We start from the raw sequence: 56,329 nt of genomic DNA on the forward strand, positions 1-56,329 counted from the left end.
CCGCCACCGCCCCCCACCCCACGAGTGTGGGGGGGGGGCCCCCGGGGGGCGCGGGGCCCCCCCCCCGCCCGGCCGCGCCGCCGGGGGCCGCGCCCCCCCCCCCCCTGCGGTGTGCTCCCGGGTCAGCCCCGGGAACGGGTCACTTGAGCTCGACGGTGGCGCCGGCGCCCTCGAGCTGCGCCTTCGCCTTCTCGGCGGTCTCCTTGTTGACCTTCTCGAGGACGGGCTTGGGGGCGCCGTCGACGAGGTCCTTGGCCTCCTTGAGGCCGAGGGAGGTCAGCGCGCGGACCTCCTTGATGACGCCGATCTTCTTGTCACCGGCGGAGGCGAGGATGACGTCGAACTCGTCCTTCTCCTCCTCGGCCGGAGCGGCGGTCCCGCCACCGGCCGGGCCGGCAGCGACGGCCACGGGGGCGGCGGCGGTGACGTCGAAGACCTCTTCGAACTGCTTCACGAACTCGGAGAGCTCGATGAGGGTCAGTTCCTTGAACGCGTCGATGAGCTCTTCGGTGCTGAGCTTCGCCATGGTGGCGGTCCTTCCTGTGCTGGGGTGATCCGCAGGTGTGCGCCTGCGGGCGGGTGTGGTCGGTCTGGAGCTGCCCGATCAGGCAGCTTCGGAACCGGCCTGCTTCTCCCGCAACGCTTCCACGGTGCGGACGGTCTTCGACAGCGGCGCCTGGAACAGCGCGGCGGCCTTGGCCTGGGACGCCTTGAGGACGCCGGCGACCTTGGCCAGGAGCACCTCGCGGGACTCCAGATCGGCCAGGGCGGTGACGTCAGCGGCGCTGATCGCGCGGCCGTCGAGCATGCCGCTCTTGACGACCAGCTGGGGGTTGGTCCGGGCGAAGTCACGCAGGCCCTTGGCCGCCTCGACCGGGTCACCGGTGATGAAGGCGATCGCGGAGGGGCCGGACAGCTGCCCCTCGAAGGCCGTGACACCGGCCTCCTTCGCGGCGATGGTGGTCAGCGTGTTCTTCAGGACCGCGTAGGTCGTGTCAGGACCCAGCGCCGCACGCAGGTTGGTGATCTGCGCGACGGACAACCCCCGGTACTCGGTGAGCACCGCTGCGTTCGACTTCTGGAACAGAGCCGTGATCTCCTTCACGGCCGCGATGTTCCTGGGCTTCGGCACGTGTGCCCTCCTTCCTCGTCTCGGGGGAGGCCGGTCGGAGCCCGAACGCACGAAACGCCCCGGCGCAGGAGCGCGGGGCGTCGGAGGGCGGCCACGAGGCCACGATCGAAGCTTGCTCACCTGCGCAGGTCGCCCGCGGAACGGGACCTTCTGCCACTCCCCGGGGGGAACGGCGACCGGCGGTCTTCGGTACTCCTCAAGGGTACACGCCGTGACGGGGTGGTCGTGACGCGCGAGCGCGGCCGCTCACCGGCCGCGGGGAGGTGAGGAGGAGGCACGAGCCCGGGAACGCCGCAGGGCGGGACTCCACGAGGAGTCCCGCCCTGCGGGGTGGTTCAGGCCTGGATCAGGCGCTGGTGGCCTCGCCCGTCAGGTTGCGGGTGAGGGCCGGGTCGACCTGGATGCCGGGGCCCATCGTCGTGGCGATCGTCGCCTTCTTCAGGTAGCGACCCTTGGAGGACGACGGCTTCAGACGCAGCACCTCGTCGAGGGCGGCGGCGTAGTTCTCGACGAGCTGGGTGTCGTCGAAGGACGCCTTGCCGATGATGAAGTGCAGGTTGGCGTGCTTGTCGGTGCGGAACTCGATCTTCCCGCCCTTGATCTCCGTGACGGCCTTCGCGACGTCCATGGTCACGGTGCCGGTCTTCGGGTTCGGCATCAGGCCGCGGGGGCCCAGCACCTTGCCCAGACGACCGACCTTGCCCATGAGGTCGGGGGTCGCCACGGCGGCGTCGAAGTCGAGACGGCCCTTGGCCACCTCGTCGATGAGCTCGTCGCCACCGACGATGTCGGCGCCGGCGGCCTCGGCCTGCGCGGCGCGGTCACCGACGGCGAAGACCAGCACGCGGGCGGTCTTGCCGGTGCCGTGCGGCAGGTTGACGGTGCCGCGGACCATCTGGTCGGCCTTGCGGGGGTCGACACCGAGACGGAACGCGACCTCGACGGTGGCGTCGTACTTGGTGGTCGACGTCTCGCGGGCCAGCTTGACGGCGTCGAGGGGGGCGTACAGGGCGTCGCCGTCGATCTTCTCGGCTGCGGCGCGGTAGGCCTTGCTGCGCTTCACTTCTGCTCCTCTTCGATGGTTGAGGGTCGTGGTCGGACGGGCCGCGCGCGGCCCTGCCACTGGAACTGCCGGCTGACCGGGGTCAGTCGGAGACGGTGATGCCCATGGAGCGGGCGGTGCCGGCGATGATGCGCGCGGCCATGTCCACGTCCTTGGCGTTCAGGTCCTGCAGCTTCATCTCCGCGATCTCGCGGATCTGCGCCTGGGTCAGGTTCGCGACCTTGGTCGTGTGCGGGGTCCCGGAACCCTTCTCCACGCCCGCGGCCTTCTTGATGAGCTCGGCGGCCGGCGGGGTCTTGGTGATGAAGGTGAACGAGCGGTCCTCGTAGACCGTGATCTCGACCGGGATGACGTTGCCGCGCTGCGACTCGGTCTGCGCGTTGTACGCCTTGCAGAACTCCATGATGTTCACGCCGTGCTGACCGAGCGCGGGGCCGATCGGCGGGGCCGGGGTCGCCTGGCCGGCCTTGATCTGGAGCTTGATGAGCCCGGCGACCTTCTTCTTGGGGGGCATGAGCGATCCCTCTCCTCGTGGCGTGGTTCGGCCCTTCGGTGCCCGCGGATCGGGCGACGACGTGTTGAGGCCGTCGTCCAGTCTACGCGTTCTGCGGGTGTGCCCCGGATCGCGAAGGGCCGCGTGAACGCCGCGACCCCCTGGCCCGTTGCGGGGCAGGGGGTTGCGGGCGGTGCGGCGGCGTCAGATCTTGGCGACCTGGTTGAAGTTGAGCTCGACCGGGGTCTCGCGGCCGAAGATCGACACCAGGACGGTGAGCTTCTGCCGGTCCGGGGCGATCTCGGAGATCGTCGCCGGGAGGGTCTCGAAGGGGCCCTCCATGACGGTGACGGACTCGCCGACCTCGAAGTCCACGACCTTGGCCGGGGCCGCGGTGGCGGTGCCGCCGGCGGCGGCCTTCTCGCCGGCCTTGGCGGGCTTGGGCGTCAGCGCGGGGGCGAGCATGGAGAAGATCTCGTCCTGCGACAACGGGACCGGCTGGTGGGTGTTGCCCACGAAGCCCGTCACGCCCGGGGTGTGCCGCACGGCGCCCCACGACTCGTCGGTCAGGTCCATGCGGACGAGCACGTAGCCGGGGATGCGGACGCGGCGCACGTTCTTGCGCTGGCCGTTCTTGACCTCGACGACCTCTTCCATGGGCACCTCGACCTGGAAGATGTAGTCCTCCATGTTGAGGGAGGTCATGCGGGTCTCGAGGTTGGTCTTCACCCGGTTCTCGTACCCGGCGTAGGAGTGGATGACGAACCACTCACCGGGCAGGCGCCGCAGCTTCTTGCGGAACTCCTCGGCCTCGTCGACGTCACCCTCGCCGGAGTCGAGGTCCTCCTCGGAGGACTCCCCGGCGGTCTCGTCGAGCGCCTCGTCGGCGTCCGCGGCGGACTCGGAGTTCAGGTCGCCGGCCTCGTCACCCTCGGGCGCACCGAGGGCGTCGCCCACGGGCTCGGTCGGCGCCAGGGCGGCGTCGTCCTCGTCAGCGGCGTAGTCCGCGGCGGCGTCCTCGCGGACGTCCTCGGCGTCGTACGTCTGGGGCGAGGCGAACGCCTCCTCGGAGTCGTCGGCCGGCCGGTCGCCGCCGTACGAGGGACCCCACTGCTCCGACACGGTGCTGACCTGCTTCCTTCGGGATCGGGACTCGCGCGCACCAGGCTGGTGCGCACCGACGTTCGTCAGGACCCGAACACCAGCAGGACGAGCTTGCCGATGCCGTAGTCCAGCGCGGAGACGAAGAGCATCATCACCACGACGAAGACGAGCACGACGCCGGTGTAGCTCAGCAGGTCGTGGCGGCTGGGCCACACGACCTTGCGCAGTTCCTCGATGACCTGGCGCAGGAACAGCAGCAGGCCGGTCCGCCTCTTGGCCTCGCCGGGTTCCGCCATGGCCTTCGTCGTCTGGCTCACCTCGGGCTGCCCCGCTCCTGTCGATGCTCGCCTTCTCGGACGTGCTCCGGCAGGGCCGGAACACGGGTGCTGCTCGCAGGGCAGGAGGGACTCGAACCCACAACCGCCGGTTTTGGAGACCGGTGCGCTACCAATTGCGCCACTGCCCTGAGCGGATCGGAACACCCCTCACGAGGCGCACTCCACCACAGCGGTACGGGGACCGCCGCGACCACCATAGGTGACGGGAGCCCCCACCGTCGAACCAGTCCCCCGGTGACCGTGCGCGGGGGGTGGAAGGATGACCTCCGTGTCCGCGCAGACGACCTCCCAGACCGCCGCCCGCACCGAGGCCCGACGCCGGGTGTCCGCCCGCGTCGCGGGCATCGCCGAGTCCGCCACCCTCGCGGTGGACGCCAAGGCGAAGGCGCTCAAGGCCGCCGGCCGTCCGGTCATCGGGTTCGGCGCGGGCGAGCCGGACTTCCCCACCCCGCAGGCCATCGTCGAGGCGGCCGTCGCGGCCTGCACCGACCCGGCCAACCACCGCTACACGCCCGCCGGCGGGCTGCCCGCCCTCAAGGAGGCGATCGCGGCCAAGACGCTGCGCGACTCCGGCTACGAGGTGTCCCCGGGCCAGGTCCTGGTGACCAACGGTGGCAAGCAGGCCGTCTACGAGGCGTTCGCCGCGATCCTGGACCCGGGCGACGAGCTGCTGCTGCCGGCGCCGTACTGGACGACGTACCCCGAGGCCGCGCGGCTGGCCGGCGGCGTGAGCGTCGAGGTGTTCGCCGGGATCGAGCAGGGCTACAAGGTGACCGTCGACCAGCTCGAGGCGGCCCGCACCCCGCGCACGAAGGCGCTGCTGTTCAACTCCCCGTCCAACCCGACCGGGGCGGTCTACTCCCCCGAGGAGGTCCGGGCGATCGGGCGGTGGGCCCTGGAGCACGGCGTGTGGGTCGTCACCGACGAGATCTACGAGCACCTCGTCTACGACGGGGTCCGCGCCGCGTCGATGCCCGTGGAGGTGCCCGAGCTGGCCGACACCTGCATCGTGCTCAACGGCGTCGCGAAGACGTACGCGATGACGGGCTGGCGGGTGGGCTGGATGATCGCCCCGGCCGACGTGGTCGAGGGGGCGGGCAACCTGCAGTCGCACCTGTCGTCCAACGTCGCCAACGTGTCCCAGCGCGCCGCGGTGCAGGCGCTGACGGGCGACCTGAGCGCCGTGGCGCAGATGCGCGAGGCGTTCGACCGCCGCCGCCGCACGATGGTGCAGATGCTCGACGCGATCGACGGGGTGGACTGCCCCCTGCCGCAGGGGGCCTTCTACGCCTACCCGAGCGTCCAGGGCCTCATCGGCAAGACGTTGCGCGGCAAGGAGATCACCTCCTCGGCCGCGCTGGCCGAGATCATCCTCACCGAGGCCGAGGTGGCCGTGGTCCCCGGCGAGGCCTTCGGCCCCAGCGGGTTCCTGCGCTTGTCGTACGCGCTGGCCGACGCCGACCTCGTCGCCGGCGTGGAGCGGATCCAGACCCTGCTGGCCGAGGTGCGCTGAGCCGCACCGCCACCGGCACCACCCGCGCCGGGCGTCCGGTCCCCGACACTGTGCGGGTGCCGACACCCCGCGAGCGCTGGTCGAGGAGCGCCTCCCCCGGCAGGACGTCCTGGTGGGTGCGCAGCATCCCGGGCTGGCACGCCGCCTTCGCGCTGTTCGTGCTCATCGCGGCCGCGGTCCTGCTCCTCGGGGCGGAACCGCGGCCGTGGACCGCGGCCGGCGCCCTGGCCGTCGTCGTGGTGGCCTACGTCGCGCTCGGCTCGCGGGGGGCCCGGCACCGCGACCGGCGGGCGCGGGCCTACCTCGCCGTGATGGTCGCGGGGTTCGCGGTGGTCTTCGCGAGCGCCCCCTCGCTGGACTTCCTGCTGTTCATCGCCTTCCCGCAGACGTGGTTCCTCACCGACTCCCGGCGCGAGGGCGCGCTGTGGACGGTCGCGGTCGCGCTGGCCGGTCTGGCAGGCATGACGCTGGGCCACGGCCCGGACGTGGCCACGGTGGACATCGCGGTCTCGATGCTCGTCAGCGTCGGGTTCACCTGCGCACTGGGCTTCTGGATCTCGCAGGTCGTCGCGCAGAGCGAGGAACGCGCCGCGCTCATCGAGGCCCTGGAGGACACCCGCGCGGAACTCGTCGCGGCGCACCACGAGGCAGGGGTCACCGCCGAGCGGACCCGGCTGGCCGCGGACATCCACGACACCCTCGCGCAGGGTTTCACCGGCATCGTCCTGCTGGCCCAGACCGCCGCCGCGTCGGCGCAGGACGCCCCGACCCGCCGGCAGCTCGAACTCATCGAGGAGGCGGCCCGGGCGGGGCTGGCCGAGGCCCGGACGCTGGTCGCCGCGATGACGCCCGTGGGGCTGGAGGGGGCGACGACGCTGGGCGAGGCGCTGCGCCGGGTGGCCGGGCGGGTCTCGCGCGAGAGCGGGGTGGAGGTGACCGTCGTGACCGACGGGGCCGAGGAGCTGCCGCGGGCGCAGCAGGTCGTCCTGCTGCGCGCGGCCCAGGAGGCGCTGGGGAACGTGCGCAAGCACGCGGGGGCGCGCAGCGCGCAGGTCGTGCTGGCCACGGCCGACGGCACGGCGAGTCTGGAGGTCGTCGACGACGGGGTGGGCATCAGCGCCTCGGACGTCGCCGAGCCGCAGGGGTACGGGCTGGCGGGCATGCGCCGGCGGGTGGAGGAGGCGGGCGGGGTGTTCGAGGTGGCCGGCTCGCCCGGTGGCGGCACGCGGTTGCGCATCGCGGTGCCCGCACCCGCCGTCGCACGGGGCGAGGCCGAGGCGTGACGCGCGTCCTGGTGGTCGACGACCACCCCGTGGTGCGCGGCGGGCTCGAGGGCCTGCTGGCGGCCGCCGGGGACCTGGAGGTCGTCGGCAGCGCCGGGGACGGCCGGGAGGCGCTCGAGCTGGTGTCCCGGCTGCTGCCCGACGTGGTGCTGATGGACCTGCGGATGCCCGTCATGGACGGCGCGACGGCCACCGAGCGGATCCGCCGCGAGCACCCGGACGTGCACGTGCTCGTCCTGACGACCTACGAGACCGACGCCGACATCGTCCGGGCCGTCGAGGCCGGCGCGACGGGCTACCTGCTCAAGGACACTCCCCTGGTGCAGCTGGCCGACGCCGTGCGGGCCGCCGCCCGGGGGGAGACGGTGCTGGCTCCGCCCGTGGCCGCCCGGCTGATGGCCCGGCTGCGCGCCCCCGCGCAGGAGGGGCTGACGCCGCGCGAGCTCGAGGTGCTGGCGGCGGTGTCGCGGGGGTCGACGAACGCCGAGATCGGGCGGGAGCTGTTCATCGGCGAGGCCACCGTCAAGACCCACCTGCTGCGGGTGTTCGCCAAGCTGGGCGTCGACGACCGGACGCACGCCGTCACGGTGGCCATCCAGCGCGGCCTGCTCCCCCCACCCGCCTGACCCCGTGCGGGGAGCGTGGAACCTGGAGTGCTGGCAGACTGACGGAGCGTGACGCGCTCGCTCGAAGGGCTGCCGAAGGCCCACCTGCACCTGCACTTCACCGGGTCGATGCGGCCCAGCACGCTGCTCGAGCTCGCGCAGCAGCACCGGATCCGCCTGCCGGCCACCCTCAGCTCGCAGGCGATGATCACGCTGTCGGCGGACGAGCGGGGCTGGTTCCGCTTCCAGCGGCTCTACGACGCGGCCCGGGCCTGCGTCCGCACCCCCGGGGACATGCGTCGCATCGTCCTGGAGGCCGCGGCCGACGACGCCGCCGAGGGCTCGCGCTGGCTGGAGCTGCAGGTCGACCCGACCTCCTACGCCGTGCACGTCGGGGGCCTCACGCCGGCCCTGGAGATCGTCCTGCAGGCCGCACGGGACGCGACGGCGCTGACGGGCACCGCGGTCGCCGTCGTCGTGGCGGCCAGCCGGATCCGGCACCCGCTGGACGCCCGCACGCTGGCTCGGCTCGCGGCCCGGTACGCCGGCGAGGGGGCGGGCACGGTCGTCGGGTTCGGGCTGTCCAACGACGAACGCCGTGGCGACACGGCCGAGTTCGCCGCGGCCTTCGACATCGCCCGCGCCGCGGGACTGGCCTGCGTTCCGCACTCGGGTGAGCTGCTCGGGCCGGGGCACGTCGAGCAGACCCTGCGCACGCTGCACCCCGACCGGCTCGGGCACGGGGTGCGCAGCGGGGAGGACCCCCGGGTGCTGGACCGGCTGGTCCGGCACGGGGTCGCCCTGGAGGTCTGCCCGACGAGCAACGTCTCGCTCGGCGTCTACCCCGACCTGAACCGCGTCCCGTTGCGGCAGCTGGTGTCCGCCGGGGCCACGGTGGCGCTCGGCGCCGACGACCCGCTGCTGTTCGGGCCCCGGCTGACGGCCCAGTACCGCAGTGCGCGGGAGGACCACGGGTTCGACGACGAGGCGCTGGCCGCGCTGGCGAAGTCCTCCGTCAGCGCCTCGCGGGCGCCGGCGGCGACGAAGCGGGACCTGCACGCGGCGATCGACGACTGGCTGCTGTCCGACACCGCGGAACCGGCCGCGCAAGCCCTCGCGATGTGATTGACTCAATGAGCTGACTCATTGACCCCACCGGGAGGCGCCGTGTCCGGTCCCGTCGCCGCGGCCCTGCCGCTGTCCGTGTTCCTGCTCGCCGCGCTGGTCGTCGCCGTCGTGGTGATCGCCCGCCGGGTGCCCTCGCACGAGCTCACCGCGCCCGTCGCCCGGGCCCGTCGGCGCGGCACGGTGCTCGGTGCCCTCGCGCTCGCGGTGGCCGCAGCGCTCACGGTCGTCGGCACCTCGCTGCCGCAGACGAGCCTGCCGCGCACCCAGCTCGTCGCGGTGGCCCCGCTGGTGGCCGCGGCCGTCCACGCCGCCGTGCTCCTCGTCGGGGAGCTGAGCTGGCCCCGCCCCGCCCAGCGGGTCCGGTCCGCTCGCCTGGCGGTGCGCAGCGTGCGACACCAGGCGGCGCCCGGGGCGGGCGTGCTCTTCCTGGTCGCGGGCGCGCTGACCCTGGCGACCTGCGCGGCCGGGACGCTGCTCGCCGACGACTCCGGCCGGGCCGTCTCCTGGTCGGACGGGACCGCGTCGTCGTCCGCCGGCCCGTTCCCGGGTGCGTACTACGCGGGCCCGGTCGCGCTGGCGGCGGTCGTGGCCGTGGCGCTGACGTCGGCCGTCCTGCTGCGGGTGCCGCACCGGCCCGCCGTGCCCGGTGCGGACGCGGCGACCGACGGTGCCCTGCGCCGCGCGGCGGCCCACCGGGCGCTGCGGGGGTGCACGGCGGGGCTGCTGGGCACCACGGCGGCGATGCTGGTCCTCGGCGGTACCGCGGCCGGCCGCCTGGACGGCGAGGCGAGCCCGGCCCCGGGCTCGAGCCGCTCGTTCGGCCCCGGCCCGCTCTGGAACGCCGTCGCCGACGGGGTGACGATCGCGGGCGCGGTCCTGCTCCTGGCCGCCCTGGCCGTCCTGCTCGTCCCCGCGCGGGGGCCGGCCCGTGCCTGAGCTGAGGGTCGTCGTGGACACCCGCTCCGCCGTCCCCGCCTACGAGCAGCTGCGCGAGCAGATCACCACGCTGGTCACGACGGGCGCGCTGCGCGAGGGCGACCGGCTGCCGGCGGCGCGTTCCCTGGCGGCCGACCTCGGCCTCGCGGTCGGCACGGTGCAGCGGGCCTACCGCGAGCTCGAGACCGCCGGAACCGTCACGTCCCGCCGCCGGACGGGCACCGTCGTCGCCGCCCAGGTCACCGTGGAGGAGGACGTGCGGTGGGCGGCGGAGGGTTTCGTGGAGCGGGCCCTGAGCTCGGGACTGTCCCCGGACCAGGCCCTCGACGTGGTCCGGGCGGCGCTCGCCAGCAACGCCCGGACGGAACACCCCGCGAGCGCCCGCCCGGCGACGGGCCACCCCCCTGCCCGGCCGGGAGACGTCAGAGGATGGCGCCCACGATGACGGGTTCGTTGACGAGCCGGACGCCGAACTCGCGCTCCACCCCGTCGGCCACGGTGCGGGCCAGGGCCAGCAGGTCGGTCGCCCGGGCGTTCCCGCGGTTGGTCAGGGCCAGCGTGTGCTTGGTGGACAGCGCGGCCGGGCCGGGGGCGCCGAAGCCCTTGCCGAAACCGGCGCGGTCGATGAGCCAGGCCGCCGACGTCTTGACCCGCCCGTCCGCGGCGGGGAACCGGGGCGCGTCGGTGGGCAGCCGGTCGGCCTCGGCGGGGGTCAGCACCGGGTTGGTGAAGAACGATCCCGCGCTCCAGGTGTCGTGGTCGCTGCGGTCGGCCGGGTCCCAGACCATGCCCTTGCCCGCGCGCAGGGCCAGCACCGCCTCGCGCACGTCGCGGGAGGGCACCAGGGTGCCCAGCTCGACGCCCAGGGTGCGGGCCAGCTCGGGGTAGGTGACCTCGGAGGCCGCCTGCCGCAGCGGGAACTGGAACGTCACGTCGAGCACCACGTAGCGGCTCTCGGCGTGCCCTCCCGCGAGCGCGACCCGGGTCTGCTTGAGCAGCGAGGTGCGGTAGCCGAAGCGCAGTTCGGCGGCGACGAACGTCTTCTGCCGCCGTTCGACGCGGTCCCAGGTGCGGACCGTCTGGACCGTCTGGGCGACCTCCTGGCCGTAGGCGCCCACGTTCTGCACAGGGGTCGCACCGACGCTGCCGGGGATGCCGGACAGTGCCTCGACACCGGCCCAGCCGCGGGTGACGGCCGTCTCGACGAAGTCGTCGAACCGGTGCCCGGCGGCGACCGTGACGATCCCGCCGCCGCAGGCGTCCTCGGAGGGGACGTCGAAGCCCTGGGTGGCGACGTGGACGACGGTCCCGTCGAACCCCTCGTCGGCGACCAGCAGGTTGGAGCCGCCCGCCACCAGCAGCAGTGGTTCCCCGGCGGCGTCGGCCGCCGAGACGGCCTCGACCAGCTCGGCCTCGGTGGTGGCGCGCACCAGGCGGCGGGCCGGGCCGCCGACGCGCAGGGTGGTGAGTTCAGCCAGATCCGTCACGAGGACACCTTGCCTCGTCCGAGTTCGACCCCGGCGTGGTGGGGCTTGGCCGCGCCCGAGACGACCAGTGCCAGGGCGGACAGCACGGCGGCCGCGGTGACCGCGTCGCGCACCCCGACGTGGTCGGCGAGGAAGCCCAGCAGCGGCGGGCCGGCCAGGAACGCGGCGTACCCGACCGAGGACACCACGCTCACCCGCACGGCCGCGTTGACCTCCTCGTCGGCGGCCGCGGTCATCCCGACCGGGAAGCCGAGGGCGGCGCCGGCGCCCCACAGCGCCGCGCCGACGACGGCCAGCGGCACCGCCGGGGAGAACACGAAGACGAGGACACCGGCGACGGCGAGGGCGGCGCAGATCCGCAGCACCCGCACCCGCGGCATCCGGGCCAGGACGACCGGGCCCAGCAGCCGGCCCACGGTCATCGCGGTGACGAAGACGGCGAACCCGGCGACGCCGACCTCGTGGGAGACGTCGTACCCGTCGACCAGCCCGACGGCCAGCCAGTCGTTGGCCGTGCCCTCGACGAAGGCCATGCCCAGGACCATGACGCCGATGAGCAGCGTCCGCGGTTCGCGCCAGGCCTGCCCCAGCGTGATCCCGCTGCGCGTCTCGCCCCCGACCGGGGCCGCGTCAGGCAGGAAGGACCGGACGACGACGGCGGCGCCGACGAACGCCAGCACGGCCGTGGCGCCCAGCTGGACCCAGGTGGGCAGGTCCGCGGCCAGCAGCAGGACGCCGACACCGGCGGCCAGGACGGTGCCGAAGCTGTACCCGGCGTGGAAGCGGGACATGATCGCCCGGTCCAGCCGCCGCTCGACGACGGTCCCCTCGACGTTCATGGCGACGTCCCAGCTCGCCACCCCCACCCCCTGCAGGAACAGGCCGGCCGCCGCCAGCGGGACGCTGTGCAGCCCGTCGACGGCCAGGGCCACCACCGACATGCCGACGGCGGTGGTCGTGGCGCCGGCCATCACCGTGCGGGCCCGGCCGATGCGCAGCACGACGGCCCCGGCCAGCGGCATGGCCAGGACGGAGCCGACGGACAGCGCGAGCAGCAGCAGGCTCAGGCGGCCGGGGGTGAGGTCGAGGCCGTCGCGCACCGAGGGGATGCGCGAGACCCAGGAGGAGAAGGCGAACCCGTTGAGCACGAAGGCCGCGTAGACGGCCGTCCTCGCGCGCAGCGCCGCGGGTGAGGCGTGGCTCACCGGCGGCTCACCGGTCGGTCACGGAAGGCGGACGACCGCGCGGGCGCGGGTGAGGACCTTGGCGCCGCCGCTGGTGACGGTCAGGTCGACCTCGACGGTGCGGGCCTCGGCGTCGCGGGAGGCGACCGTGCCGCTCACGTCGACGACGGCGGGCGTGTCGGCGGCGACGACGACGGGAGCGGTGAACTTCGTGCCGTAGGACACGACGGCGCCCGGGTTCCCGGCCCAGTCGGCGACGACGGTGCCGGCCAGGCCCATGGTCAGCATCCCGTGGGCGATGACGTCCGGGAGGCCGACGGCCTTGGCGGTCGCCTCGTCGAGGTGGATGGGGTTGCGGTCGCCCGAGGCCTCGGCGTAGGCGCGCAGGTCCTCGCGGGACAGCTCGTAGTGCGCGGCCGGCAGCTCGTGGCCGACCTCGACGTCGTCGAAGTTCACGCGGCGTCCTCCGGGGCGCGCACGACGAGCATCGACGTGACCGTCGTCACCGGGGTGCCGTCGGCGAGGGTGAGTTCGGTGCGGGTGGTGACCATGGCGTTGCCGCGCACGACGCGGACGCGGTCGACGTGGACCTCCGCGGCGAGCTCGTCGCCGGCGACGATCGGGCGGTGGTGGACGAACTGCTCCTCGCCGTGCACCACCCGGGAGAAGTCGATGCCCGCGGCCGGGTCGGCGACGAACTGCGCCTCGGCGGTCTGGGCGAGCGTCACCGCGAACGTCGGCGGCGCGACGACGTCGGTGAAGCCGGCCGCGCGGGCCGCCTCGACGTCGTGGTGCACGGGGTGGACCGCCCGCACGGCCCGGGCGAAGGCCCGGACCGCGTCGGCGGTCACGCTGGTCGTCCCGGTGGCCGGGTAGACGCGTCCGGTGAAGGACTCGTCGACGCTGACGGTCGTCACAGCGGTGCGTGCTCCCGGATCGAGGAGAGGGTCAGCGGGTCTCGCGGTGCGTGGTCTTCTTGCCGCAACGCGGGCAGAACTTCGCCAGGTCGAGACGGTCGGGGTCGTTCCGACGGTTCTTCTTGGTGATGTAGTTCCGCTCCTTGCACTCGGTGCAAGCCATCGTGATCTTCGGGCGGACGTCGGTGGTCTTGGCCACGGCGGGTGCCTCTTCCTCAGTTTCGTGGGACTGCGGGCGGTGCAAGCGCCGCCGATCTCCCCCAAGGGTACGCGACGAGCGCGGTGCGCCCGAACGCGCGACGAGCGGCCACCCTGAGGGGGACCGCTCGGAACGAGTCGTGCGCTGTAGCGAGGGCCGGACTTGAACCGGCGACACAGCGATTATGAGCCGCTTGCTCTACCAACTGAGCTACCCCGCCGCGTCCGGCGGGAGCCGCCGGCTGCGAGCCCCGATCGAGGATTGAACTCGAGACCTCTTCCTTACCAAGGAAGTGCTCTACCACTGAGCTATCGGGGCGAAACCACTTGCTGTGCCGCGTGCACGGCCGGTGACGACCTTACACGCCGCGACCCGGTGCCGTGACCGGCACCGGGCCGCGACTCGCGACGTGGCGGGTGATGGATTCGAACCAACGTAGGCAATGCCGGCGGATTTACAATCCGCTCCCTTTGGCCGCTCGGGCAACCCGCCAGTGCCACCAGCGCGCTGGCGACAGTGAGACCATAGCAAGCCCGAGGCGGTGCTCGGAAACCGAGCACCCGCAGACGCCCGACGCACTCACCAGGAGGACCCCCGCGTGGCCAGCGACTCGTCGTTCGACGTCGTCAGCAAGGTGGACCGGCAGGAGGTCGACAACGCCCTCAACCAGGCGGCCAAGGAGATCTCGCAGCGCTACGACTTCAAGGGCGTCGGCGCCGACGTCCGCTGGAGCGGCGAGAGCATCGTCATGGTCGCCAACTCCGAGGACCGCGTGAACGCCGTCCTGGACGTCCTGCAGACCAAGCTCATCAAGCGCGGGGTCTCCCTGAAGGCCCTGGACACCTCCGAGCCGGCGCAGTCGGGCAAGGAGTACCGGATCACCGCCACGCTCAAGGAGGGCCTGGCCCAGGACGTCGCGAAGAAGATCGGCAAGATCATCCGCGACGAGGGCCCCAAGGGCGTCAAGACGCAGGTGACGGGCGAGGAGATGCGCGTCAGCTCCAAGAGCCGCGACGACCTGCAGGACGTCATCGCGCTGCTCAAGGGCGCCGACCTCGACGTCGCCCTGCAGTTCGTGAACTACCGCTGATCCCCCGGCAGAGCGCGTGAACCCCTTGCGCCGCAGAGCACTGCTGAGCCTGGCCCTGAGCGGTGGCGCGCTGGCCGCGTGCACCTCCTCCGAGCCCGAGCCGACGCCGACGACCTCGTCGGAGTCCCCCACCCCGACGCAGACGCCCACCGCCACGGGCACCCCGGACGCGAGCACGGACCCCTCGTTCGTGCCGGAGGGACTGGAGGCCTCCCAGCGGACCGAGTTCCGCTACGGCGACCACTACCGCCAGGTCAGCGACCTGTGGCTGCCGGCGGACGGGCACCGCGACGCGGTCGTCGTCCTCGTGCACGGCGGCGGCTGGGACGCCACGACCGACCGGCGCAACGTCAACGACCTCGTGGCCGCCCTGGTGGGTCAGGGGTGGCCGGTGCTGAGCGCCGACTACCGCGGCAACGGTGACGGCGGCGGGTGGACCGGCACGTTCACCGACACCGCCACGGCCGTCGACATGGCCGCCGAGGCGGCCGACCGGTACTCGCTGCCCACCGACCGGGTCTGCTTCGTCGGGCACTCCGCCGGCGGTCACCTGGCGATGTGGGCGGCCGCCCGGGGATCGCTGGGCGCCGGTGAGCCCGGTGCGGACCCGCGCGTCGTGCCGGCGTTCGCGGCCTCGATGTCCGGTGTGCTGCACCCGACCCCGCTCGGCTTCGGGGCGGACGTCAACGTGCAGACGCTGTTCGGCGGGACGCCCGACGAGGTGGGCGACCGCTACACGATCGGCGATCCGGTCCGCCGGGTGCCGTACGGGTTCCCGCTGTTCGTCTCGCACGGCACGGGCGACCTGACGGTCCCCCACTCCCAGTCCGAGGCGTTCGCCGGAGCGGCCACGGCCGCCGGGGACACCGTCGAGCTGCACCTGCTCGACGGCGTGTCCCACGAGGACCCGCTGGACCCCGGCGGGCAGTCGTTCCCGCTGTTCACGGCCTGGCTGGAGTCGAACCTCGGGTAGCGGGTCAGCGGCGGTAGCCGGCCAGGGACTCCAGGCGGGCGATCCGCTCGGCCATGGGCGGGTGGGTGGAGAACAGCTTCGCCACCCCCTGCCCGCGGAACGGGTTGGCGATCATCATGTGGCTGGAGTTGACCAGCTCGCGCTCGGGCGGCAGGGGCAGCTGCCGGGTGCCCAGCTCCAGCTTGCGCAGGGCCGAGGCCAGCGCCAGCGGGTCGCCGGTGAGCCTGGCGCCGTCCTCGTCCGCGTCGTACTCGCGGGTGCGGCTGATGGCCAGCTGGATGACCGTCGCGGCCAGCGGCGCCATGAGCGAGAGCAGCAGCATGGCCAGCGGGTTGGGCCGGTCCTCGTCGCGGCCGCCGCCGAGCATCGAGCCGAAGAACATCCCGAACTGGGCGATCGAGGTGATGACGCCCGCGAGGGCCCCGGCGACCGAGCTGGTGAGGATGTCCCGGTTGTAGACGTGCATGAGCTCGTGGCCCAGGACGCCGCGCAGCTCACGCTCGTCGAGCACCTGCAGGATGCCCTCGGTGCAGCAGACCGCCGCGTTCTCGGGGTTGCGGCCGGTGGCGAAGGCGTTGGGGGCCATGGTGGGCGAGACGTACAACCGCGGCATGGGCTGGTGGGCCCGCGTCGACAGCTCCCGCACGATCCGGTACATCCCGGGCTGCTCGGCCTCGGACACGGGACGGGCGCGCATGGCCTTCAGCGCGAGCGTCGCGGAGTTCCAGTAGCCGTAGGCCGAGGTGGCCAGGCCGATGACGACGAAGACGACGAGGATGACCGGCTGCCGGAAGGAGGCGGCCAGCAGGCCGCCGAGGACCAGCAGGACCGCCCAGATCGCACCGAAGAGCGCGGCGGTCTTCAGCCCGTTGTGGTGGCGGTGCATCCGGTCCTCTCCCCCTGCTGCAGAACCCTCTCGCAGCCAGCAACGTCTCCGGCGGCGCGGGCGTTCCGTCAGCGGGTCCCGTCGGCGCCGCGGTCCGGCGCCGCGGTCCGGCGCCGCGGTCCGGCGCCGCTCGACGCCGACGGGGCTGACGGCACGCGGGCAGGACAGGTCCGCGACGGTTGCGTCACGCGCATGAACTGTGAGTGACTTCGCTGGAGGCGTCGCGTGATCCGGCGCGTGGACGCGAGGACGGGGGTGGGCGGTGGGCGCCGGCACCGACCGCAGAGCCGGAACACCGCTGGCCGGGACGCTGCTCGGGCTCGCCAGCGCTCTGGCGGCCACCGACAGCGTCGAGGACGTGGCCCTGGCCGTGCGCGACGTCCTGCGCAAGGACCTGGACGCCACCTACACGGCGGTCTCGCTGATCGACGGGCCGTGGCTGGTGACCCCGGCCCTGGGTCAGCTCGACGACGACACCGAGCAGCGCTGGCTGCGCCTGCCGCTGGACGCGGACTCCCCCGCGCACCGGGTCTCGCGCTCGGGCCGCCCGCTGGTCTTCGAGGACCTGCACCGGCTGGTCGCGATGTTCCCGCAGACGCGCGACGACATGACGCGCAACGGGTTGCGCTCGGGTGTCGTGCTGCCGCTGCTCATCTCCGGCGGGTTCCGGATCGGGGCGCTGACCCTGGCCTGGGACCGGGACCGGGCCCTGACCGAGGACGAGGGCGTGCTCGTGACCGCCGTGGCCGACGCGACCGCGCAGGCGGCCCGCCGGGCGCAGCTGTACCGCGAGCGCCGGGACGTGGCGCACACGTTGCAGGCCGCGATGCTGCCCGAGCTGCCCGCCCTGCCCGGGTTGGAGGTGGCCAGCCGCTACCTGCCGTGGTCGACGACGGACGAGCAGGTCGGCGGTGACTGGTACGACGCCATCTCGCTGCCCGACGACGGCGTCCTGCTGGTGATCGGCGACGTCGCCGGGCACGACATCGAGGCCGCGGCCCGGATGGGCCGGGTGCGCTCGATGTTCCGGGCCCTGGCCGTGGACCACCCCGACGAGGACCCCGCGGCGCTGGTCAGCCGGCTCGACCACGTCCTGGACACCCTGGGTGATGCGACGCTGGCCACGATGGTCGTCGTGCGGCTGGACCCGCCGGGCTCGCCGCGGATGCTGCGCTGGACGACCGCCGGTCACCCACCGCCCCTGCTCGTCGACGCGACCGGCCGCAGCACCGTGCTCGCGGAGGAGCCGGACCTGCCCCTGGGGGTGGCCCCGCGCCGGGCCCGGCACGACCACCAGCGCGACTGGCCCACCGGTGGGACGCTGGTCCTCTACACCGACGGGCTGGTCGAGCGTCGCGGCCGCGACGTGGGGGACGGGATCCGGATCCTGCGCGCCGGGCTGGAGCGCACCCACGCCGGACCGCTGCAGACGGTGCTGGGGGAACTGGTCACCGAGCACGTCGCGAACAGCGAGGACGACTGCGCCGTCCTCGCCGTCCGGGAGTCGACGTCGCGGTCGGCAGCGGTCACGAGCGGTTGCGACCGGGGGCACACGCACGTCGCGGGGAGCCGGACGGTGCACCCGTCCTGACTCCCCGCGACAGCGCTGCCGGCGCTCACCCGTCACCGCCGGTCAGGGCAGGCGGAAGCCTCCGACGAGCTCGTTGAGCTCGGTCGCGGCGCGGGAGACCTCACCGGCGGTGCCGGCGGTGTGCGTCGCGCCGGAGGTCGTCTGGTCGGCCGCGGCCGCGATCCCGGAGATGTTCGAGGAGATCTCCTGCGCGCCGGTGGAGGCCTCGGTCACGTTGCGGACCATCTCGCTCGTGGTCGCGGACTGCTCCTCCACGGCGGCGGCGATGGCGGCCTGCAGACCGTCGATGCGGGCGATGACCTCGGTGATCTCGCTGATCGCCCCCGCCGCGGCGGCGGCGTCGGCCTGGGTGGAACCGACCTTGGCCACGATCTCCTCCGTGGCCCGTGCGGTCTGCTGGGCCAGTTCCTTGACTTCCCCGGCCACCACGGCGAAGCCCTTGCCCATCTCCCCCGCCCGGGCGGCCTCGATGGTGGCGTTGAGGGCCAGGAGGTTGGTCTGCTCGGCGATGGAGGTGATGAGCTTGACGACTTCGCCGATCTCGCGGGAGGAGGCGGAGAGGCGAGAAAGCGTGTCGCCGGCGGCGGTGGCCGCGGTGACGGCGGAAGCGGCGGTGGCGGAGGCCTCGGCGGTGGAGGTCGCGATCTCGCGGATGGCCGAGGTCATCTCGTCCCCGGCGGCGGCGACGGTGCCGATGTTGGCGGAGATCTCCTCGGTCGCCGCCGAGACGACCTGGGCCTGGGTGGAGGCCTCCTCCGCGCCGGAGGACAGCTGGGTGGCCACCGTGGTCAGCTCCTCGGAGGAGGCGGCCAGGACGCCGGCGTTGGCGACGATGCGGCGCATCGTCTCGGTGAGCCGGTCCATGGTCACGTCGAGGGCGGCGGCGAGGCGGCCGACCTCGTCCTGGGTGCTGATCCCCACGCGCTGGTCCAGGCGGCCGGAGGCCAGGCCCTCGACGACGGTGAGGGTGCGGGCCAGCGGGCCAGCGATCCCGCGGGCCACGGCCACCGCGACGACGACGGCGATCACGAAGGCGAGGCCACCGATCACCAGCAGCACGACGACGGCCGCGTGGTAGTCGCTGCCGCCCTGGGTGGTCATGGCCGTGCCCGCTCGGGCCTCGGCGTCGCGGAGCACGCCCAGCTGCGCGGTGATCTCCTGGGCGATCGGTGCCGTCGTGCTGTCGCGTTCGGCCACGTAGGCCTCGATGTCCTTGTTCGTCGCCGCGGTGACGAGAACCTCGCGGGAGGTGCGGTACTGCTGCATCAGGTCTTCGAGCGCAGCGCGGTCCTCGGCGGAGGCGGAGGGGGAGGTGGCCAGGTAGGCCTTCCAGGCTTCGTCGAAGACCCCGTCGTGCGTGGTCATGGTGTCCAGCTGCTCAGCCGTCTGCTCGGGCGTGGAGGGCAGCGCGGCGCTGGTGATGTCCAGGCGCAGCTGCAGGAAGGTGGCCCGGACGTCACCCAGGGTCTGCACCGAAGCCATTCCTCTGGAGGACAGGGTCTGCAGGTTGGCCTGGGAGCTGCCCAGGCGGTTGATGCTGAGGCCGACGATGACCGCCAGCAGGAGGCAGACGACGCCGAAGCCGGCGAACAACTTGGGAGCGACGTTCAGATCGCGCAGTCGGGTGAGCACACGACGTGGATCGGCAGATGATCTAGAAGACTGAAACGCCCCCTCCCCGGACGCCGGGAAGGGGGCGCGCTCGCGGAACGGTCAGCCGCGACGCTTGCGCAGTTCGGCCGCGAGCGCGGGCAGCACCTCGGTGAGGTCCCCGACGACGCCGTAGTCGGCGAACTCGAAGATCGGGGCGTCGGGGTCGTTGTTGATCGCCACGACGGTGGCCGAGGCCGCCATGCCGCCCTTGTGGTGGACCGCACCGGAGACGCCGGCGCCGATGTACAGGCGCGGTGAGATGGTCACGCCGGTCTGCCCGACCTGGGCCTCGTGCCCGATCCAGCCCTCGTCGGTGGCGACGCGGGTGGCGCCGACGGCGCCACCGAGGACGTCGGCGAGCTCCTCGACGCCGGAGAAGTCCCCCTCGACGCCGCGGCCGCCGACGACGACGACCTCGGCCTCGGCCAGGGCCGGGCGCTCGGAGGTGGGGCGCGGCTGCCGGGAGACGACCGTCACGGCGCGGGCGGCGGCCGAGGCGGCGACGGTGTGCTCCACGACCTCGACCTGCGCGGCGACGGCGAGCGGGGCGGCCTGCACGGCGTGCGGGGCGAGCCCGACGATCGCGAGCCGGCCCGTCACGGCGCAGGCGGTGTCCCAGGTCCCGGCCAGGACCGTCTTGCGGGCGACCCAGCGACCGTCCTGCGCGGCGACGCCCGAGGCGCCGGTGACGACCCCGCCGCCGGTGCGCACGGCCAGGCGGGCCGCGACCTCCTTGCCCTCGAACGTGGAGGGCACCAGCAGCAGCGAGACGTCGCCGACCGCGGTGAGGACGGTCTGCAGGCCGTCGACCAGCGAGGCCGTGAGCTGCTCGTCGGCACCGTCGACGCGCACGTGGTGCAGGCTCGTCGCGCCGTGGGCGGCGATCACCTCCGTCTGCGGGTCGGCGCCGATCCACACCGCGTGCACGGGCCGCCCCAGCTCGCGCGCGAGCGTGAGCTGCTCCAGCGCCGTCGGGCGGGCCAGGCCACCGGCGTGGTCGACCAGGACCGCCACCGAACCGTCGGTGCTCATCAGAAACCCTTCTGCGCCAGGTAGTCGGCCAGGGCCGGGACCGTTTCGGCGTCACCGGTCACCAGGACCCGGTCGGGCCGTTCGGGACGCTCGGCGGCCAGGACCACGCGGGTGGTCGACCCGTCGGCGCCGACGGTGGCGGGGTCGACGCCGACGTCGGCCAGCGTCCACGTCGCCACGGGGTGCTTGCGGGCCGCCATGATCCCCTTGAAGTTCGGGAAGCGGGCCCGGAAGGCCTGGTCGGTCACGGACAGGACGGCCGGGGCGGGCGCGGTGAGCACCTCGACGTCGGTGGACGTCTCGCGCCGCACGGTCACGGTCCCGTCGGTGAGGGTGATCTGGTCGGCCAGCGTCAGCTGCGGCCAGCCGAGCAGCTCGGCCAGCGCGGCCGGCACCAGCGACGTCAGCCCGTCCAGGCCGGCCATCCCGGCGACCACGAGGTCGACGGGCTGCTCGGCGTGCAGCCTGGTGATCGCCGCGGCCAGGACACGCGCGGTGGCCAGGGCGTCCGATCCGGCCACGGCCTCGTCGGTGACGTGCACCGCACTCGAGGCGCCCATGGCGACCCCGCGGCGCAGGGCCTCCACCGCGGCGGCCGGACCGACCGTCAGCACCGTGACGTCGTGGCCCTCCCCGGGGAAGCCTGCGGCCTCGGCCGTGCGCAGCCCGGCCTCCAGCGCGTCCTCGTCGAGCTCGTTGAGGGTGTCGTCGTCCCCGCCGCGCACCAGCCGGCCGTCGTCACCGATCGACCGGGGGGACTGCAGGTCGGGGACGTGCTTGACGCAGACGACGACGCGCACGTCAGGCGATCCCGCGGGAGGCCTTGATCATGTCCTCACGGGACACGACCTTGACGCGCTCACGGCCGTGCGGCTCGCCCAGGGCCCGCTCGAAGGCGTCCAGCGACTCCCAGTCGGTCCACGTCAGGACGTCGACGCCCTTGGCCTGCAGGAAGTCCAGGATCGCCTGCGGGTCCGGCTGCTGCGCGCGGGTGAACCCGGCGGCGTCGGAGACGAGGTGCTTGACCGTCTCGGAGGCGTCGGACTTGGTGTGGCCGATGAGGCCGACGGGGCCGCGCTTGATCCAGCCCGTGCAGTACACGCCGGGCACCGTCTCGCCCTCGGGGGCCAGGACGCGGCCCTCGTGGTTGGAGATGACCCCGGCGAGCTCGTCGAAGGGGATCCCCGGCAGCGGGGAGCCGAAGTACCCCACGGCGCGGTAGACCGCCTGCACGTCCCACTCGTGGAAGTCGCCGGTGCCCTCCACCGAGGTGTCCCCCGTGAGGCGGGTGCGCTCGGTCCTCAGGCCCGAGACGTGCCCGTCGGTGGTGAGGATCTCGACCGGCGCGTGCAGGAAGTGCAGGTGGATGCGGCGCGAGGCCGTCGACTCCCCCTCCTTCAGCGTCCAGTCGGTGAGGGTCTTCACGACCTGCTTGGTCTGGTTGGACTTCGCGATGGCCGCCTCGGAGCCCTCGTCGAACTCGAAGTCCTCCGGGTCGACGAGGACGTCGACGTCCGGGACGTGGCCGAGCTCGCGCAGCTCCAGCGGCGAGAACTTCGCCTGCGCCGGGCCCCGGCGGGCGAAGACGTGCACGTCCTTGACCTTGGAGGCCTTCAGCCCCTCGTAGACGTTGGCCGGGATCTCCGTGGGGAGCATGTCGTCGGCGTGCTTGGCCAGGACCCGCGCCACGTCCAGCGCGACGTTGCCGGCGCCCAGGACGGCGACGGTCTCGGCCTCCAGCGGCCACTCGCGCGGGTAGTCCGGGTGACCGTCGTACCAGGACACGAAGTCGGCCGCGCCGTAGCTCTCCGGGGCGTCGACACCCGGGATGGCCAGCGCGGCGTCCTTGATGGAGCCGGTGGAGAAGACGACGGCGTCGTAGTGGCGCTGCAGGTCCTCCAGCGTGACGTCGGTGCCGAAGTCGACGTTCGTCAGCAGCCGGATGTCACCCCGGCCGAGCACCTTCTGCAGCGCCACGATGATCTGCTTGATGCGCGGGTGGTCGGGGGCCACGCCGTAGCGGACCAGCCCGAAGGGCGCGGGCAGCCGCTCGAAGAGGTCGATGCCGACCCCGTCGAAGCCGGTCTGCGACAGGTCGGCCTTGGAGAGGATGTCCGAGGCGTAGATCCCTGCCGGTCCCGCTCCCACGATGGCGACGCGCAGCGGACGGTTCGAATCGGTCACAGCTCTCGGTGTCCTTGTCCCTCGACTGGTGGAAGATCTTCGACTGTCGCAGTTCCGTAGGCAAGCCTAACGCCGTGGGAGCGTCGGCCTGACGTCACGATGACCTCTGTGGACGAACGACCCCCCGCGCACACGCAGTCTGCTCGTCATCCTCACAACGGGGGGCGCAGTGCGCGCACCGGAGTCCTGGCCGGACTCGCCTGCTACGGGTTGTGGGGCCTGTTCCCCTTCTACTTCCACGTCCTGCGCTCGGCCGGTGCGCTGGAGCTGCTGGCCTGGCGGGTGGTCTGGTCCCTGGTGCTGTCGGTGCTGCTGGTGAGCGTGCTGCGGCGCTGGTCACGGGTGCTGGCCGTGCTGCGCTCCCCGGCCCAGCGGGGGCTGCTGGCGCTGGCCGCCGTCGCGATCGCCGCCAACTGGGGCGTGTACGGCCTGGCCGTGGTGACCGGCAACGTCCTGGAGGCCTCGCTGGGGTACTTCGTCAACCCGCTGCTGACCGTCCTGCTGGGGGTGCTGGTGCTGCGCGAACGGTTGCGGCGCAGCCAGTGGGTGGCCGTCGGGATCGGGCTGGCCGCCGTCGTCGTCATCACCGTCGACCTGGGCCGGCTGCCCTGGATGGCGCTGACGCTGGCCGTCTCCTTCGGCAGCTACGGCCTGCTGAAGAACCAGCTGGCCCGCCGCGGCGCCGGGGTCGACCCCCTGACCGGGCTCACGGTCGAGACGGGGGTGCTCGCGGCGCCGGCCGCCGTCGCGCTGGTCGTCCTGGGCCTCTCGGGCAGCCTCACCTTCACGACCGAGGGCCCGCTGCACACGACGCTGCTGGTGCTGGCCGGCCCCACGACGCTGGTCCCGCTCGTGCTGTTCGCCGTCGCCGCCGGCCGGGTGCCGCTGAGCGTCATCGGAATGCTGCAGTACGTCACCCCCGTGCTGCAGTTCGGCGCCGCCCTGGCGCTCGGGGAGTCCATGCCGGCCTCCCGCTGGATCGGCTTCGGGCTCGTCTGGCTGGCGCTGGCGGTCCTCACCGCCGACGCGCTGCGGGCGCAACGCCGTCGGGTGGTCCTCGAACCCGCCTAGGACACTGCCCGAACTCGGCGCAGAACTGACCGCCGGGCCGGGCCGCGGCGGGTCCGCAGCACACTGGTGAGGGTGCTGCCACCGCTCCTGGCCGGCCGGGCGCGCCGGAACCGCACACGTCGTCTCGGTGCCGCCGTCGTCACCGTCCTGGGGGTCGTCGGGATCCTGTCGTCGATCACCCCGCCGCTGCGCGAGCGGTTCGCCCCGCTGCTGGACGTCCTGCCGCTGGCGGTGCCGCTGGGGGCCGGGACCGTGCTGGTGCCCGTCTCGATCGCGCTGCTGCTGCTGGCCCGCGGACTGCGCCGCGGGCAGCGGCCGGCGTGGGCGCTGACGATCGCGCTGCTGGCCACGTCCGCGGTGCTGCACCTGCTCAAGGGCATCGACGTCGAGGAGGCCCTGCTCGACGTGGTGGCCCTGGTGTGGCTGGCGGTCAACGCCCGCGCGTTCCCGGTCCTGCCCTCGGCGGCGCGGACCCGCCGGGCCGGTTGGGTCCTGGGCGCGGGGGCCGGCCTCGTCCTGGTCGTCTCGGCCGCGCTGGTCGTCGCCGTCGGGGAGGAACGGCACCCCGAGGAGACCACCGAGGCCGTCGTCGAACGGCTCGTGGGAGACGAGCGCCTGCCCCTGCCCAAGCTGCGCGGCGACCCCGGGCACGTGGTCCTGCCGCTGCTGAACCCCGCGCTGCTCGCGCTGGGGCTGACGCTGCTCGTCGTGCTGGGCTGGGTGCTGTTCAGCCCCCGTCGGCCGACGGTGCTGACCGAGCAGGCGCGGCGGGTGCAGCGCGAACGCGCCCGGGCCGTGGTGGCCCGCTTCGGCGGCGACACCCTGGACTACTTCGCCCTGCGCGACGACAAGGACTTCTTCTTCGCCGACTACCCCGAGGGCGGGGGCGTCGTCGCGCACAGCGTCCGGGGCGGGGTGTGCCTGGTCTCCCCCGACCCCGTGGGGCCACCGGAACGGCGCGCGGAACTGCTGACCGACTTCCTCGACCACGTCGAACACCACGGCTGGTCCGTGGCCGTCGTCGGTGCCCGCGCGCAGTGGCTGCCGTTCTACGAGGCGGTCGGGTTGCGTCCGGTCTACCTCGGCGACGAGGCCGTCCTGGACTGCACGACGTTCTCCCTCAAGGGTTCGCACGTGAAGAGCCTGCGCGGGGCGGTCAACCGCGTGGCCAAGGCCGGGATCACCGTCACCTTCCACGACCCCGCGACCCTGCCCGCCGACGTCGCCGCGCAGCTGCTCGCCATCTCCGGGGAGTCGCGCGTGGGTGAGGCCGAACGCGGGTACTCCATGACGCTGTCGCGGTTGTTCGACCCGGCCGACACCGGGCTGCTGCTGTCGGTGGCCCGGTTCGCCGACGGCCGTCCCGCGGGGTTCGTCCAGTGGATCCCCGCGGCCGACGTGCAGGGTTTCTCCCTGGACGTCATGCGCCGCTCCACCGCCGACGACGTCCCGAACGGGATCACCGACGCGCTCATCGTGGCGACCGCGCAGCACCTGGCGGAGAACGGGATGCGCGGGCTCGGGCTCAACTTCGCCGTGCTGCGCGAGGTCGTCGCCGGTGAGCGGGAGGGCGCCGTCGCCGACCTGGGCCGGCGTGCCCTGCACGCCCTGTCGGGCAGCGCCCAGATCGAGTCGCTGTGGAAGTTCAACGCCAAGTACGACCCGCAGTGGCGGCCGCGGTACGTGGTGCTGGACTCCGTCGAGTTCGCCGCGACGCAGGGGTTCACCATCGCCGACGCCGAGGGGGTCGCCGAACTCCCCGTCGTCGGACGGTTCCTGGGGCGGTGAGCCCCGGTGAGCCTGGCGCTGGTGGCCGCCGTCCTGGCGGCGTTCGGGTACGCCGCCGGTTCGGTGCTGCAGTCCGTCGGCGTGCGCGGCGGATCCGGTGCCGCCGCCCTGGCCCGCTCCCCGCTGTACCTGGCCGGCCTGGGCTGCGACGGGGCCGCCTGGTTGCTCTCGCTCGTCGCGCTGCGCCGGTTGCCGACGTTCGCGGTGCAGTCGCTGCTGGCCGGATCGCTGGCGCTGACCGTGCTGCTCGCGCGGGTGTTCCTGGGTTCCCGGCTGCGCCGGCGCGACACCGTCGCGGTGCTGCTGCTCGTCGCGGCGCTGACCGTCGTCGGCGGGGCGGGGACCGAGCAACCCTCCCCCCGGGTGCCGCGGGCGGTGGAGCTGGGGCTGTGCGCGGCGGCGGTGGCGGTGTCGTGCGCGGTGCTCGGGCTGCGGCGCGGCGGATCGGCGGTGCAGGCCGTGCTGGCCGGGCTGGGCTACTCGGTGGCGGCGCTGGGCGCGCGGGCCGTGTTCGTCCCCGACGTCTGGTGGCACGTCGTCGGCGAACCCGTCGCCTGGGCCGTTCTCGTCGGCGGGATCGCCGGGACCCTCGGCTACGCCGCCGCGCTGGAACGGGGTCCGGTGGGACCGGCGACGGCGTTGCTGTGGTCGGTGGAGGTCGTCGTCCCGGCCGTGGCCGGTTTCGCGGTGCTCGGCGACACCGTCCGGGCCGGGTGGTGGCCGGCGACGGTGGTGGCGCTCGTCGTCGTGGTGGGGTGCTCGGCCGCACTGGCCGACGCGCAACCGGCCGGACCGTGAGCGCCGACCTCCCTGCGGACACGCCGCTTCGAGGAGGGTCGACCCGGGCGCCGACGAGCGGCGCCAGCAGGAGGTCGGCGTTCGCGACCGCGGCCCCGACGGCCGGTCCGGTCCGCGGCACCGGCGCAGCACGCACCCCGGCGCGGGCCGGTGGTCGACCTCGCGGACGCCGCGGTGACAGGGGCTCGCCGGGAGGGGCCGGCTGCGGCAGAGTGAGCCGCATGGACCTGCCGGTGAACCCTCCCGTCGAGCCGATGCTGGCCAGGACGGCCGGGGCCGTCCCCGCGCAGCCCGACGGTGAGCCGGCCTGGCTCTACGAACCCAAGTGGGACGGTTTCCGGTGCATCGTCTTCCGCGACGGCGACGAGGTCGTGCTCGGCTCGCGCAACACCAGACCGCTGACCCGGTACTTCCCCGAGGTCGTGGCCGCGGTGCTGGCGGAGTTGCCCGAGCGGTGCGTCGTGGACGGGGAGTTGTTCGTGGCCCGTCCCGGCGCCGGCCGGCTGGCGTGGGAACTGCTGTCCCAGCGCATCCACCCCGCGCAGAGCCGGATCGGCAAGCTGTCGGTGGAGACGCCGGCGCAGTTCGTGGCCTTCGACCTGCTGGCGCTCGGCGACGACGACCTCACCTCCCGCCCGGCCGGGGAACGCCGGGAACTCCTCGTGGAGGCGCTCGCGGGTTGCGGTCCCGTGGTGCACGTGACGGCGGCGACGTACGACAGCGCCCTGGCCACCGAGTGGTTCACCACCTTCGAGGGGGCGGGTCTGGACGGGGTGGTGGCCAAACCGCTCGCCGAGCCGTACGTGCAGGGCGAGCGCGTCATGACGAAGGTGAAGCACCGGCGGACCGCCGACTGCGTCGTCATCGGCTACCGGCTGCACAAGAGCGTCCCGGGGATCGGGTCGATGCTGCTGGGGCTGCACACCGACGACGGCGTGGCCTCCGTCGGCGGGGCCGCGGCCTTCACCCGGGAACGCCGGGTGGAGCTCCTGGAGCAGTTGTCCGCGCTGCGCACGGGCGAGTCGGCCGAGGGCGAGAAGAACCGCTGGAACGCCCGCGAGGACAACTCGTGGGTGCCGGTCCGGCAGGAACTCGTCTGCGAGGTCGAGTACGACCAGCTGGAGGGCTGGCGCTTCCGGCACAACCCGCGGTTCCTGCGGTGGCGGCCGGACAAGGCGCCGCAGGACTGCCGGCTCGACCAGCTCGAGGTCCCCGCCGACTACGACCTGGCGGACGTGCTGTCGGGAGCCGCGAAGTGACCAGGGCGCCCGCGGAGGAGATCGACGTCGACGGCACCGCCGTCCGGCTCACCTCCCCGGACAAGACCTACTACCCCGAACTCGGTGCGCGGGGTTCCAAGCGCGCGGTCGTCGAGCACTACCGGCTCGTCGCCCCCGCCCTGCTCACCGCGGTGCGTGACCGCCCCACCTACCTGCAGCGGTTCCCCGACGGCGTCGAGGGCGAGGAGGTCTACCAGAAGCGGGTTCCCCGGTTCGCCCCCGGGTACGTCGAGACGGTGGAGGTCACGTTCCCCTCGGGACGGACCGCGGAGGCGGTCCGGCCGACCAGCACCGCGGCGCTGGTGTGGGCTGCGCAGCAGTCGACCGTCACGTTCCACCCCTGGCCCTGCACGGCCCCCGACGTCGACCACCCCGACGAACTGCGCATCGACCTCGACCCGCAACCGGGAACGGGTTTCGAGCAGGCCGGGCGGGTGGCCCGCGACGTGCTGCACCCGCTGCTGACCGAACTGGGGTACGGGGGTTTCGTCAAGACCTCCGGTGGCCGCGGGGTCCACGTGTTCGTGACGATCGAACCCCGCTGGACGTTCACGCAGGTGCGGCGGGCGGCGATCGCGCTGGCCCGCGAGGTCGAACGCCGCGCCGACGGGCTGGTGAGTTCGGCGTGGTGGAAGGAGGAACGCGGCCAGACCGTGTTCGTCGACTACAACCAGAACGCCCGCGACCGGACCATGGCCAGCGCGTACTCGCTGCGGCGCACGGCCCGCGCGACGGTGTCGACGCCCCTGACGTGGGACGAACTGGGTTCCGGCGTCGACCCGGACGACTTCACGCTGACGACGTTCCCCGCGCGGTTCGCCGCGGTCGGCGACCTGTGGGCCGACCGGCGGTCGACGGCCTTCTCCCTGGAACCGCTGCTGGCGATGGCGGACGCCGACGACGACAGGGGCCTGGGCGACCTGCCCTACCCGCCGAACTACCCCAAGATGCCGGGTGAGCCCAAGCGGGTGCAGCCCTCCCGCGCCCGGAAGGAGTAGCGACCTCGAGATCGACGTGTGTGGCTCATCGGGCGAAACGTTCAACCCGCGCCGCGGACGGGACGACAGGAGGGTGTCCGGCGTCCGCCGGCACGTCGTCCCGGGAGATCCGATGCCGAGCAGCGCCGCCCGCACCACCCGCGTCTTCGCCGACCGCAGCGTGCGCACCAAGGTGCTCAGCGCCGTCGGTGCCCTCGGGCTGGTCGCCCTCGGCGTCGGTGCCGGGTCCCTCGTCGCGCTGCACGCGGGGACCGAGCGCTCGGACGCGCTGTACGAGGACAGCGTCGTGGGGCTGAACGCGCTGGGCCGGGTCCACCAGGAGGAGCTCAAGACCCGCATGCTGGTGGCCCAGCACGCCGCCGCCCCCACGGCCGAGGGCAAGGCCGAGGTCGCGCGGAAGATCGTCGACAGCGACGCCGAGCTGGACGCCTGGGCGGCGGCCTACGAGCAGACACCGCTGGCCGACCCGGCCGGCTGGGAGCAGTTCACCACCACCTGGCAGCAGTGGCGGCAGGCGCGGGACGCCCAGCTGCTGCCGCTGTCGCAGGCCGGTGACCTCGTCGGCTGGGCGCAGGCCGACGCCGACGTCGCCCAGCCGCTGGTGAGCCGGGCCGCCGACACCCTGGACGCCATCGAGGCGGCCGAGGACGCGGCGGCCAAGGCCACCGCGCAGGCCTCGCGCGACCAGGCCGCGGCCTCGCGCGACCTCGTCGTCGTCGGCCTGGCCCTCGGCCTGGGGATCGCCACCACGCTGGCGCTGCTCGCCGTCCGCTCGATCGTGCGGCCGCTGCACGCCGTCTCGACGTCGCTGGAGGCCATGGCCGCCGGCGACCTGACGGTGGGTGCGCAGGTCGAGTCCGCCGACGAGGTCGGGCAGATGGCCGCCTCCCTGGAACGGGCGCGGGACAGCGTGCGCGGCACCGTCTCGGCCATCGCGGCGTCCTCCTCGGCGCTGGCCGCCGCCTCCACCCAGCTGGCCGCCGACAGCGAGCGCATCGGGACCGCCGCCGGCGAGACGGCCGGGGTCGCGGCCGGCGCCGCGCAGACCGCGGCGACCGTCTCGGCCAGCGTCGCGACCGTCGCCATGGGCGCCGGGGAGATGCAGGCCGCCATCCGCGACATCGCCTCCGGCGCGTCGCAGGCGTCGGCCGTGGCCGCGCGGGCCACCGACCTGGCCGGTCGGGCCGGGGAGACAGTCGCCCGCCTGGGGGTCAGTTCCACCCGGATCGGGGACGTCGTCAAGGCCATCACGGCCATCGCGGAGCAGACGAACCTGCTGGCGCTCAACGCCACGATCGAGGCGGCCCGGGCCGGGGAGGCCGGCAAGGGCTTCGCGGTCGTCGCCGGGGAGGTCAAGGAGCTGTCCGCGCAGACGGCGCGGGCGACCGAGGACATCGCCGCCCGGGTGGGGTCGATCCAGTCGGACACGGCCGAGGCCGTGCGCGCCATCGAGAGCATCGCCGAGGTCGTCGGCGAGATCAGCAACCACCAGACGACGATCGCCTCGGCCGTGGAGGAGCAGTCGGCGACGACGGCCGAGATGAGCCGCAGCGTCGGCGAGGCCGCCACCGGCTCGGAGTCGATCGCGGACGGCATCCGGGAGATCACGGGGTCGGCGCAGACCACCGCCGACGTCGTCGCGGGCACCCGCGCGGCCACCGAGGACCTGCACCGGATGGCCGGGGAGCTCAGCGGGCTCGTGAGCCGCTTCCGCGTCTGAGTTGCGCGCCGCGCCGTCCCAGGACGAGCCCGGCGACGGCCAGCAGCAGTCCCACCGCCGCGACGACGACCGCCGCCGGCCGGATCCCCTGGAACCTCAGCACGACGGCGACGACGCTGCAGGCCAGGGCGCTGACCAGGCAGAGCCGCTCGGCCGGCCGTGGTCCGCGCAGTCGCGGACGGCCGGGGCCGCGGTGCCGGCCGGTCGCACGGCGACGTGGAGCGGGGACGGTGGGGCGGGTCGTGGGCGGGGTGGAACCGGTGGTCACGGGGAGATCGTGACCGGCGCGTGGACGGCCTCGGGGCCGCTTCCGGCGACGTCACCGGTCCAGCAGCCCACAACTCACCGACGGTGGACGAGCGCCTGCGCACCGTGCCCGCGACGGTGGCCGCGCGAGGTCAGACGACGCGGTCGGCGACCGTCGCGGCGTACGTCTCCAGCGCCTCGCGCGCCGGCGAGGCGGGCAGGCCGGCCAGGTGCGTCGCGGCGCGCTGGGCCCACTCGCGTGCGGTGGTCCGGGCCTGGTCGGTGACCGGGTGCACGCGCAGCGCCGCCACGGCCTGCGCCAGCACGGTGTCGTCGCCGAGGCGGCCGGAGTCCAGCAGGTCCACGACCTCCTGCGCGGCGCGGTCGCCCTCGGCGGCCGCCCGCCGGACCAGCAGCGAGGGCAGGGTCGGGACGCCCTCGCGCAGGTCGGTGCCGGGTCGCTTGCCGGACTCGCCGGTGTCGCTGGTGAGGTCGAGGACGTCGTCGGCGAGCTGGAAGGCCACGCCGACGTCCTCGCCGTAGCGGACCATCGCCTGCACGACGGCCTCGGAGCCGCCGCCGAAGGACGCGCCGAACCGGCCGGCCGTGGCGATGAGCGAGGCCGTCTTGTCGGACAGCACGTCGAGGTAGTGGGCCACGGCGTCCTGGTCCGGGCCCGGGCCGGTGGTCTCGTGCAGCTGGCCCAGGCACAGCCGCTCGAACGTCTCGGCCTGCACCTTGACGGCCTCCGGGCCGAGGTCGGCGACGAGGTTGGACGCCCGGGCGAACAGCAGGTCGCCGGTCAGGATGGCGACGTTGTTGCCGTAGACGTGGTGCGCCGCAGGGGCTCCACGGCGCGTGGGCGCCGAGTCCATGACGTCGTCGTGGTACAGCGAGGCCAGGTGGGTCAGCTCGCAGACGATGGCAGCGGCGACGACCTCGTCCGGCACCGGCGCGCCCGGAGCGGCCAGGTGGGCGCCGAGCAGCGTCAGCATCGGCCGGACCCGCTTGCCGCCGGCCTCGACGAGGTGCCGGGAGGCGGCGTCGGCGATCGGGTCGGCGTTGCCGACGGCCGCGCGCAACCGCCGCTCCACGACCTCCAGCCCCTCGCGCAGCGCGTCCTCGAGCCCGGGGTCGGTGGTGGGCAGCGCGTTCGAGGCGTTCCCCGGGGTGTTCACGGCGGGGTTCCCCGGGGTGTTCAAGGAGGTGTTCACGACGCGGGGGCCAATCGCTTCAGCGCCACGACCACGCGGTCGGTGGCGTCCTTCGACGTGGGGTCGGCCAGGTTGGCCAGGAGCTTGACGACGAGCTTCATCAGCCCGGGGCGCGGCAGCCCGAACCGCGTCGCGAGGCGCATGACCTCCGGGTGGCCGATGAGGGAGACGAACACGCGTCCCAGCGTGTAGTACCCGCCCAGGTCGGCGCGAACCGCGGCCGGGTAGGACTGCAGGGCGCGCTCGCGGGCGCGCGGGTCCGCGGCGGCCAGCGCGTCGTCGACGGCCCGCGCGGCCAGCCGCGCGGACTGCATGGCGTAGGCGATGCCCTCGCCGTTGAACGGGTTGACCATGCCGCCGCAGTCGCCGACGAGCACGAGGCCGCGGGTGTAGTGCGGGGTGCGGTTGAAGGCCATCGGCAGGGCGGCGCCGCGGATCGGCCCGACCTGGTCCTCCTCGCGGAAGCGCCACTCCGGGGGCATGCCGGACAGCCAGCGCCGCAGCAGTTCCCGGTAGTCGATGTCCCCGGAACCGGCGTCGGCGTCCAGCACGCCGAGACCGACGTTGGAGGTGCCGTCGCCGACGCCGAACACCCAGCCGTAGCCGGGCAGCAGCGGCCCGCCCGAACTGTCGCCCTCGCGCAGCTCCAGCCAGCTCTCCAGCCAGTCGTCGTCGTGGCGGGGGCTGGTGAAGTAGGTGCGCACGGCGATGCCCAGGGGGCGGTCGTCGCGCCGGGCCAGGCCCATCGCCAGCGCCAGCCGGCCACCGACGCCGTCGGCCGCCACGACGACGGGGGCGCGGTAGGTGCGCTCCTCCCCCGCCTTGCGGCCCTTGTCGTCCACCGGCCGGGCCGTGACGCCGACGACGTGCCCGGTGCGGTCGTCGAGCACCGGACCGGTCACCGACGTGCGCTCCAGGACGGTCGCGCCGCCCTCGCGGGCGTGCTCGGCCAGCGTCTGGTCGAACCTCTGCCGGGTCTGCACCAGGCCGTGGCCGGGGTAGTCGGAGATCTCCGGCCACGGCACCTGCAGCCGCACACCGCCGCCGAGCAGGCGCAGGCCCTTGTTGCGGATCCAGCCGTCGGCGACGGGCGTCTTGACGCCGAGCAGGTCCAGTTCGTGCACGGCGCGCGGGGTCAGCCCGTCGCCGCACACCTTCTCGCGCGGGAACGAGGACTTCTCCAGCACCAGGACGCGACGGCCCGCGTCGGCGAGGTGCCGCGCCAGCGTCGAGCCCGCGGGCCCGGCGCCGACGACGAGCACGTCCGCGTCGTGGGTGTGCATCCGTCCTCCGCTCGTGAAAGTTTTCACGAAGTGTAGTTCCGCCCGCTCAGGAGTGCGCCCGCACGGCGCGGTGCATCGCGACCACCCCGAACGACAGGTTGCGCCAGGCGACCTGCTCCCAGCCCGCGGCCGCGATCCGGGTGGCCAGCCCCCGCTGGTCCGGCCAGGCGTCGATGGACTCCACGAGGTAGTCGTAGGCCTGCCCGTGCGAGCTGACCAGCTTGGCCACCCGCGGCAGCCCGTGGTGCAGGTAGGTGTCGTAGGCCTTGCGCAGCAGGGGGTTGGGGATCGTGGAGAACTCGCAGACGACGAGCCGGCCCCCCGGGCGCACGACCCGGGCCATCTCCCGCAGTCCCGCGTCCGGGTCGACGACGTTGCGCAGGCCGAAGGAGATCGTCGCGGCGTCGAAGACCCCGTCGGCGAAGGGCAGCCGCGTCGCGTCGCCGACCACGAAGCCCAGGTCGGGCCGGCGGCGCTTGCCCGCCCGGACCATGCCGGTGGAGAAGTCGCACGGGACCGTCAGGACACCGCGGTCGGCGAAGGGCTCGCTGGAGCGGCCGGTGCCGGCGGCCAGGTCGAGCACCTTCTCCCCGGGCCGGGCGTCGACCGCGCGCAGCACCGCGCGGCGCCACGACCGGTCCTGGCCGGCGGAGAGGACGTCGTTGGTGCGGTCGTACTTCTCCGCGACCTCGTCGAACATCCCGGCGACCTGGTCCGGGCGCTTGCTGAGGTCGGCCAGCTCGCGCTGGCTCTCACGCTGGTTCAGGGCGTCGGCGGTTCCCACCCCTCCAGTCTCGCAGCCGCGCGAGGCACCACCCGTCACCCTCCCCGTGATCAAGGATTCGACCTCGGCGACCAAGGACTCGATCGCCGGGCGGACGGCGCGGATCAGGCGTCGGCGACGGCCTCGCGGACGGCGGTGGCGATGCGCTCCTGCCGCGGGCGGACGGCGGCGCGGTCCACGACGAGCTCGACGACCCGCAGGCCCCGCGGCGGCGCGGCGATCGCGGCGGCGGCCTGCGCGCGGGTGGCCGGGCGGGAGTGCGGGACGCCGAACGCCGCGCACAGGGCGGCCAGCTCGACCCCGTGCGGGGTCGCCACGACCCGCTCGAACGTCGGGCGCTCCACGACGGCGGCGTGCTCGAGCGTCTCGAAGATCCCTCCCCCGTCGTCGTTGACCACGACGACGGTCAGGTCCGGCCGGGGCTCACCGGGCACCGGCAGCAGCGCGTTGGCGTCGTGCAGGAAGGCCAGGTCGCCGACGAGCAGGCGCGTCGGGCCGGCCGCCAGGGCGACCCCCTCGGCCGTGGCCAGCGTCCCGTCGATGCCGGCCAGCCCGCGGTTGGAGACCGTGCGCACGCCGTGCGGCCGGCCGGCCAGGTCGACGTCGCGCACCGCGTTGCTCGCCGCCACGACGAGGGTGCAACCGTCGGCCCCGCAGACGTCGACGACCTCGCGCGCCGCCCACGGCCCCGACAGCCCGCCCTCCTGGTCCAGCACCGCGTCGACGGTGTCGGCGGCGATCTTGGCGGCCCGGTCCCAGCGCGCGGCGAACTCCTGCTCCCCCGGCTGAGCCGGCCCCTCCACGGTCGCGGCCGGCACCACCCACGCCGCCCGGAACCCCGCGTCCGGCCACGTCCCGGCCGGGCTGACGACGACGAGCTCGACGTCGTCGCGGGCCAGCAGCCGGGTGACGGGCCGGGACAGCGTCGGGTGCCCGAAGAGCACGACGCGTTCGACCGCGCCGAGCGGCCCCTGTGCGTCGTGCGCGTCCAGCAGCAGGCGGTAGGGGCCGACGGCGCGTTCCCCACCGCGGGCCCCCGAACTCGGTTCGGCCAGCAGCGGCCAGCCCGCCGACTCGGCCAGCTCACGGGCCGCCAGGCCCGTCGCCGGGTCCGGCGCGTCCCCGGCCAGCACCAGGGTCCGCGGCCCGCGCGGCAGCGGAACCGCCTGCAGCGCAGGAACTCCGACGACCTCGGTCAGGCCCCTGACGTCCTCGGGAAGGGTTCCGGGCGAGGGGGTCAGCGGATCGGCGAAGCCGACGTCGAGGTGGACCGGACCGGGCCCGTCGCCGCGCAGGCCGCGGGCGGCGGCCACGGCCCGGGACACCACCGAGCGCCACGCCGGGGCCTGCCGGTCCGGGTCGACGGGGGCCGGCAGGTCGGCGCTGTAGCGGACCGAGGGCAGGAACATCCGCGCCTGGGCGTCGGCGGTCTGGCTGGCGCCGGAGCCGCGCAGCTCGTGCGGGCGGTCGGCCGACAGCACCACGAGCGGGACGCCCGCGTGGTGGGCCTCCAGGACCGCGGGGTGCAGGTTGGCCACCGCGGTGCCGCTGGTGGTGACGACGGCGACGAGTTCACCCGCCCGGGCCAGCCCCAGCGCCAGGAACCCGGCGCTGCGCTCGTCGATGCGCACGTGCAGGGTGAGCCGGCCCTCGTCGGCGGCGCGGGCGGCCGCGTAGGCCAGCGGCGCGCTGCGCGAGCCGGGGCTGAGCACGAGGTGTCGCAGGCCGAGCCGGACCAGGGCGTCGACGAGGACCGTCGCGAGGGCGGTCGAGGAGTTCACCCCTCCATGGTGCGCCCGCGCGGCTGTGGCAACCTGCCACGGGTGACCGGAACGACACCGTCGATGGACGAGATCCTCGCCTCCTTCACCTCGGGCACGCTCATCGAGCGCATGGGCATCGAGTTCACCGAGATGAGCCCGCAGCGGGTCGTCGGGACGATGCCGGTCGAGGGCAACACCCAGGTCGCGGGGTTCCTGCACGGCGGGGCCAGCTGCGTGCTGGCCGAGACGCTGGGGTCCGTCGGCGCCTTCCTGCACGTGTGGCCCGGCGGGCTCGCGCTGGGCACCGACATCAACGCCACCCACCACCGGTCGGTGCGCTCCGGGATCGTCACCGGCGTCGCAACGGCCATCTCGCTGGGCCGGACCCTGACCAGCCACGAGGTCGTCATCTCCGACGAGGAGGGCCGGCGGCTGTGCACGGCCCGGATCACGAACTACGTCAGGGCCGCGGAGCCCCCCGCGCGTGCCTGATCACCGCAGTGCTCGATCACGGGGGATCCTGCCCAGCCCGCGGTGATCAAGCACTGCGGTGATCAAGCACTGCGTGAGCGGCGGCGAGGCGTTCGCGCCACCACGCCTGCCGGTCCGCGGGCGCGCGGTGGCGCTCCAGCAGGTCCGGGTCGGGGCTCACCGGCCCGACGGGCAGCGACCCGTCGACGGGCAGCAGCGGGTCGGCGACCACGTCGGCGGCCAGCAGGGCGGCGGTACCCAGGCCGCAGGCGTGCGGCAGCTCCGGCAGCGCGGCCGCGAGCGCCGTGCCGGCCGCGATGCCGACGCTGGTGTCCAGGGCCGAGGAGACGACGACGGGCAGGCCGCACTCCCGGGCCACCTCCAGCGCGCGGCGCACCCCCGACAGCGGCGCGACCTTGACGACGACGACGTCGGCGGCCTCGAGCCCGGCCACGCGCAGCGGGTCCTCGGCCTTGCGCACGCTCTCGTCGGCGGCCAGCGCGACGGGGGTCCCCGCGGCGGCGAGCCGGCGGCGCAGGTCGGCCATCTCCTCCAGCGTCGCGCAGGGCTGCTCGGCGTACTCGAGGTCGAACTCGCCGAGGGCGGTCAGCGCCCGCTGCGCCTGCTCCAGGGTCCAGCCGGCGTTGGCGTCCACGCGCACCCTCCCGTCGCGGCCCAGCGCCTCCCGGACGGCGCGGACCCGCGCGACGTCCTGCGCCAGCCGGGTGGCGAACTCCGCGCCCGGTTCGGCGACCTTCACCTTGGCGGTGCGGCAGCCGGGGAAGGCGGCCAGGACGGCGGGGACGTCGTCGGCGGCGACGGCGGGAACGGTGGCGTTGACCTCGACGCGGTCGCGGACGGGAGCGGGGAACCCCTGCCAGGCCGCCTCGATCCCGGCGGCCAGCCAGCGGGCCGACTCGGCGGGGCCGTACTCCAGGAAGGGGGCGAACTCGCCCCAGCCGGCCGGGCCGTCGAGCAGCAGCGCCTCGCGTTCGAGGATCCCGCGGAACCGGCGGCGCAGCGGCAGGCGGACGACGTGGGCGGCCTGCAGCAGTTCGGGAAGCGGTGGCAGCACGACCTCAGCATCCCCCGGCCCGGCCGCTGACCTACGCTCGGGAAGGTGTCGGCCCTTCCCGGTGTGAGCGAGACCTTCGACCCCTCGGCGTGGGCGGAGGTGCCGGGCTTCGAGGACCTGCAGGACATCACCTACCACCGCAGCGTCGTCGAGGGCCCGGGACGCGGAACGGTCCGCATCGCCTTCGACCGCCCGGAGGTGCGCAACGCCTTCCGGCCCGCGACGGTCGACGAGCTGGCCCGGGCCCTGGACCACGCCCGCCGCACGCCCGACGTCGGTTGCGTCCTGCTGACGGGGAACGGCCCGAGCCCGAAGGACGGCGGCTGGGCGTTCTGCTCCGGCGGTGACCAGCGCATCCGCGGCCGCTCGGGCTACCAGTACGCGCAGGGCGAGACGGCCGACACGGTGGACGCGGCGCGGGTGAAGGCCGAGGGGGGCCGGTTGCACGTGCTGGAGGTGCAGCGGCTCATCCGGTTCATGCCGAAGGTCGTCATCGCCGTGGTGCCGGGCTGGGCGGCCGGCGGCGGGCACTCGCTGCACGTGGTGGCCGACCTGACGCTGGCCAGCGCCGAGCACGCCCGGTTCAAGCAGACCGACGCCGACGTCGGCTCCTTCGACGCCGGCTACGGCTCGGCGTACCTGGCCCGGCAGGTGGGGCAGAAGTTCGCGCGGGAGATCTTCTTCCTGGGCCGGCCCTACACGGCGCAGCAGGCCCACGAGATGGGCATGGTCAACGCCGTCGTCCCGCACGCCGAGCTGGAGGCCACGGCACTGCAGTGGGCCGCGGAGGTCAACGGCAAGTCCCCCACGGCCCAGCGGATGCTGAAGTTCGCGTTCAACGCCGTCGACGACGGGATGGTGGGCCAGCAGGTGTTCGCCGGGGAGGCGACGCGGCTGGCGTACATGACCGACGAGGCCGTGGAGGGCCGGGACGCGTTCCTGGGCAAGCGGGAGCCGGACTGGTCCCCGTTCCCCTGGTACTTCTGAGTCGGCCCGCCCGGGCGGACCTCAGGCGCTCAGCTGGGGCGCGGTCGGGGCGGCCAGGACGTCCTCGACCTCGCCGATGGTCAACGGCCGGCAGTACAGGTGCCCCTGCGCCAGCTGGCAGCCCATCTCCCGCAGGATCTCGGCCTGCTCGACGTGCTCGACGCCCTCGGCGACGATCGTCAGCCCCAGCGCCTGGCCCATCTTGACCATGCCCTCGACCAGCGCCCGCGCGGTCGGCTCGGTCGCGATGTCCCGGACGAAGCTGCGGTCGATCTTGAACGAGGAGAACGGCCGGTGCCGCAGGTAGCCCAGCGAGGAGAACCCGGTGCCGAAGTCGTCGATGGTCAGCTGCGCGCCGGTCTCGGCCAGTTCGCGCAACCGGTCGACGGTGTCGTCGTCGATCATGACCGACTCGGTCATCTCCAGGTGCAGCCGGCAGCCGCTGCCCCCCGTCTGCCGGACCGCGGCCGCGACCCGGGCGGTGAAGTCGGGGTGGCGCAGCTGCACCGGGGAGACGTTGACCATGAGGTCGAGCCGGCGGCCGGCCGACCGCCGGATGAGCGGGGCGTCGCGGGCCACCTGGCGCAGCACCGAGTCGCCGATGCCGACGACGGTCCCGGAGCGCTCGGCCAGGCCGATGAACTCGTCGGGCCCGACGAGGGGTTCGACCGCTCCCCCGCGGTCGCGGCGCCAGCGGACCAGGGCCTCGAGCCCGACGATCTGGGTCCGGGAGTCGGTGCTGTGCAGGTCCACGATCGGCTGGTAGTGCACGACGAACGCCTCGGCCGGCGCCTGCTGCAGGTCCTCGATCACCTGCAGGCGGGCGATCTCCTCCTCCAGCAGCTCGGGACGGAACTCCACCCAGCGGTTCTTGCCCGTCGCCTTGGCCCGGTACATCGCGGTGTCGGCGTTGCGCAGCAGCGTGCCGACGTCGTCGCCGGGACGGGCCCGGGACAGGCCGATGCTGCCCTGCACGCGCAGGACGTGCCCACGCATGCGCACCTCCACGCGCAGCGCGGCCAGCACCCGCCGGCACAGGCCCTCCACGTCCAGGCAGTCCGGCAGCAGCACCGCGAACTCGTCACCGCCCAGGCGGGCGACGGTGCTGCCGCCGCGCAGCGTGTCGCGCAGGCGGGAACCGACCAGCCGCAGCAGCTCGTCGCCGGCGTCGTGGCCGAACCGGTCGTTGACCCCCTTGAACCCGTCGAGGTCGAGGTAGAGCACGACCAGCCGGTCCAGCCGGTCGGTCTCGCGGGCCCGGTCGAGCTCCCGGGCGAGGCGCTCGGCGAACTGCAGGCGGTTCGGCAGGCCGGTGACGACGTCGCGGCGGGCCAGGCCGTGCATCTCCTCGCTGGCGCTGACCCGGAAGAACGCGGCCTCACCGACGCTGGCCAGCGCCTCCAGCGCCTTCTCGTCCGAGGCCCGCTGCGCGGGGTCGCGCCGCTTGGGCGCGGTGACGTACAGCACCACGCCGTCGCCGGCCACGACCGGGACCCCGATCTCGTCCTCGGCCGGGCCGACCGAACGGACCATCGCCGCGGGGGTCCCGGCGACCATCCGGGCGTGCTTCTGCAGGGCGCGGGCCAGGTCGGCGCGCCGTCCCTGGGTGTGCAGCGCGGTCGCGGCCTCGAACAGCGCCTCGGTGCGGCGCGCGACGTCGCGGGTCTCGCGCATGGCGCGGGTCGCGACCATGGTCACGACCATCGGGATGACCAGCAGCAGCGCCGCCCACTGGGCGAGCCGGGCCTCGACGAGCCCGCCGAGGTAGCCCAGGCCGCCGACGGCGACGCTCGTGCCCATGGCCAGCCAGGCCCCGGTGTGCAGCAGCTCCTGGCGGATCGAGGTCCGTTCCTGCACGGCGACCGAGACGGCGGAGACGGCGACGTCGACGACGAAGACCGCGACGACCGCCGCGGCGACGGCGAAGACCTCGGCCACCGTCATGGCCAGGCCGATGGTCCGCCACGTGCCCCCGTACTCGCCGGGGGTGCCCAGGCCCTGCAGGACCGCCAGGGCGACGGGCAGGAACAGCACGCCGATGCTCGCGTTGTAGACGCGGCTGACCCAGCTCTTGCGCTGCAGCAGGTTCGTCGGGACCACGCAGACGCACCAGGCCAGCGCCGCGGTGGCCGGGCGGGCGAAGGAGAGCAGGAAGACCAGGACGCCGATGTCGAACTGGACCTCGATGCCGGCGTGCTTGGTGTTGATCTGGAAGGGGAACCGGGTCAGCAGCTGCATGAGCGGGAACCCGATGACCAGGCACCACACCAGCTCACGCCAGTGCACCCCGTCGGCCGACCCCGTGGAGGACGGCCCCGCGAAGGCCAGTCCCGCGAAGGCCAGGGCGGCCAGCACGGTGGTCACCGCAGCGGCCAGGGTCACCACCCCGTCGAACACCACGCTGGCCAGGGGTCGGCGCTCGCGGACACCGCCGCTCATCCGCATCTCCCCCTGACGTCGACGGATCGAGCCACATCCTGACACTCCGAGACCGCCCGGTCACGCTCCATTCACGGTCAGCGAACTGCTAGCACCCGATCGGAGCAAGTTGAAAGCCTCTCACCTGCGCAAATCCACCGAGCGTTCGTCAGGACTACGCATAGTGATGTCCGGCGTCTCCCGGCGGCGGGCCTACCCTGCGCCGGTGCGACCCCTGCTCCCCCTGCCCGTCCCCGCCGGACCGGAGGTCCTCCGGCTGCTGCCGACGCTGGCCCGCGCGCTGGCCGGCGACCTGCCCCACGCGCTGCTGCCGCACGCGGCCGGGCAGGCGCCCGCGAGCGCGCTGGACCCCGGCGGGCCGCTGGCCGCGGGCGAGGACAGCGCGGACGACCCGACCGCCGTCGTCGTCTCGACGTCCGGTTCCACCGGCACGCCCAAGGGGGCGCTGCTGCCGGCGGGCGCGTTGCGGGCCTCGGCCGCGGCCACGGCGCGACGACTGGCACCCGGGCCCGGGGCCCAGCAGTGGGTGCTGGCCCTGCCCGCCCACCACGTCGCGGGCCTGCAGGTGCTGCTGCGCTCGGTCCGCGCCGGGACCGAGCCGGTCGTGCTGGCCTCCGGCGGCTTCACGGCCGGGGCCTTCGTGGCGGCGACGGCGGCCTGCACGGGCGCGCAGCTGCTGACCTCGCTCGTCCCGACCCAGCTGGTCCGGCTGCTCGAGCACGAGGAGGCCACCGCCGCCCTGCGCCGGTACGCCGCCGTCCTCGTCGGCTCGGCCGCGACCCCCGCACCGCTGCTGGCCCGGGCCCGGGAGGCCGGTGTGCCGGTGGTCACGACGTACGGCTCCTCGGAGACCTGCGGGGGCTGCGTGTACGACGGCGTCCCGCTCGACGGGGTCGTGCCGGCGCTGCAGGACGGCCGGCTGACGCTGGCCGGGCCCGTCGTGGCGCGCGGCTACCGCGGGCTGCCCGATCACCCCGCCTTCGCCGGTGGGCGCTTCACCACCGACGACACCGCCGTCCTGGCCGACGGCCGGGTGCGGATCCTGGGCCGCGTCGACGACCTCATCACCACCGGCGGGCTCAAGGTCGCGCCGGCGCTCGTGGAGGACGCCCTGACCGGGACGCCGGGGATCGCCGAGGTCGTCGTCGTCGGCGTCCCCGACCCCGAGTGGGGTCAGCGGGTCGTCGCCTGCGTGGTGCCCGGGCCGGTCCCCCCGTCCCTGGCGGAGGTGCGCGACCGCGTCAGCCACGCCGTGGCCCGGCACGCCGCGCCCCGCCAGCTGCTGCTGCTCGACGAGCTCCCGCTGCGCGGTCCGGGCAAACCCGACCGCGCCGCGCTGCGCGCCCGCGCCGCCGCGGACCCCGGGTCCTGATCCGCTGCAGGTGCAGGACTTCGCGGTGGGGAATCCGCCCCGTCGGTGCGATCCTGGGGCATGCGCACGATCCTGCCGACCCTGCTCCTCCTGGCGTTCACCGTGTACTGCCTGGTGAGCATCGTGCAGGCACCCGAGGGGGCCCTGCGGAGCCTGCCGCGGTGGGCGTGGCTGCTGCTGGTGCTGTTCTTCCCGCTCGCCGGCGGACTGGCCTACCTCATCGCCGGCCGGCCCGTCGGGCTGCCGACCCAGCCCCGCCCGGGACCGCGCGGGCCGGACGACGACGAGGAGTTCCTGCGTGGGCTGTGACGGAGGTGGTGACCCCGTGCAACCGGTCCACAGGAGCGGTTGGCACGATGGACGCTCGTGTCCGACCCTGAGCTCCCCCTGCCCTCCCACCCCGTGACGCACCGCCGCGCCACGTTCGCGCAGTGGGTCTCGGCCGCCCGCCCGCGCACGCTGCCCGCCGCGATCACCCCCGTGCTCGTCGGCACGGGAGCGGCCGCCGCGATCGACGGCGTCGCCTGGGTCCCCGCGGTGCTGGCCCTGGTGGTCTCCCTCGCCCTGCAGATCGGCGTGAACTACGCCAACGACTACTCCGACGGCATCCGCGGCACCGACGACGACCGGGTGGGCCCCTTCCGCCTCGTCGGCTCCGGAGCCGCCGAACCCCGTCACGTGCGCGACGCCGCCTTCGCCTGCTTCGCCGTGGCCGGCCTCGCCGGGCTCGCGGTCGTCGCGATCTCGGGGTCCTGGTGGCTGCTGCTGGTCGGCGCGGCCAGCGTCGCCGCGGCCTGGTACTACACCGGCGGCAAGCGCCCCTACGGCTACTCGGGTCTCGGCGAGGTCTTCGTCTTCGTGTTCTTCGGCCTCGTCGCCGTCACGGGCACCACCTACGTGCAGGCCGGCCGCATCGACGGCACGGCCGTCGCGGGCGCCTTCTGCGTCGGGTTCCTGGCCTGCGCGATCCTCGTCGCGAACAACCTGCGTGACGTCCCGACCGACACGCAGGCCGGCAAGCGCACCCTGGCCGTCCGGCTCGGGGACCCGCGCACCCGCACGCTGTACGCGGCCCTGGTCGTCGGCGCGTTCGTCGCCGCGCTGGCCACCGCGCCGTGGCACCCGTGGGCGTTGCTGGTGCTGCCGGCCGGGGTGCTGGCGCAACGGCCGCTGCGCACCGTCCTGGGTGGGGCGACCGGCCGCGACCTGATCGGTGTGCTCAAGGACACCGGGCAGCTGGAGCTGCTGGCCGGGGCGCTGCTGGCGCTCGGGCTGGCGCTCTGAGCGACCTCGCGGGACAGTGCCTCCCGTGACGGGTGAGGCGAGGGGTGAGATCGACGTGGTCGCCGACGGTGCGCACCGCTACCGGGCGGTCCTGACGAGCGGGACGGGCCGCTCCTCCGAGCACGTCGTGGTCAGCGACTCGGCGCTGCTGGAGCGGGTGCAGGCGACCGAGGCCGAGGAGCCGGTCCTGGTGCGGCGGGTGCTGGAGGTCCTGCTGGAGGCGGCCGAGAACTCCGCCGGTGACGTGCCGCCGGTCATCGACCTCGACCAGCTCGACCGCGAGCGCCCCGAGCTGCTGCCGAGCGTGCCGCTGCGCTGACCCGCCGGTCCACGCCCGGTCCTCGGCGGCGGCCTCGGCGGAGGCAGGAACGGCGACGTCGCCGTCCCCCCGGAGTGCTTGATCACCGAGGGGTTGCTCGCCGCGCTCCTTCCGTGATCAAGCACTTCGGTGATCAAGCACTCCGCGGCGCGGAGCCTGCCGCTGCGCCGAGCGGGGGTGGGACCGGAGCGCTCAGTCCTCGGCGGCGTTGTCCTCGTCCAGGCCGCGGGCGAAGCGCGACTTCCTCGCCGTGCCCTGCTGCTGCGCCGCGACGCGGGCCTCGACGCGCTGCTGCAGCGCCAGCGCCATCGCCTCGCGCTGCTTGCGCAGCAGCAGGAGGGACAGCAGCACCGAGACCACGGCGGCGATGAGCAGCGCCAGCCAGGTCCTGGCGCCCAGCGCGGCGGCCAGGACCAGGCAGACGACGAAGATGCCCAGCCGCATCGCGGTGTACCGCAGCGTCACGCCCACGGCTCAGACCCCCGCGTAGGAGTGCAGGCCGGGGAAGAAGATGTTCACCACGAGGTAGTTGAACAGCATGCACGCGAAGCCGAGGACGGACAGCCAGGCCGCGCGCCGGCCGTCCCAGCCGCGGGTGGCGCGGGCGTGCAGGTAGGCGGCGTAGACGACCCAGATGACGAACGTCCACACCTCCTTGGAGTCCCAGTTCCAGTAGCGGTTCCAGGCCACCTGCGCCCAGACCGCACCGGCGATGAGCGTGAACGTCCACATGACGAACGCGACGGCGTTGAGCCGGAACGCGGTCCGCTCCAGCTCCACCGACCCCGGCAGCGCGTCCATGAAGACCCCGCCGGGGTTGTGGCCGGCGGCCTTGACCCGGTCGCGCTTCTCCTGGACCAGCTGCAGCACCGTGGCGGAGAAGCCGAGGGTCGACAGCGCGGTGGCCAGGATCGCGACGAACACGTGGATGATCAGCCAGTAGCTGTCCAGCGCCGGGACCAGCTGGGCGGCCTCGACGTAGAAGCTGCGCAGCGCGATGCCCAGCGTGGCCAGGATCGGGCCGGCGACGAAGACCCCCAGGTACCGGGCGTCGCGCCCGCCCCCCAGGCCGGCGCGGTGCGCGCGCAGCGCGGCCACCAGGTAGCCGACGGCCACGACGAGGCTGCCGGTGAGGGCGAACTCGAACATGTTGCCCCACGGCACGCGGTGCACCGACAGACCGCGGGTGACCACCGAGCCCAGGTGCAGCAGGGTGGCCAGGACGAACAGCGACGTGCCGACCGCGGCCGCGCGACGGCGCCGCGCGGTGAGGGGCTTCTCGAGGGTGGTCGTGGCGCTCCCACCCGCTGCGGCCTGACGGCGGCGCTCCTCGCGCGTCCTGATCTCCTTGCCGCCCTCGGCGAGGTCGCCGGCGTAGGAGATGAAGGAGAACAGGTAGGCGGTCATCCCGCCGTACAGCAGGACGTTGCTGATGCTGGCGAGGTTCTCGTCGACGGTCACGGTCTCTCCTCGGGCGCGTGCACTGGCTGCTCATGGTCCCCCACCGGGGGGTGTGGTGGCGAACCGTCCGGCTGGTCCGCCGGTTCCTCCGGCTCGCCGAGGGCCTCCCGCAGGCGGCGCAGGACGCCCTCGACCTCCTCGGCCAGCCCCGCGTCGTTGCCGCGGGCCAGGCCGCCGACCTCCACGCCGGTCCCGGTGCCCCGCGCCGCGGCCTTGACCCAGACCCGCCGGCGGGGCAGGAACAGGGACAGGACCAGGCCGGAGGTGGCCAGCAGGGAGAAGACGAGCGCGGCGCTCTGCCCCGGGGTGTAGCGGACGTCGAAGCTGGCGAAGCGCTCCACGCCGACGAACTCGACCGAGCCGAGCCCGTCGGGCAGCTGCACCGTCTGGCCGGGGGTCATGGCCAGCGCGACCGGCTGCCCGTCGTCGCCCAGGACCTGGGTCATGTCCGTGGTGTCCAGCGTGTAGACGTTCTGCGCCTGCCCGTCGCCCAGGCCCAGGTCACCGGTCCAGACGTTGGCGACCAGCAGCGGGTTGGCCACGTCCGGGAACGCGGAGACGGGGGTGCCGTCGGCGCCGGTCGTGGCCGTCGGCAGGAAGACGCCGCGGATGCCCAGCTGCACGGCCTCGCCGTCCGCGTCGACCGCGTCGGGCACCTTCACGACCCCCGTGGAGTCGTAGTTGGCCGTCTGCGGCAGGAAGGCCGTCGGGCCGTCCTGCACGACGTTGCCCTGCCCGTCGCGCACCACGATCACCGGTGCGTAGCCGTTGCCGGACAGCGAGATCTGGGTGTGCCCCACCTTGGCGGGGTGGTTGACCCGGATCGTCTCCTCGCGCGAGTCCTCCCCCGGTTCGTCGGTGAGGGTCACGTCGGCCGCGAACCGGCGCGGCTCGCCGATCTGGGAGGTCTGCTGGGCCTCGAAGGAGACGTCCATCGAGTTCAGCGTCAGCGTGAAGGGCGGCACGTCGTCGGCCGTCGTCCAGGTTCCGCCGGTGAAGCTGTCGAACGTCGTGCCGACCATGGTGCCGCCGACGGTGACCAGCCGCTGACCGGAGTAGGAGAACAGCGAACTGGAGGCGATGGCGAGGAGCAGCCCCACCAGCGAGACGTGGAACAGCAGGTTCCCGCTCTCGCGGTGGTGGCCCTTCTCGGCCGCGACCGACCCCTCGCGCCGTGCGACGCGGAAGCGCCGCCTGGCCAGCACCGTGCGCGCGGCGTCGAGGACCTCCTCCGGGGTCGAGGTCAGCGTGGCGCTGCGGTGCTCGGGCAGCCTGTCCAGCCGGGACGGGGTGCGCGGCGGCGTGGACCGCAGCGACCGCCAGTGCACCGAGACCCGCGGCAGCACGCACCCGATGAGGGAGATGAACAGCAGCAGGTAGATCGCGGAGAACCAGACCGAGGAGTACACGTGGAACCCCTGCAGCCGTTCCACCCACGGGTAGGCGGTCGGGTGGTCCAGCTCCCACTGGGCCACGCCCGCCGGGTCGTTGTTCTCCTGCGGGAACGTCGAGCCCGGCACGGCGGCGACGGCCAGCAGCATGAGCAGGAACAGCGCCGTGCGCATGCTGGTCAGCTGCCGCCAGCAGTACCGCAGGAACTCACCCGGCTTCAGCTCCGAGGCGAGCTCGCGCTCCTTGCGCTTCCTCGGCCGCGGGGCCTCGCTGTCGCGGTACTCGTCGCGCAGGTCGTCGAGGTGGGTCTCGTCGGTCCTGGCCATTCAGATCACCCTGCTCAATGCCACCATGCTCGATCCACCGGCTCAGATCGCCGGGACGAAGTCGTTGACGAGGTGGACCTGCATCCAGGTCACCAGGTGCTGGAACTGGCCGGTGACCAGCAGCACACCGATGACCAGCAGCAGCACCGCCCCGAAGCGGTCCAGGGCCACCCGGTGACGCCGCAGCGCCCCCAGGACCCGCATGCCGCGGCCGTAGGCGACCGCGACGACGATGAAGGGGACGCCCAGCCCCAGGCAGTAGGCCAGTCCCAGGCCGGTGGCCCGGTCCCCGCTGCCGGTCGTGAAGGCCATCGCCGCGATCGCGGCGAAGATCGGGCCGATGCACGGGGTCCAGCCGATGCCGAACAACGCCCCCAGCACGGGCGCACCGATCAGGCCGGCCCGGGGCCGCCAGCGGATCTTCAGCTCGCGCTGGGCCCACAACGGGGAGAACAGCAGCAGCAGCCCGCCGAGCACGACGACGACGCCCAGGACGCGCTGCAGCTCGTCCTGGTAGGTCAGCAGGAAGTCCCCGGCCGAGCCCGCGACGAAGCTGATGAGCACGAAGACGACCGAGAAGCCGAGCACGAACAGCAGCGACCCGAGGAACATCCGGCCGCGGCGCTGCCGCTCCAGGTCTCCCCCGCTCAGCCCGGTCACGTAGGCGAGGAACCCCGGGACCAGCGGCAGCACGCACGGGGACAGGAACGAGACCAGCCCGGCCAGCGCGGCCAGCGGGACCGCCAGCAGCAGCGGACCGGTCTGAACGTACTCGGGGAGGTTCACGCGGGCGCCTTCGCAGGGGCCGGGTCGGCGCCGGCGTCGTCGAGCATCCCCGACAGGGTCGAGGGCTCCACGATCCCCGAGGCGCGGGCGGCCACCCGGCCCTCGGTGTCCAGCACGAAGGTGGTCGGCGTCGCCTGCGGGGAGTAGGTGCGCAGCGCCAGCATCGCCGCCCCGGAGTCCGCGTCGAGGATCGAGGGGTAGGTGATGCCGAACGTGCGGTGGAAACCCTCGGCGATGGCCGCCGTGTCGTAGGTGTTGATCCCCAGGAACTGCACGTTCCGGCTCGAGTACTCCTGCCACACGGCCTGCAGGTCGGGCGCCTCGGTGCGGCACGGCGCGCACCCGGCGAACCACGTGTTCAGCACGACGAGCCTGCCGCGGTACTGCGACAGGTCGATCGCCGTCCCGTCCAGGGCGGTCCCGCTGAACTCCAGCGGCTCGCGACGCTCCTCGGGCTTCCACTGCACGACGGTGTTGTCACCCTCGATGTAGTTCTGCCCCTGCGCGGCGGGCAGCCCGTCGCCGCCGGAGCACCCGGCGACGACCAGCCCCGACAGCCCCGACAGCGCCGCGACCCCGAACGCCCTGCGCGACAACGTCATACCGCGCCCGCCACCGGGTCGGCGCCGATGAGCAGGTCCCCGGCCGGCTCCGAGTAGGCGACCGAGACGAGCGTGCGGCCGGAGAACTCCAGCGACGTCACCGAGGCCAGGGCGCACTGCCGCCGGCGCGGATCGTGCACCAGCGGGCGGCGCTCGGCGCGCAGCCGGGTCACCCACACCGGCAGCTGGTGGCTGACCAGCACCGACTCCCGCCCCGGGAAGGCGTCGCGCACGTCGCGGACCACCGCGGTCATCCGGGAGACCTGCTGCTCGTACGGCTCGCCCCAGCTGGGCTGGAACGGGTTCCACAACCGCGGCCACACCCGCGGGTCGCGGATCGAACCCGACCCCTGCGTGACCCGGTGCCCCTCGAAGCTGTTCCCGGCCTCGATGAGGCGGGCGTCGGTGCCGAGCGGCAGGTCGTGCGTGCGGGCGACCGGGGTCGCGGTCTCCTGGGCGCGCTGCAGCGGCGAGGCCGTCACCGAGGCGATGTCGTGGTCGGCGAAGAACGTGCCGAGCCGCTCGGCCATGGCCTGACCGCGCTCGGACAGCCGGAACCCGGGCAGCCGGCCGTACAGGACGCGCTCGGGGTTCCAGACCTCGCCGTGCCGGACCAGGTGGACCGTCGTCCTCGCACCGCTCACAGCGACCCCGCCCCTTCGGCCGCGGCACGGGCCGCGGCCGGCAACGCCTCGAGGACCCGCCCGATCGCGGCCTCGTCGTGGCTGGCCGACAGGAACCACGCCTCGAACGCGCTCGGCGGCAGGTGCACGCCCGCCTCCAGCATCGAGTGGAAGAACGCCCGGAACGCCCCGAGGTCCTGCTGCCGCGCCTCGTCGTAGTCGGTGACCGCGTCGCGCTCGGTGAAGAAGATGCTGAACATCGACCCGGCGGTGTTCACCACGTGCGGGACGCCCGCGGCGGCCAGCGCGGCGCTCGCCGCCTCGCGCACCGTCGTGGCGCCGGCCTCGACCGCGGCGTACACCTCGGGGGTGCAGCCGCGCAGCGTGGCCAGCCCCGCGGCCGTCGCCACCGGGTTCCCGGACAGCGTGCCGGCCTGGTAGACCGGGCCGGCCGGGGCCAGGTGGGCCATGACGTCGGCCCGGCCGCCGAAGGCCGCGGCCGGGAAGCCGCCGCCCATGACCTTGCCGAAGGTCAGCAGGTCGGGGGCGTGCTCCAGGCCCAGCCCCTCGTGGCCGTACCAGCCGGCCGCGCTGACGCGGAAGCCCGTCATCACCTCGTCGGAGACCAGCAGGGCCCCGTGCTCACGGGTCAGCCGGCGCAGCAGCGCGGTGAAGCCCGGCTGCGGCGCCACGACGCCCATGTTCCCGGCGGCGGCCTCGGTGATGACGCAGGCGATCCGGTCGCCGTGCGCGCGGAACACCTCCGCCAGCGCCTCGGGGTCGTTGTAGGGGATGACGACCGTGTCGGCCGCGGCGGTCCCGGTCACGCCCGGGGTGTCCGGCAGCGCGAACGTCGCCAGCCCCGACCCGGCCGAGGCCAGCAGCGCGTCGACGTGCCCGTGGTAGTGCCCGGCGAACTTCACGACGACCGGACGGCCGGTGAAGCCGCGGGCCAGCCGGATCGCGCTCATGGTCGCCTCGGTGCCCGAGCTGACCAGCCGGACCTGCTCGACCGGCTCGACGCGCGCGACGATCTCCTCGGCCAGCAGCACCTCGCGCTCGGTCGGCGTCCCGAAGGAGAAGCCGTCCAGCGCGGCGGCCTGCACCGCCGCCAGCACGTCCGGGTGGGCGTGCCCGAGGATCATCGGCCCCCAGGAGCACAGCAGGTCGACGTACTCGCGTCCGTCGGCGTCGGTCAGGTACGGCCCGCTGGCCGAGGCGATGAAGCGGGGGGTGCCGCCCACGGCGCGGAAGGCCCGCACGGGTGAGTTCACCCCGCCGGGGATCACCGCGCTCGCGCGCTCGAACAGCGCGGCGGAGGCGGGAGCGGGAGGGGTCGTCGGGGCAGGCGTCGACGCGGTCACGTGCCCCATCCTCGCAAGCTCCGGGGGGTGCGGTCGCCCCAGGGGCGTCTACGACCGCGTGTCGGAGGTCGGTCGTGACGGACCTCACGTCCCGGCCCAGGCCTGTTCGACAGCCGCCGCCGAGCAGCCGGTCAGGTCCACCACAGGTACCAGCCCTGCCGGCCCGTGCGCCGGCACTCGTGGGGCTTGACCACCTGCGGCCTCGACTCGGCGTCGGCCAGCCCGAACGAGGCCTGCACCGACGCCCAGAAGGCGCCGCACTCGCAACCGGTCGCGGCGCACGGCTCGTCGGACTCGACCAGCAGGAACTCGTCGAGCTCGGGGTGGTCGTAGACGACGATGCCCTCGGCCGTCAGCCGCTCGTCGTCCCGGCACGGCGGGACGAGGTACCCGTGGACCTCGACCTCGGCCGGGTGCCCGACGGCCGCCACGAGCACCGCGCCCAGGGAGGGAGCGGCGTTCTGCCGGTCGGCCAGCTCCGGACCGGTGAGCACCGACAGCAACCGGGCGGCCGTCGTCCAGGGCAGGTCGCGGAAGCGGGCGACGTCGCCCTGGCTGCGCGGGCGGCTCAGCACGAACGGCTCGACGAGGTCGAGGTAGTCCGCCGTGCGGCTCGGGGAGCCGGCGGCGAGACGGTCCCAGCACTGCCGCAACGTCTCGCGGGTGCCGCAGGGAGCGGAGGGGTCGCAGGGCCGCGGGGGTGCCGGGGTGCGGGTCTGGATCGTCATGCCGTCGAGGGTGCGACGGGCACGCCGGTCGCGGGACGGGCCGGGAGGGCGCTGTGGACGGCGAGCCCCGCCGCGAGGGCTGTGGAGACCGCGGCGTCACCGGCCCCACCCGTCCCCGGCCCCGGCCGGGTCAGCTCCAGGACGGCGCGTCCGCCAGCGGCTGGTTGAAGCGCAGCTGGTTGCCGGAGGGGTCGCGCGCCCCGAAGTCGCGCACGCCGTACTGCTGGTCCACCGGCTCGGACGTGATCTCGACACCCGCGGCCGACAGCTTGTCGTGCAGCGCGTCGACGTCGTCGGTGGTGAAGATCAGCCGGGACAGCAGCCCCTTGGCCAGCAGGTCGCCCGCGACCTCGCGGTCGGCGGGCGAGGCGTCGGGCCAGGACTGCGGCGTCTCCAGGACGACGTGGACCTCGGGCTGGTCGGGCGGGGTCACCGTGACCCACCGCATGCCCTCGTAGGAGACGTCCTGGGTCACCGCGAAGCCGAGCGTGTCGCGGTAGAACTTCAGCGCCGCGTCGTGGTCGTGGACGGTCAGGAGAACCTGGGAGACGGTCAGCATGGGAACGACGCTAGGGCGGGTCAGGCCCGCGGGGCTTCTCCGATCCTGCTCGTCGCGCGAAGACGACTCGGGCGTGCCATCCGCGCGAGCACGCAGCTGGGGATGGCCGCGGCCGCGGAGTGGTCGCGGGCGCGGTAGGCGCTGGGGGTCTCCCCCACCAGCCGGGTGAACCGGGCGCTGAAGGACCCCAGCGACGAGCAGCCGACGGCGAAGCAGGCCTGCGTGACCGACACGTCACCGCGCCGCAGCAGCGCCTTGGCCCGCTCGATGCGGCGGGTCATGAGGTAGTCGTAGGGCGTCTCGCCGAAGGCGGTCTTGAAGCTGCGGGAGAAGTGCCCCGGCGACATCAGCGCCTGGTGGGCGAGCACGGCCACGTCCAGCGGCTGCGCGTGGTCCCGGTCGATCCGGTCGCGGACCCGCCGCAACCGCACGAGGTCCTCCCTCGACAGTGGCACTCCTCGAGTGTGGCCCCGGTCGTCCCCCGTCCGCCACCTCCGCAGCCACCGGTCGTCAGCCACCGGCAACGCACAGGTCACCTGGACTCACCAGGGTTGCACCGTGACCTCCTCGCAACCCTCCCGCCGCCTACTGCTCGGCGCCGGCCTCGGTCTCAGCACCGTCGCCGCCACCGCCGGCACCTCCGCCTCGGCCACCGCCTCGGCCACCGCCTCACGGCGCTCCGACCGGCTGCGGTTCGCCGCCGACGGCACGTTCCGGATCGTGCAGTTCAACGACACCCAGGACAACCACCGCACCGACGTGCGCACCGTCGAACTCGTCGAGCGCACGCTCGAGGCGGAGAACCCGGGGTTCGTCGTCGTCAACGGGGACGTCGTGAACGGCGACATGACCACGGAGCAGGAGGTGAAGCAGGCCTACCACAACGTCGTGCTGCCGATGGAGGAACGCGGCATCCCCTGGGCCATCACGTTCGGCAACCACGACGAGGACTCCGCCGAGGTCACCGGCATGACCGAGCCGCGCATCCGCGAGTTCCTGCGCGGGTACCGCTGGTACGTCGGCGCGACCGCCGACGGTGTGAGCGGCGACTCCAACCAGGTGCTGCGGATCCGTTCGTGCTCCTCGCGGGACACCGCGTTCGCGGTGTGGCTGCTGGACTCGGGCCGGTACTCCCCCGAGACGGTGGCCGGCCAGGCCGTCGAGGAGTACACCTACGAGACCATCCACTCCGACCAGGTCGACTGGTACCGGCGGACCTCCCTGGAACTGCAGGGCCGTTCGGCCGAGCCCGTGCCCGGCCTGATGTTCTTCCACATCCCGCTGTGGGAGTTCCGGCACATGTGGTTCGGATCGCCCACCGGGTCGACCGAGGCCGAGCACGAGGCGGCCGTCGCCAAGCACGGCATCGTCGGCGAGCGCAACGAGCGGGAGTACACCGCGCAGTTCAACCCCGGTCTGTTCCACACCGCCCTCGAACGCGGCGACGTCAAGGGCATGTTCTGCGGCCACGACCACGTCAACGACTACGTGGGGAACTACTTCGGCATCCAGCTCGGCTACGGACCCGGCACCGGGTTCGGGACGTACGGCCTCGAGGGCGAGGAGGTGCACCGGATGCGTGGCGCGCGGGTGTTCGAGCTGGACGAGAACCACGGGGGCGTCTTCAAGGCCACCCGGACGGTGTTCGCCTCCGACTTCGGCATCGACCTGTCCCCTGCACCGCAGCCGCTGGAGAACCCCACCCCCGTCGGCCGCTGACGCCGTGTTCCGGTGGCGGTCACCCGCCACCGGAACCCCGCGTCACCGCGACAGCGCGAACACCGTCGTCGTGCGGTACTCCTGCCCGGGCCGCAGCACCGTGGACGGGAACTGCGGCTGGTTCGGGGAGTCGGGGAAGTGCTGGGTCTCCAGCGCCACACCGTCGCCCTGGCGGTAGGTCCCGCCACCGGTGCCCACGAGCGTCGCGTCGAGGAAGTTGCCCGAGTAGAACTGCAACCCGGGTTCCGTCGTCGAGATCCGCACGGTGCGGCCGCTGCGGCGGTCGTGCAGGATGGCGGCCTCCTCGAGCTCGTCGTCGGTCTCCCGGTCCAGCACCCAGTTGTGGTCGTACCCCTGCCCGAACAGGATCTGCTCGTAGGGCTGGCGGATCCGCTCCTCGATCCTCGTCGCGGAGCGGAAGTCCATCGGGGTGCCCGCCACGGGCGCGATCTCCCCGGTGGGGATGAGCGTCTCGTCGACGGGGGTGAACCCGCTGGCGTGGATGGTCAACTCCTGGTCCAGGGCGTTGCCGGTCCCCTCCCCGGCCAGGTTCCAGTAGCTGTGGTTGGTGAGGTTCACCACGGTTGCGGCGTCGGTCGTGGCGAAGTAGTCCAGGCGCAGCCGCCCCCACCGGTCGAGGGTGTAGGTGACCTCGACGTGCAGGTTCCCCGGGTACCCCTGGTCCCCGTCGGGGCTGTCGAGCACGAGCTTCAGCCCCACCTCCTCGCCGCCCGTGACCGGTGCGGCCGACCACACCCTCCGGTCGAAGGAGTCGGTGCCGCCGTGCAGGCTGTTGGGGTCGTTGTTGATGGGCAGCTGGTGCTCGACGCCGTCGAGGGTGAACCGGCCCTCGGCGATGCGGTTGCCGTACCGGCCGATGAGCGCACCGAAGTACGGACCGGGGTTGTTGTGCTCGACGTAGCCCTCGAGGTCGGCGAAACCGAGCACGACGTTCTGCACCCGGCCGCGGCGGTCGGGGAACTCCAGGCTCTGCAGGATCCCGCCGTAGGTGAGGATCCGGGCGGTGACCTCACCGTTGGTCAGCGTCCAGCGCTCGACGTCGGTGCCGTCCTCGAGGGTTCCCCAGGCCTCGGTGGCCAGCCCGGGGCCGGCCGGGTGCGCTGCCGCAGGTGCGGCGGCGGCACCGACGAGGGCGGCGGCTCCCGTGGCGGCGAGCACGACGGTCCTGCGTGAGGGGTTGAGGGTCATCCGTGGCTCCTCCTGAGCTCCATCGCTCCGTGATGCCCCTGTGACTGGCGGGGCTCGTGAGGACCGTAGGCCCGGGTGGCGGAACCGTCAACGGCGCCTGCTCACGCGGGAGGTCGTCGGCCGTTCAGCCCAGCCACTCCCGCGCGGCCTCGAGCGCCCAGTAGCTCAGCACGATCTGCGCACCACCCCGGCGCAGCGCCAGCAGCGACTCCAGCGCCACCCGCTCGCGGTCCACCGCGCCGGCCTGCGCGGCGAACTCGACCATCGCGTACTCACCGGAGACCTGGTAGCTGGCCACGGGGACGTCGGCCACGTCGGCGACCGCGCGCAGCACGTCCAGGTACGGCAGACCGGGTTTGACCATGACCATGTCCGCGCCCTCGTCGAGGTCGAGGCGGACCTCGCGCAGCGCCTCGGCGACGTTGGCGGCCGGGTCCTGCTGGTAGGTGCGGCGGTCGCCCTTGAGCTGGGAGTTCACGGCCTCGCGGAACGGGCCGTAGAAACCACTGGCGTACTTCACGGCGTAGGCGAACAGCGAGACGTCCTCGAAACCGCCCGAGTCCAGCGCCTCGCGCAGGAACGCGATCTGCCCGTCCATCATCCCGCTGGGCCCCAGCACGTGCGCCCCGGCGGTGGACTGGGCCAGCGCCATCGACGCGTACCGGTCCAGGGTGGCGTCGTTGTCGACGCGACCCTGCGCGTCCAGCACGCCGCAGTGGCCGTGGTCGGTGAACTCGTCCAGGCACAGGTCGGCCATGACGACGATGTCGTCGCCCACGGCGTCGCGCACGTCCTTCAGCGCGACGTTGAGGATGCCGTCGGGGTCGTCGGCGCCGGAGCCCACGGCGTCCAGCTCCTCGGGCACCCCGAACAGCATGATCCCGCCGAGCCCGGCCGCCACGGCCTCCTTCGCCGTCCGGACCAGCGAGGACCGGGTGTGCTGCACGACACCCGGCAGCGTCCGGACGGGCTGCGGTTCGGTGATGCCCTCACGGACGAACACCGGCAGCACGAGGTCCCCCGGGCGCAGGTGCACGTCCGTCACCAGCCGGCGCATGGCCGGGGTGGACCGCAGACGACGCGGGCGGATCGGCAACTGCACCACGGGGAACTCCTTCGACTTCAGCGCGCCCGACGGCGCGCGGACGACTTCTTCTGGCTGGGCCGCAGGACCGGCTCGCCCGCCTCGGCGGCGGCGAGCCGCATCCCCTGCCCGAACGCCGCCAGCGCCTCGACGAGGGCGTCGGCGCTGGGCTCGGCGGCCAGGACGTCGACCCGCAGGCCGTGCTCCTCGGCCGTCTTGGCGGTCGCCGGCCCGATGCAGGCAACAACGGTCGAGGGGTGCGGCTTCCCGGCGATCCCGACGAGGTTGCGCACCGTCGAGCTGGAGGTGAACACGACCGCGTCGAAGGCCCCGGTCTTGATGGCGTCGCGCACCGGCGCGGCCGGCGGCGCAGCGCGCACCGTGCGGTAGGCGGTGACGTCGTCGACCTCCCAGCCGTACTCCTGCAGACCCGCGACCAGCGTGTCGGTCGCGATGTCGGCGCGCGGCAGGAACACCCGGTTGATCGGGTCCAGCACGTCGTCGTAGGGCGGCCAGGCCTCCAGCAGACCCGAGGCCGACTGCTCGCCCGAAGGCACCAGGTCCGGCTCGATCCCCCACTCGCGCAACGCTTCCGCGGTCACACCACCGACGGCGGCGACCTTCAGGCCGGAGAACGCGCGGGCGTCGAGACCGTACTCGGTGAACTTCTCCCGCACGGCCCGGACGGCGTTGACGGAGGTGAACCCGATCCACTCGTAGCGGCCGGTCACCAGGCCCTTGACGGCCTTCTCCATCTGCTGCGGCGTGCGCGGCGGCTCCACCGAGATGGTCG

General features: G+C 73.9%; 58 protein-coding genes and 4 tRNA genes (1 of these 62 cut by a window edge). 22 read left to right on the plus strand and 40 right to left on the minus strand.

Annotated elements, in window-relative coordinates; all coding sequences use genetic code 11:
* Positions 1-139: 139 nt before the first annotated feature.
* The 7 genes from rplL to ACRYR2_RS11965 form a co-directional block, all read right to left on the minus strand.
* Complete coding sequence (rplL, locus tag ACRYR2_RS11935; protein ID WP_432563087.1) at positions 140-526, minus strand: 50S ribosomal protein L7/L12; 387 nt, start codon at positions 524-526, stop codon at positions 140-142.
* 78 nt (positions 527-604) lie between these two features.
* Complete coding sequence (gene rplJ, locus ACRYR2_RS11940) at positions 605-1,132, minus strand: 50S ribosomal protein L10 (protein ID WP_432563088.1); 528 nt, start codon at positions 1,130-1,132, stop codon at positions 605-607.
* A 346-nt stretch (positions 1,133-1,478) separates the two neighbouring features.
* A complete protein-coding gene (gene rplA, locus ACRYR2_RS11945; RefSeq protein ID WP_432563089.1) occupies positions 1,479-2,195 on the minus strand; it encodes a 50S ribosomal protein L1 in 717 nt (238 codons plus the stop codon).
* Between the two features lie 82 nt (positions 2,196-2,277).
* On the minus strand, positions 2,278-2,709 hold the full coding sequence (gene rplK / locus ACRYR2_RS11950) for a 50S ribosomal protein L11 (RefSeq protein ID WP_432563090.1): 432 nt from the start codon (positions 2,707-2,709) through the stop codon (positions 2,278-2,280).
* Positions 2,710-2,892: 183 nt separating this feature from the next.
* Positions 2,893-3,810, minus strand: a complete 918-nt coding sequence (nusG, locus tag ACRYR2_RS11955) for a transcription termination/antitermination protein NusG (RefSeq protein ID WP_432563091.1) — start codon at positions 3,808-3,810, stop codon at positions 2,893-2,895.
* Between the two features lie 65 nt (positions 3,811-3,875).
* Positions 3,876-4,109 (minus strand): preprotein translocase subunit SecE, encoded by a 234-nt coding sequence (gene secE / locus ACRYR2_RS11960; protein WP_432563092.1) that lies wholly within the window; start codon positions 4,107-4,109, stop codon positions 3,876-3,878.
* A gap of 76 nt (positions 4,110-4,185) precedes the next feature.
* Positions 4,186-4,258 (minus strand) — tRNA-Trp (locus ACRYR2_RS11965).
* A gap of 131 nt (positions 4,259-4,389) precedes the next feature.
* On the opposite strand from ACRYR2_RS11965, the gene ACRYR2_RS11970 reads away from it, so the two are divergent.
* From ACRYR2_RS11970 to ACRYR2_RS11995, 6 genes are all read left to right on the plus strand, one after another.
* A complete protein-coding gene (locus ACRYR2_RS11970; protein ID WP_432563093.1) occupies positions 4,390-5,643 on the plus strand; it encodes a pyridoxal phosphate-dependent aminotransferase in 1,254 nt (417 codons plus the stop codon).
* A 56-nt stretch (positions 5,644-5,699) separates the two neighbouring features.
* Positions 5,700-6,926 (plus strand): sensor histidine kinase, encoded by a 1,227-nt coding sequence (locus ACRYR2_RS11975; RefSeq protein ID WP_432563094.1) that lies wholly within the window; start codon positions 5,700-5,702, stop codon positions 6,924-6,926.
* The gene (locus tag ACRYR2_RS11980) at positions 6,923-7,552 is read left to right on the plus strand and encodes a response regulator (RefSeq protein ID WP_432563095.1); all 630 of its coding nucleotides are present in this window, start codon (positions 6,923-6,925) and stop codon (positions 7,550-7,552) included. Before ACRYR2_RS11975 ends, ACRYR2_RS11980 begins: the two co-directional genes overlap by 4 nt.
* A 108-nt stretch (positions 7,553-7,660) precedes the next feature.
* Positions 7,661-8,656: an adenosine deaminase gene (locus ACRYR2_RS11985; RefSeq protein WP_432563187.1), complete on the plus strand. Its 996-nt coding sequence runs from the start codon at positions 7,661-7,663 to the stop codon at positions 8,654-8,656.
* 42 nt (positions 8,657-8,698) lie between these two features.
* Positions 8,699-9,595: a hypothetical protein gene (locus ACRYR2_RS11990; RefSeq protein WP_432563096.1), complete on the plus strand. Its 897-nt coding sequence runs from the start codon at positions 8,699-8,701 to the stop codon at positions 9,593-9,595.
* Complete coding sequence (locus ACRYR2_RS11995) at positions 9,588-10,040, plus strand: GntR family transcriptional regulator (protein ID WP_432563097.1); 453 nt, start codon at positions 9,588-9,590, stop codon at positions 10,038-10,040. Before ACRYR2_RS11990 ends, ACRYR2_RS11995 begins: the two co-directional genes overlap by 8 nt.
* Here the strand turns inward: ACRYR2_RS11995 and ACRYR2_RS12000 are convergent.
* The 8 genes from ACRYR2_RS12000 to ACRYR2_RS12035 form a co-directional block, all read right to left on the minus strand.
* Complete coding sequence (locus ACRYR2_RS12000; RefSeq protein ID WP_432563098.1) at positions 10,018-11,082, minus strand: UDP-N-acetylmuramate dehydrogenase; 1,065 nt, start codon at positions 11,080-11,082, stop codon at positions 10,018-10,020. The two genes, ACRYR2_RS11995 and ACRYR2_RS12000, sit on opposite strands and share 23 nt — an antisense overlap.
* A complete protein-coding gene (locus tag ACRYR2_RS12005) occupies positions 11,079-12,287 on the minus strand; it encodes an MFS transporter (protein ID WP_432563099.1) in 1,209 nt (402 codons plus the stop codon). Before ACRYR2_RS12005 ends, ACRYR2_RS12000 begins: the two co-directional genes overlap by 4 nt.
* Positions 12,288-12,305: 18 nt before the next feature.
* Positions 12,306-12,722, minus strand: coding sequence for a MaoC/PaaZ C-terminal domain-containing protein (locus ACRYR2_RS12010; RefSeq protein WP_432563100.1), 417 nt, complete (start codon positions 12,720-12,722; stop codon positions 12,306-12,308).
* The gene (locus ACRYR2_RS12015) at positions 12,719-13,183 is read right to left on the minus strand and encodes an FAS1-like dehydratase domain-containing protein (protein ID WP_432563101.1); all 465 of its coding nucleotides are present in this window, start codon (positions 13,181-13,183) and stop codon (positions 12,719-12,721) included. The genes ACRYR2_RS12010 and ACRYR2_RS12015 overlap by 4 nt, the downstream gene beginning before the upstream one ends.
* Positions 13,184-13,214: 31 nt before the next feature.
* The gene (gene rpmG / locus ACRYR2_RS12020) at positions 13,215-13,382 is read right to left on the minus strand and encodes a 50S ribosomal protein L33 (RefSeq protein WP_012085006.1); all 168 of its coding nucleotides are present in this window, start codon (positions 13,380-13,382) and stop codon (positions 13,215-13,217) included.
* 147 nt (positions 13,383-13,529) lie between these two features.
* Positions 13,530-13,602 (minus strand) — tRNA-Met (locus tag ACRYR2_RS12025).
* Between the two features lie 26 nt (positions 13,603-13,628).
* Positions 13,629-13,700: transfer RNA gene (locus tag ACRYR2_RS12030), tRNA-Thr, on the minus strand.
* A 92-nt stretch (positions 13,701-13,792) separates the two neighbouring features.
* Positions 13,793-13,874, minus strand: a tRNA-Tyr gene (locus ACRYR2_RS12035).
* A 106-nt stretch (positions 13,875-13,980) separates the two neighbouring features.
* On the opposite strand from ACRYR2_RS12035, the gene ACRYR2_RS12040 reads away from it, so the two are divergent.
* Positions 13,981-14,472 carry a YajQ family cyclic di-GMP-binding protein gene (locus ACRYR2_RS12040; RefSeq protein WP_432563102.1) on the plus strand — a complete coding sequence of 164 codons (492 nt, stop codon included), beginning with the start codon at positions 13,981-13,983 and terminating at the stop codon, positions 14,470-14,472.
* A gap of 16 nt (positions 14,473-14,488) precedes the next feature.
* Positions 14,489-15,445 (plus strand): alpha/beta hydrolase family protein, encoded by a 957-nt coding sequence (locus tag ACRYR2_RS12045; RefSeq protein WP_432563103.1) that lies wholly within the window; start codon positions 14,489-14,491, stop codon positions 15,443-15,445.
* A gap of 4 nt (positions 15,446-15,449) precedes the next feature.
* On the opposite strand, the gene htpX is transcribed toward ACRYR2_RS12045, so the two are convergent.
* Positions 15,450-16,331 (minus strand): zinc metalloprotease HtpX, encoded by an 882-nt coding sequence (gene htpX / locus ACRYR2_RS12050; protein WP_432563104.1) that lies wholly within the window; start codon positions 16,329-16,331, stop codon positions 15,450-15,452.
* Between the two features lie 262 nt (positions 16,332-16,593).
* Here htpX and ACRYR2_RS12055 point away from each other — a divergent pair, with 262 nt between their 5' ends.
* On the plus strand, positions 16,594-17,922 hold the full coding sequence (locus ACRYR2_RS12055) for a PP2C family protein-serine/threonine phosphatase (protein ID WP_432563105.1): 1,329 nt from the start codon (positions 16,594-16,596) through the stop codon (positions 17,920-17,922).
* Between the two features lie 42 nt (positions 17,923-17,964).
* Here ACRYR2_RS12055 and ACRYR2_RS12060 read toward each other — a convergent pair whose 3' ends face one another.
* The 4 genes from ACRYR2_RS12060 to ACRYR2_RS12075 all read right to left on the minus strand — a co-directional run bounded on the left by ACRYR2_RS12060 (position 17,965) and on the right by ACRYR2_RS12075 (position 22,791).
* Positions 17,965-19,554: a methyl-accepting chemotaxis protein gene (locus ACRYR2_RS12060; protein WP_432563106.1), complete on the minus strand. Its 1,590-nt coding sequence runs from the start codon at positions 19,552-19,554 to the stop codon at positions 17,965-17,967.
* An 81-nt stretch (positions 19,555-19,635) separates the two neighbouring features.
* Entirely contained in the window at positions 19,636-20,607 is a 972-nt protein-coding gene (locus tag ACRYR2_RS12065) for an electron transfer flavoprotein subunit alpha/FixB family protein (protein ID WP_432563107.1), read from the minus strand.
* Entirely contained in the window at positions 20,607-21,407 is an 801-nt protein-coding gene (locus tag ACRYR2_RS12070; RefSeq protein ID WP_432563108.1) for an electron transfer flavoprotein subunit beta/FixA family protein, read from the minus strand. Before ACRYR2_RS12070 ends, ACRYR2_RS12065 begins: the two co-directional genes overlap by 1 nt.
* Position 21,408: 1 nt before the next feature.
* Positions 21,409-22,791, minus strand: coding sequence for an FAD-dependent oxidoreductase (locus ACRYR2_RS12075; RefSeq protein WP_432563109.1), 1,383 nt, complete (start codon positions 22,789-22,791; stop codon positions 21,409-21,411).
* Between the two features lie 99 nt (positions 22,792-22,890).
* On the opposite strand from ACRYR2_RS12075, the gene rarD reads away from it, so the two are divergent.
* From rarD to ACRYR2_RS12105, 6 genes are all read left to right on the plus strand, one after another.
* Positions 22,891-23,862, plus strand: coding sequence for an EamA family transporter RarD (rarD, locus tag ACRYR2_RS12080; RefSeq protein WP_432563110.1), 972 nt, complete (start codon positions 22,891-22,893; stop codon positions 23,860-23,862).
* Between the two features lie 72 nt (positions 23,863-23,934).
* A complete protein-coding gene (locus ACRYR2_RS12085; protein ID WP_432563111.1) occupies positions 23,935-25,650 on the plus strand; it encodes a bifunctional lysylphosphatidylglycerol flippase/synthetase MprF in 1,716 nt (571 codons plus the stop codon).
* Positions 25,651-25,656: 6 nt separating this feature from the next.
* Positions 25,657-26,448 carry a hypothetical protein gene (locus tag ACRYR2_RS12090; protein WP_432563112.1) on the plus strand — a complete coding sequence of 264 codons (792 nt, stop codon included), beginning with the start codon at positions 25,657-25,659 and terminating at the stop codon, positions 26,446-26,448.
* A gap of 221 nt (positions 26,449-26,669) precedes the next feature.
* Positions 26,670-27,707: an ATP-dependent DNA ligase gene (locus ACRYR2_RS12095; RefSeq protein WP_432563113.1), complete on the plus strand. Its 1,038-nt coding sequence runs from the start codon at positions 26,670-26,672 to the stop codon at positions 27,705-27,707.
* Positions 27,704-28,726, plus strand: coding sequence for a DNA polymerase domain-containing protein (locus ACRYR2_RS12100; protein WP_432563114.1), 1,023 nt, complete (start codon positions 27,704-27,706; stop codon positions 28,724-28,726). The genes ACRYR2_RS12095 and ACRYR2_RS12100 overlap by 4 nt, the downstream gene beginning before the upstream one ends.
* A 112-nt stretch (positions 28,727-28,838) precedes the next feature.
* A complete protein-coding gene (locus tag ACRYR2_RS12105) occupies positions 28,839-30,446 on the plus strand; it encodes a methyl-accepting chemotaxis protein (RefSeq protein ID WP_432563115.1) in 1,608 nt (535 codons plus the stop codon).
* Here the strand turns inward: ACRYR2_RS12105 and ACRYR2_RS12110 are convergent.
* The 5 genes from ACRYR2_RS12110 to menD form a co-directional block, all read right to left on the minus strand.
* Positions 30,415-30,714: a hypothetical protein gene (locus ACRYR2_RS12110; protein ID WP_432563116.1), complete on the minus strand. Its 300-nt coding sequence runs from the start codon at positions 30,712-30,714 to the stop codon at positions 30,415-30,417. The two genes, ACRYR2_RS12105 and ACRYR2_RS12110, sit on opposite strands and share 32 nt — an antisense overlap.
* 130 nt (positions 30,715-30,844) lie before the next feature.
* The gene (locus tag ACRYR2_RS12115; RefSeq protein ID WP_432563117.1) at positions 30,845-31,906 is read right to left on the minus strand and encodes a polyprenyl synthetase family protein; all 1,062 of its coding nucleotides are present in this window, start codon (positions 31,904-31,906) and stop codon (positions 30,845-30,847) included.
* The gene (locus tag ACRYR2_RS12120; RefSeq protein WP_432563118.1) at positions 31,903-33,189 is read right to left on the minus strand and encodes a geranylgeranyl reductase family protein; all 1,287 of its coding nucleotides are present in this window, start codon (positions 33,187-33,189) and stop codon (positions 31,903-31,905) included. Before ACRYR2_RS12120 ends, ACRYR2_RS12115 begins: the two co-directional genes overlap by 4 nt.
* 46 nt (positions 33,190-33,235) lie before the next feature.
* On the minus strand, positions 33,236-33,973 hold the full coding sequence (locus ACRYR2_RS12125; protein ID WP_432563119.1) for a demethylmenaquinone methyltransferase: 738 nt from the start codon (positions 33,971-33,973) through the stop codon (positions 33,236-33,238).
* Between the two features lie 104 nt (positions 33,974-34,077).
* A complete protein-coding gene (gene menD, locus ACRYR2_RS12130; protein ID WP_432563120.1) occupies positions 34,078-35,754 on the minus strand; it encodes a 2-succinyl-5-enolpyruvyl-6-hydroxy-3-cyclohexene-1-carboxylic-acid synthase in 1,677 nt (558 codons plus the stop codon).
* Positions 35,755-35,817: 63 nt separating this feature from the next.
* Here menD and ACRYR2_RS12135 point away from each other — a divergent pair, with 63 nt between their 5' ends.
* Positions 35,818-36,228 carry a hotdog fold thioesterase gene (locus tag ACRYR2_RS12135; protein ID WP_432563188.1) on the plus strand — a complete coding sequence of 137 codons (411 nt, stop codon included), beginning with the start codon at positions 35,818-35,820 and terminating at the stop codon, positions 36,226-36,228.
* Positions 36,229-36,274: 46 nt separating this feature from the next.
* Here the strand turns inward: ACRYR2_RS12135 and ACRYR2_RS12140 are convergent, their stop codons facing one another.
* A complete protein-coding gene (locus tag ACRYR2_RS12140) occupies positions 36,275-37,282 on the minus strand; it encodes an o-succinylbenzoate synthase (RefSeq protein ID WP_432563121.1) in 1,008 nt (335 codons plus the stop codon).
* Between the two features lie 45 nt (positions 37,283-37,327).
* Between ACRYR2_RS12140 and ACRYR2_RS12145 the strand changes: the two genes are divergently transcribed.
* Complete coding sequence (locus tag ACRYR2_RS12145; RefSeq protein WP_432563122.1) at positions 37,328-38,269, plus strand: 1,4-dihydroxy-2-naphthoyl-CoA synthase; 942 nt, start codon at positions 37,328-37,330, stop codon at positions 38,267-38,269.
* 21 nt (positions 38,270-38,290) lie between these two features.
* Here ACRYR2_RS12145 and ACRYR2_RS12150 read toward each other — a convergent pair whose 3' ends face one another.
* The gene (locus ACRYR2_RS12150; protein ID WP_432563123.1) at positions 38,291-40,708 is read right to left on the minus strand and encodes a putative bifunctional diguanylate cyclase/phosphodiesterase; all 2,418 of its coding nucleotides are present in this window, start codon (positions 40,706-40,708) and stop codon (positions 38,291-38,293) included.
* A 166-nt stretch (positions 40,709-40,874) separates the two neighbouring features.
* On the opposite strand from ACRYR2_RS12150, the gene menE reads away from it, so the two are divergent.
* The 4 genes from menE to ACRYR2_RS12170 are packed head-to-tail and all read left to right on the plus strand — an operon-like array spanning position 40,875 to position 43,683.
* A complete protein-coding gene (menE, locus tag ACRYR2_RS12155; protein ID WP_432563124.1) occupies positions 40,875-42,080 on the plus strand; it encodes an o-succinylbenzoate--CoA ligase in 1,206 nt (401 codons plus the stop codon).
* 60 nt (positions 42,081-42,140) lie between these two features.
* Positions 42,141-42,389, plus strand: a complete 249-nt coding sequence (locus tag ACRYR2_RS12160) for a PLD nuclease N-terminal domain-containing protein (RefSeq protein ID WP_432563125.1) — start codon at positions 42,141-42,143, stop codon at positions 42,387-42,389.
* A 57-nt stretch (positions 42,390-42,446) separates the two neighbouring features.
* Positions 42,447-43,364, plus strand: a complete 918-nt coding sequence (locus tag ACRYR2_RS12165) for a 1,4-dihydroxy-2-naphthoate polyprenyltransferase (protein ID WP_432563126.1) — start codon at positions 42,447-42,449, stop codon at positions 43,362-43,364.
* A gap of 25 nt (positions 43,365-43,389) precedes the next feature.
* The gene (locus ACRYR2_RS12170) at positions 43,390-43,683 is read left to right on the plus strand and encodes a hypothetical protein (RefSeq protein WP_432563127.1); all 294 of its coding nucleotides are present in this window, start codon (positions 43,390-43,392) and stop codon (positions 43,681-43,683) included.
* 192 nt (positions 43,684-43,875) lie between these two features.
* Here the strand turns inward: ACRYR2_RS12170 and ACRYR2_RS12175 are convergent, their stop codons facing one another.
* The 10 genes from ACRYR2_RS12175 to ACRYR2_RS12220 form a co-directional block, all read right to left on the minus strand.
* Positions 43,876-44,154 (minus strand): DUF4229 domain-containing protein, encoded by a 279-nt coding sequence (locus ACRYR2_RS12175; protein WP_432563128.1) that lies wholly within the window; start codon positions 44,152-44,154, stop codon positions 43,876-43,878.
* Between the two features lie 3 nt (positions 44,155-44,157).
* Positions 44,158-45,144 carry a c-type cytochrome biogenesis protein CcsB gene (gene ccsB / locus ACRYR2_RS12180; RefSeq protein WP_432563129.1) on the minus strand — a complete coding sequence of 329 codons (987 nt, stop codon included), beginning with the start codon at positions 45,142-45,144 and terminating at the stop codon, positions 44,158-44,160.
* Entirely contained in the window at positions 45,141-46,862 is a 1,722-nt protein-coding gene (gene resB, locus ACRYR2_RS12185) for a cytochrome c biogenesis protein ResB (protein ID WP_432563130.1), read from the minus strand. Before resB ends, ccsB begins: the two co-directional genes overlap by 4 nt.
* 42 nt (positions 46,863-46,904) lie before the next feature.
* Entirely contained in the window at positions 46,905-47,648 is a 744-nt protein-coding gene (locus ACRYR2_RS12190) for a cytochrome c biogenesis CcdA family protein (RefSeq protein ID WP_432563131.1), read from the minus strand.
* A complete protein-coding gene (locus ACRYR2_RS12195; RefSeq protein ID WP_432563132.1) occupies positions 47,645-48,250 on the minus strand; it encodes a TlpA family protein disulfide reductase in 606 nt (201 codons plus the stop codon). The genes ACRYR2_RS12190 and ACRYR2_RS12195 overlap by 4 nt, the downstream gene beginning before the upstream one ends.
* Positions 48,247-48,894, minus strand: a complete 648-nt coding sequence (locus ACRYR2_RS12200; RefSeq protein WP_432563133.1) for a histidine phosphatase family protein — start codon at positions 48,892-48,894, stop codon at positions 48,247-48,249. The genes ACRYR2_RS12195 and ACRYR2_RS12200 overlap by 4 nt, the downstream gene beginning before the upstream one ends.
* Positions 48,891-50,237 carry a glutamate-1-semialdehyde 2,1-aminomutase gene (gene hemL, locus ACRYR2_RS12205; protein WP_432563134.1) on the minus strand — a complete coding sequence of 449 codons (1,347 nt, stop codon included), beginning with the start codon at positions 50,235-50,237 and terminating at the stop codon, positions 48,891-48,893. Before hemL ends, ACRYR2_RS12200 begins: the two co-directional genes overlap by 4 nt.
* Before the next feature lie 131 nt (positions 50,238-50,368).
* Positions 50,369-50,965: a hypothetical protein gene (locus tag ACRYR2_RS12210; RefSeq protein WP_432563135.1), complete on the minus strand. Its 597-nt coding sequence runs from the start codon at positions 50,963-50,965 to the stop codon at positions 50,369-50,371.
* Positions 50,966-51,095: 130 nt separating this feature from the next.
* On the minus strand, positions 51,096-51,524 hold the full coding sequence (locus ACRYR2_RS12215; RefSeq protein WP_432563136.1) for a VOC family protein: 429 nt from the start codon (positions 51,522-51,524) through the stop codon (positions 51,096-51,098).
* A 20-nt stretch (positions 51,525-51,544) separates the two neighbouring features.
* On the minus strand, positions 51,545-51,973 hold the full coding sequence (locus tag ACRYR2_RS12220; RefSeq protein ID WP_432563189.1) for a helix-turn-helix transcriptional regulator: 429 nt from the start codon (positions 51,971-51,973) through the stop codon (positions 51,545-51,547).
* A 109-nt stretch (positions 51,974-52,082) separates the two neighbouring features.
* On the opposite strand from ACRYR2_RS12220, the gene ACRYR2_RS12225 reads away from it, so the two are divergent.
* Positions 52,083-53,243 carry a metallophosphoesterase family protein gene (locus tag ACRYR2_RS12225; protein ID WP_432563137.1) on the plus strand — a complete coding sequence of 387 codons (1,161 nt, stop codon included), beginning with the start codon at positions 52,083-52,085 and terminating at the stop codon, positions 53,241-53,243.
* A 42-nt stretch (positions 53,244-53,285) separates the two neighbouring features.
* Here ACRYR2_RS12225 and ACRYR2_RS12230 read toward each other — a convergent pair whose 3' ends face one another.
* From ACRYR2_RS12230 to ACRYR2_RS12240, 3 genes are all read right to left on the minus strand, one after another.
* Positions 53,286-54,452: an aldose epimerase family protein gene (locus ACRYR2_RS12230; protein ID WP_432563138.1), complete on the minus strand. Its 1,167-nt coding sequence runs from the start codon at positions 54,450-54,452 to the stop codon at positions 53,286-53,288.
* Positions 54,453-54,576: 124 nt separating this feature from the next.
* The gene (gene hemB, locus ACRYR2_RS12235; protein ID WP_432563139.1) at positions 54,577-55,557 is read right to left on the minus strand and encodes a porphobilinogen synthase; all 981 of its coding nucleotides are present in this window, start codon (positions 55,555-55,557) and stop codon (positions 54,577-54,579) included.
* Positions 55,558-55,574: 17 nt separating this feature from the next.
* Positions 55,575-56,329: the end of a bifunctional uroporphyrinogen-III C-methyltransferase/uroporphyrinogen-III synthase gene (locus ACRYR2_RS12240; RefSeq protein WP_432563190.1), read on the minus strand. Its footprint extends 1,051 nt past the window's final position; 755 of the gene's 1,806 nt are visible here — the last part of the coding sequence; its start codon lies beyond the right edge, outside the window; it ends in the stop codon at positions 55,575-55,577.

Source organism: Kineococcus deserti (assembly GCF_050871945.1).
Taxonomy (GTDB): Bacteria; Actinomycetota; Actinomycetes; order Actinomycetales; family Kineococcaceae; genus Kineococcus.

Coding starts and splice junctions, on each gene's coding strand:
- rplL (WP_432563087.1), bottom strand. CDS start 526: ATGGCGAAGCTCAGCACCGAAGAGCTCATCGACGCGTTCAAGGAACTG.
- rplK (WP_432563090.1), bottom strand. CDS start 2,709: ATGCCCCCCAAGAAGAAGGTCGCCGGGCTCATCAAGCTCCAGATCAAG.
- ACRYR2_RS11970 (WP_432563093.1), top strand. CDS start 4,390: ATGACCTCCGTGTCCGCGCAGACGACCTCCCAGACCGCCGCCCGCACC.
- ACRYR2_RS11985 (WP_432563187.1), top strand. CDS start 7,661: ATGCGGCCCAGCACGCTGCTCGAGCTCGCGCAGCAGCACCGGATCCGC.
- htpX (WP_432563104.1), bottom strand. CDS start 16,331: ATGCACCGCCACCACAACGGGCTGAAGACCGCCGCGCTCTTCGGTGCG.
- ACRYR2_RS12065 (WP_432563107.1), bottom strand. CDS start 20,607: ATGAGCACCGACGGTTCGGTGGCGGTCCTGGTCGACCACGCCGGTGGC.
- rarD (WP_432563110.1), top strand. CDS start 22,891: ATGACCTCTGTGGACGAACGACCCCCCGCGCACACGCAGTCTGCTCGT.
- ACRYR2_RS12095 (WP_432563113.1), top strand. CDS start 26,670: ATGGACCTGCCGGTGAACCCTCCCGTCGAGCCGATGCTGGCCAGGACG.
- ACRYR2_RS12105 (WP_432563115.1), top strand. CDS start 28,839: ATGCCGAGCAGCGCCGCCCGCACCACCCGCGTCTTCGCCGACCGCAGC.
- ACRYR2_RS12120 (WP_432563118.1), bottom strand. CDS start 33,189: ATGCACACCCACGACGCGGACGTGCTCGTCGTCGGCGCCGGGCCCGCG.
- ACRYR2_RS12135 (WP_432563188.1), top strand. CDS start 35,818: ATGGACGAGATCCTCGCCTCCTTCACCTCGGGCACGCTCATCGAGCGC.
- ACRYR2_RS12150 (WP_432563123.1), bottom strand. CDS start 40,708: ATGAGCGGCGGTGTCCGCGAGCGCCGACCCCTGGCCAGCGTGGTGTTC.
- menE (WP_432563124.1), top strand. CDS start 40,875: ATGTCCGGCGTCTCCCGGCGGCGGGCCTACCCTGCGCCGGTGCGACCC.
- ACRYR2_RS12160 (WP_432563125.1), top strand. CDS start 42,141: ATGCGCACGATCCTGCCGACCCTGCTCCTCCTGGCGTTCACCGTGTAC.
- resB (WP_432563130.1), bottom strand. CDS start 46,862: ATGGCCAGGACCGACGAGACCCACCTCGACGACCTGCGCGACGAGTAC.
- ACRYR2_RS12195 (WP_432563132.1), bottom strand. CDS start 48,250: ATGACGTTGTCGCGCAGGGCGTTCGGGGTCGCGGCGCTGTCGGGGCTG.
- ACRYR2_RS12210 (WP_432563135.1), bottom strand. CDS start 50,965: ATGACGATCCAGACCCGCACCCCGGCACCCCCGCGGCCCTGCGACCCC.
- ACRYR2_RS12215 (WP_432563136.1), bottom strand. CDS start 51,524: ATGCTGACCGTCTCCCAGGTTCTCCTGACCGTCCACGACCACGACGCG.
- ACRYR2_RS12230 (WP_432563138.1), bottom strand. CDS start 54,452: ATGACCCTCAACCCCTCACGCAGGACCGTCGTGCTCGCCGCCACGGGA.